Here is a 57,097-nt window from a genome sequence, read left to right on the forward strand (position 1 = left end):
GGAGTGCTGCGGCTCGGGCATGATCGAGGCCCGGGCCCGCCACCGGTCGTTGCCCCGGTCGTGGTTCTTGCCGAGGCGGTCGTCGTTCAGCGCCGCGTGCGCGGCGTCGTAGCCGGTGACCAGCCAGGCCTGTACGCCGCTCGGGAAGAGGACACGGTGGACCGGACCGGCCTCGCGCATCCGCTCGTACAGAGGGTACGGGTCGGCCTTGTAGGGGCAGCCCGTCAACGGGACCGGGTCGGGCAGGGGTTCCAGGGTGGTCATGCGCGGGTGCTCCTCACAGAGCGAGTTCGGGACGGTGGTGGTCCAGCCACAGGGCGAGGTCGACGACGCGTTCCAGGCGCAGCCGGTGACCCCACTCCAGCCGGTCGGGCGGGGTGTCGAGGCAGGGCTTGATGCGGGTCTCGTCGGCCAGGGCGCGGACCTGCTCGACGGACAGGGCGTCGCGTGCCAGCTGCTGGAGGCCGCGGTTGTAGTCGGGGTGGTGGGTGGCCGGGTAGTGGTTCTTGGGGCGGTACAGCACCGAGTGCGGCGCGAGGCCCGCTCCCGCGGCGCGCAGCAGGCTCTTCTCCCGGCCGTCGTGGCTCTTGAGGGCCCAGGGCGCGGAGAAGGCGTACTCGACGAGCCGGTGGTCGCAGTACGGCACCCGCACCTCGAGTCCCTGGGCCATGCTCAACCGGTCCTTGCGGTGCAGGAGCTGGCGCAGCCAGCGGGTCAGGGACAGGTGTTGGAGCTCACGCTGCCGGTGTTCGACGGGACTCTCGCCGTCCAGGTGGGGTACGGCGGCGAGGGCGGTGCGATAGGTGTCGTCGCGGAACTCGCCGATGCGCAGGTCGAGTTCGGGGTTGAGCGGCATCGCGGCCTCGTCGCCCGTCACCAGCAGCCAGGGGAAGGTGGCGGCGGCGAGCGCCCTGGGGCTGTGGAACCAGGGGTAGCCGCCGAAGACCTCGTCGGCGGCCTCGCCGGACAGGGCGACGGTCGAATGCTGCCGGATCTCGCCGAAGAGCAGGTAGAGGGAGGTGTCCATGTCGCCGACGCCGATGGGCGAGTCCCGGGCGGCGACGACGGCCTTGCGGTGCTCGGGGTCGAGGAGGGCGCGCGGATCGAGGACGACCGTGCTGTGGTCGGTGCCGATGAAGGCACCGGCCTCGATGGCGTACGGGGTGTCGTGGCCGGTGCGCAGGACGTCGCCGGTGAACCGCTCGGCCTGGTCGCTGTAGTCGACGGCGTAGCTGCGCATGCGGGCTTGCGGTCCCTCGCGCAGGCGGAGTTCGTCCGCGAGCAGGGCGGTCAGGACGGTGGAGTCGAGGCCGCCGGACAACAGGGCGCACAGCGGGACGTCGGCCTCCAGCTGGCTGCGCGCTGCCGAGCCGACCAGGTCATGGATCCGCTCCACGGTCGTGTCCCGGTCGTCCGTGTGGGGCACGGCCTCCAGCTGCCAGTAGCGGCGCTCGCGGAGGCCGTCCCGGTCCAGGACGAGCAGTCCGCCGGGCTCGACCTCCCGTACGCCGGACCACAGCGTCGGCCCGGTGTTGAACAGCAGGCTGTACGCCTCCCGCAGGCCGTCGGCGTCCACCCGGGGCCGTATCTCCGGGTGGGCGAACAGCGCCTTCGGCTCGGAGGCGAAGGCGAGGCCGCCGTCGACGGGCGCCCAGAACAGGGGTTTGACGCCGAGCCGGTCCCGGACCAGCAGCAGCCGCTGCTCGCGTTCGTCCCAGACGGCGAAGGCGAACATGCCCTCCAGGTGCTCGGCCACGGCCTCGCCCCATTCGGCGTACGCGCGCAGCACCACTTCGGTGTCGCTGCGGGTGCGGAAGACATGTCCCCGGCCGCGCAACTCGGCGCGCAGCCGGTGGTGGTTGTAGACCTCGCCGCTGTAGGCGAGCACGAGGGCCGGCTCGTCGGGCCGGTCGGTCATGGGCTGGGTGCCGCCTTCGAGGTCGATGACGGCCAGTCGGCGGTGGCCGATCGCGGCGTGCTCGCCGAGCCAGCGGCCCCCCGCGTCGGGGCCGCGCGGGGCGAGGGTGGCGGTCATGGCCTCGATGACCGGGGTCTGGGTGCGGGCGTCGCCGTGGAAGGACGCCCAGCCGGTGATTCCGCACATGGGATCGGCTCCTGGGTCAGGGAGAGACGGGGTCGGTGGGCTGATCGGGGACTGTGGTCTTCGCGGGGCCGGCGGCGGTCCGGCGGCCGGACAGTGCGAGCAGGGGTACGGCGAGACAGGCGGCGCCCGCGGCCAGGCACAGCCCGGCCCGCACCCCGCCGAGGGCCCAGGCGGCGGTGGCCAGCGCGGGGCCGAGCGTGAAGCCGAGACTGCGGGCGAGCTGCACCGTGGAACCGACGGTGGCCGTCCGGTCAGGCGGCGCCGCGCCCATGACCAGGGCCTGGGCCGGTCCGCCGTGCAGGCCCATGCCGAGGCCGGCCAGTGCCAGCCGCCAGGCCACCTGCGCCGGCGACCAGCCGTCGCCGAGGGACACGAGCAGCAGCAGACCGGCCGCGGTGACGGCGGCTCCGGAGACCGCCGTCGGCCGGGCACCGCAGGAGTCGGCCAGGCGCCCGCCGAGCGGCCCGGCCAGGCCCATGGCGAGCGGGAAGGCGAGGACGGTGAGGCCGGTCGTCGTGGCGCTGACATGTTCGTCGCGTTGCAGGTGCAAGGCGACGACGTAGTGCATCGCGGCGAATCCGGCCGCGAGCGCCAGCACGGCGGCGTGCGCCCCGAGCAGCCCCGAGGTCCGCAGCACGCCGGCCACCGGGCGGCCGCCCGGGCCGCGCAGCCACCACCACAGCGGCGCCGCGGCGGCGACCGCGAGCACCAGCCACGCCGGGCCGTCCGCCGCCGAGGTCAGCGACAGCAGCAGCACGGCCACACCGCACGCGACCAGCAGCGCGTCCCATGACGACCGCCGGTCGGGCGGGCGCAGCGCCCCGTCCCGCGGCATCGCCCACCACGCCACCACGAACGCGAGCACGCAGAACGGGAGCTTGACCAGGAACACGGAGTGCCAGCCGAAACGATCCAGCAGCAGTCCCCCCAGGGCCGGCCCGGTGACCGCGCCGAGCGGCCCCAAGGTGGCGGGAACACTCATCGCCCGTCCGCGCATCCGCGGCCGTACCGAACGGATCGCGAGGACCGGCATCAGCACGAACAGCGCGGCGGCGAAGACGCCCTGTGCCAGCCGGGCGGCGATCAGCCAGGCCGCCCAGGGCGCGAGGGCGGCGAGCGCGCTGCACAGGCCGAAGCCCGCGGTCGCGGCGAGCACGGCCGGACGCATCCCCACGCCGTCCAGCCACCGACCGGCAGGCAACAGCAGTGCCACCACCGGGAGTTGGTAGCCCAGCACGGCCCACTGCGCAGTGGTCGCGGACACCCGCAGGCCGTCGGCGATGTCCGCGAGGGCCACGTTGACGATGTTCATGTCGAGCATCGCCACGAACGACAGCAGGCCCGCCAGCCCCACCAGCGTCCAGTGGTCCTCACCGCCGGGTATGTCGCCGGGCCGTTCCGAGCCGGGCCCCTGGTGTGTCACCCTTCCGCCCCTCGTCGTGGTGGACGGGCCGCCGGTCGGCGGCCCCGTCCCACAAGTCGGGAGGAGAGGCCGGTGAGTTCCCGGCCGGTGCCGGATCCCGGTGGTCGAAGGCGATCAGCGGGTCCCCGGTGAGGGGGTGGTCGACCACGGCCGCCCGTACGCCGAAGACCTCGGCCATCAGCGCCGGGGTGAGGACGTCGCGGGGCGGGCCGGAGGCGACCACGGCCCCTGCGTGCAGCACATGGACCCGGTCGCACACGGAGGCGGCCGCGTTGAGGTCGTGCAGCGACACCAGGGTCGTACGCCGCTGGGCGCGCAGCAGGGCCAGCAGCTCGACCTGGTGGCGGATGTCGAGATGGTTGGTCGGCTCGTCCAGCACCAGCACGTCCGGGTCCTGGGCGAACGCGCGGGCCAGCAGCACCCGTTGGCGTTCGCCGCCCGACAGGGCCGTGAAGCGGCGCCCGGCGTGCTCCGCCATGCCGACGTCGGCCAGCGCCCGCGCGACGGTGTCCCGGTCGGCGGCGTCCTCCCCGGCGAAGGCCCGCTTGTAGGGCGTACGGCCCATGGCGACGACTTCGCGCACGCTCAGCTCGAAGTCGCTGTCACGCTCCTGCGGCAGGGCCGCCACGTGCCGCGCCGACTGGACGGGGGTCAGCTCGCGCAGATCGGTGCCCGCGAGCAGCACGCGTCCGGCGGTCGGTCTCAGGTGCCGGTAGACGGTGCGCAGGAGCGTCGACTTGCCGCTGCCGTTCGGACCGACCAGGCCCGTGATCTCGCCCTGCTCGGCGATGAGCCGGGCTCCGGCCACGACCGTGCGGCCCGCGTAGGCGACGTGCAGGTCCTCGATGTCGATCCTCAACGTCCGCTCCCCAGGCGCCGGTCCAGCAGATACAGCAGGGCGGGAGCCCCGAGCAGCGAGGTCACCACGCCGACCGGCAGCTCCTGGGTGTCCATGGCGGTACGGCAGACGATGTCGACCACCACCAGCAGCAGGGCGCCGCACAGCGCGGAGACGGGCAGCAGCCGGCGGTGGTCGCCGCCGACGAGCAGACGGCACACGTGCGGCACCATCAGCGCGACGAAGGCGATCGCGCCGGAGACCGCGACCAGAACGCCGGTCAGGACGCTGGTCACCGTGAACAGCTCGCGGCGCAGCCTGCCGACGTCGATGCCGAGCCCGGCGGCCGTCTCGTCGCCCATCAGCAGGGCGTTCAGCCCCCGGGCGCGTGCCTGCAGCCACAGCAGCGCCGCCGGTACGGTCACCGCCGGTACGGCGAGCAGTTGCCAGTTCGCCCCGCCGAGGCTGCCCATCAGCCAGAACAGGACGCTGTGCGTCTGCTGCTCGTCCCCGGCCCGGAGCACCAGGTAGCTGGTGAAGCCGGACAGGAACTGGCCGATCGCCACCCCGGCAAGGACCAGCCTGAGCGGCGCGAAACCGCCGCCGCGCCGGGCCACCGCCCACACCAGGGCGAAGGTGGCCAGCGCTCCGGCGAAGGCCGCGCCGGACAGGCCGAGGCCCAGGGTGCCGCCCGCGCCGATGCCGAGCACCAGTGCGGCGACCGCGCCGAGGGAGGCGCCGTTGGAGATGCCGAGCAGGTAGGGGTCTGCGAGCGGGTTGCGCACCAGGGCCTGCACGGCGGTGCCGACCAGGCCGAGGCCCGCGCCGACGAGTGCCGCGAGCAGGGCGCGGGGGACGCGCAGTTGCCACACGATGAGGTCGTCGGTACCCGGTCGTGGCGCCTGGCCGGAGAGCCGGCGTCCCACCACGCTCCACACCTCGGCGGGCGGGATGGAGGTCGAGCCCCAGGCGACGGCGGCGGTCAGAGCGGCCACCAGGGCCACGGCCAGGACCAGCGCGAGCGGCACCACGGGAAGAGTCCGCGCCCCTGCCGTCGTACGGCGGGACGCGGTCGGCGTGGTCAGCACCGTCAGCCGACCTTCCCCGGGTGGAGGGTCTTGGCGATCGCCTCGACCGTGTCGGCGTTCTCCACCCCCGCGATGGTGGTCCGCTCCGAGCCGACGCGCACGAAGTGGCCCTCCCTGACCGCCTTCAGGCCTTTGGTGGCCGGGTTGGACTTGAGCCAGTTCTCCGCTTCGTCGAAGGCCTTGCGGTTCGCCGCGTCGCTGCCCCGGTCGCGCACCCCGAGCTGGATCCAGTCCGGGTTCTTGGCGATCACGTCCTCCCAGCCGACCTGCTTGAAGTCGCCGTCGCAGTCGGCGAAGACGTTGCGGGCCCCGGCGAGGCCGATCACGGCGTTGGCGATCTGCCGGTTGCAGGTGACGGTGGGCTGCTTGGTCCCGGCGTCGTAGTCGAAGAAGAAGTACGACGGCCGCGCGCTGTCGGGCGTGCCACCGACCGCCTTGCGGACGGCGGCCACCTTCTTCTCCATCCCGGCGACGATGTCCTTCGCCCTGGCGCTCGTCCCGGTGACCGCGCCGAGCGAGGTGATGTCGGCCTCGACCGCGGACAGATCGGTGACCGGGCCCTTGCCCTGCGCCGCGCAGGCGGTGGACTTGAGGTAGACGTGCTTGATCCCGGCCGCTTTGAACTCCTCCTCGGTCGGCGCGTCGCCCATGCCCGAGCCGCCCATGGCACCCATGGCGGCGAAGGTGTCGAGGTACAGATCGGCACCGGAGCCGAGGAGTTTCTCCTTGGGGATCACGCTCCGGCCGAGGACCTCGGTCTTCTGTGCCTGTGCGTCGAGGCCGGCGGGCAGCGTGCCCTTGCCGGGCGGGAAGCCGGTGCCGATCACCCGGTCCCCCGCGCCGAGGCGGAGGAGCAGTTCGAGACCGGAGGCGTTGCTGGTGACGATCTTCTTCGGAGCGGTGGAGAACGTCGTCTTCGCTCCCGTGCAGTCGGACACCGTCACCGGATAGGAACCGGAGCCGGCACGATCGGCCTGCCCGTCGCTCTCGTCCGCCGTGCCGTTCCCGCCGCCGCAGCCCGCCGCCAGCAGGCCGCCCAGCACGAGGGCCGCGGTACCGCCCCACCCACGAAAACGCATCGAAAGTCTCCCGGTTCCACTCGGTACGCGGGTGAACGTCCGTCACCCGGTCCAGTAGTCGGGGCGGACCCGCCGTCAGTTCCCGCCCGGTCGGCGCGAGGGTGCCGGGCTCTTCTGCCGGGCACCCTCGCCGTCGGCTCAGGCCGCCACGACGGCGGGCACGCCCTCCTCCGCCGCCCCGGGGGCGCGGGAGGTGCCCCCGTCGGCCAGCAGATCCATCAGGGTGGCGCGGGCGCGCGCGACCCGGGAGCGGACCGTGCCGACCGGACAGCCGCTCGCCGCGGCCGCCTCCGCGTACGGCAGGCCGGCCAGCTGGGTGAGGACGAACGCCTCGCGGCGCTCGTCGGGCAGCGCGGCCAGCAGGTCGAGGAGGGCTATGCCCTCGTCGAAGCCCGGCAGGTCGCGCGGCTGGGCCAGTTCCACGGCCACCTGCCAGTCGGGGACGTCGGACAGCCGGGGCCGGGCTGCGGCGTACCGGTAGCTGTCGATGACGGCCCGCCGCGCGATGGACAGCAGCCAGGCACGCGCCGAGGAACGGCCCTCGAAACGGTGCAGGCTGCCGAGCGCGCGCAGGAACGTGTCCTGGGCCAGGTCGTCCACGGCCTGAGGGTCGGCGCACAGATGGGCGACAAAGCGCTGCACGTCGCGGTGCAGCGCGCGCACGAAGTGCTCCACCGCGTGGGCGTCGCCGCCCCGGGCGGCCAGGGCCCACGCGGTGATCGACTCGTCGGTCGACACCGGTCGGTCGCAGGGGGCGCCGTGTTCGCGCGAGGTGGGCAGGGCAGGAGTGATCACCTGGTGTCCTTCTCGGTCATCCGGGATCCGGGCCGCGGGCACGGTCGAGCGCCGGCGGTCCGGTGAGAGGGGAGTCGGCCCTACGGCGCTCACGCGCGCGTACGTCGTGTGCGTACGTCGTGTGCGTACGGCTGGTGCGTACGGCTGGTGCGTACGTCCAGTCCGTACGGCCAGTGCGTACGTGCAGCCCGTACGGCTGGTGCGTACGTTCCATCCGTACGGCGGGTGTGCGGGCGTACGGCCGAGGCCCGAGGCGCACAGGGCGCCCCGGGGTACCGGCTGTCGTCAGGCGACAGCGACCCCTGCGGGCGGACCCCGCGAGATGATCGAGTGAACGAGGAGGAGAAGCCGTGGCGCCCGGTGCGAGCGCCGGCGGCGAAGCCGCGGACACGGGCGGACCGGTGTGACGGGCAGGGCGAGCAGCAGCCGCAGCGGCGCCGCCAGCCAGGCGGCGACAGCCCGCAGGATGCGGAACGCCGCCCTCTCGCCGCACGCGAGCCACAGGCCGCACAACACCGCGGCGAGCAGGTGCGCGGCGAACATGCCGAACGACGAGGAGCCGCCGCCCATCGAGTGCCCCATGTGCGCCATCTGGCCCATGTGGCCCGTATGACTCATGCCACCCATGTTCATGGTGCCCATGTCCATGGAATCCATCGGCATCGAGCCCATGGCCGTGGAGACCGGGCCGCCGGAGGCCGACTGGGCGAGCGAGAACGCCTCGTGCAGCGCTGTCTGGGCGACGACCACGACCGTCACGATCAGGGGCAGGCCGCGCTCCCGGCCCGCCAGCGACCAGCCGGCGGCACCGGTCACGGCCACGCCGGCGGCCAGCGCCCACCAGGGCACGTGCCGACCGGACATCATGACGTGGCCCAGGGCAGCGAGCAGCACGCATACGGCCGCGAACACCGCGGCCCGTACCGTGCGAGAACACCACCCTGCAGTCATGGCGCCCCATCTTCGCATCCGGGCCTTCGTCGTCATGCCTCGGTACGGGCATTCCCCCTCCCCTCGACTCAACCAACGCCATGTGATCCAGAACACAGCAACTGGCGGGAACCGATGACAGGTTGGCGCCGACCTCTGTCCCGGAGCCGGTTGTGCCTGCCGTCGTGCTCAGCCGGCCGTCGCGCTCGGACGGATCACCACCGCGAGCACCTCGACCGCCCCGCCGCGCTCGAAGTGCAGGGTGAACGGCACGAGGTCGCCGGCCCGCCAGCGGGCGCCGGCACGCAGGTTCACGTCCAGGCCGTGCGGTGCCATGGTCAGCACACGGCCCGCCAGGACGACGGCGGAGTCCACGTCCGTCTTGGCTGCGGCTCCCGAGCCGGTGCCGCGGTGCCGGCTGAGCGTGACCTCGCCGTCGGCGCGGGAAGAGGTGACCCGCACCAGCCGGTCGTTCGCGCCGCCCGCGTTGGTGATGTCGAAGAACGCGGCCGTCTCCGTGCTGTCGCCGTACGGCAGCAGGACCCGCGCGTTCGAGACGGTGATCCGGGCCGGACTGCCCGCTCGTCCGGCGCCGGTCCAGGCCGTCAGGCCGCCCAGGGCGAGGACGCACGCGGCGACGGGCGCGAGGGCGGCGAGGAAGGCGTCGGCCAGCCGGCGCGGGGTGGGGTGCCAGGGGCTGCGCTCGCTCATCGGACGCGCCTCCCCGCGGTCGACGGCTGCCAGCTGCGCAGCCGCAGGCTGTTGCCGACCACGAGCAGCGAGCTGACCGACATGGCCGCCGCGGCGACCATCGGGGTGAGCAGACCCACCAGCGCGAGCGGCACGGTCACCAGGTTGTACCCGAACGCCCACGCCAGGTTGGCCCGGATCGTGGCCAGGGTGCGCCGGGCAAGACGAACAGCGTCGGCGAGAGCCTCGATGTCGCCGCGCACCAGCGTCACGTCGGCGGCCCCGATGGCCGCGTCCGTGCCGCCGCCCATGGCGATGCCGAGGTCGGCGCCGGCCAGCGCGGCGGCGTCGTTCACACCGTCGCCGATGACCGCGACCCGGTGGCCGCGCCGCTGGAGGTCTCCCACCAGAGCGGCCTTGTCCTCGGGCGTGCAGCGGGCGTGCACCTCGTCGATGCCCAGCTCCGCGGCGACCGCCCGTGCGGGTGCCTCGCGGTCGCCGGTGGCGAGCACCGGCCGCACACCCAGGCGCCGCAGCCGGTCGACGGCCCGGTAGGCCCCGGGGCGTACGACGTCGCCGACCTCGATCAGGGCCTCGGCCGCGCCGTCGACCCGGACCAGGACCGGCGTGTGCGCGGCCGCCTCCGCCACGGGCAGGGCGTCGGCCAGCGCCCCGGGCAGTTCGTCGTCGGGGGCGAGGACTTCGACCAGGCGGCCCTCGACCCGCCCCCGCACTCCCCGGCCCGGCTGTGCTTGGAAGTCGTGCACGGCGGGCAGCGGCTGCCCCGGGTGGGCGGCGATCGCCCGGCCGAGGGGATGCTCGGAGCCCTGCTCGACCGCCCCGGCCAGCCGCAGCACCGCGTCCTTCCCGAGCCCGCCGGGCAGGGCGGTGACCCGGGTGACACTCATGTGGCCCGAGGTGAGAGTGCCGGTCTTGTCCAGCACGACGGTGTCGAGGTGCCTGAGTCCCTCCAGGGCCTGCGGACCACTGACGAGAACGCCCAGTTGGGCCCCTCGGCCGGTGGCGGCCAGCAGTGCCGTCGGGGTCGCCAGACCCAGCGCACACGGGCATGCCACCACCAGGACGGCCACGCCGGCCGTGACGGCCGCCTGTGCGTCGGCGCCGGCGCCGAGCCAGAACCCGAGCGTGGTGACGGCCAGCGCCAGCACGACCGGTACGAAGACACCCGCGACCGAGTCGGCCAGCCGCTGCGCCCTCGCCTTGCCCGCCTGCGCCTCGGTCACCAGCCGGGTGATCCGGGCGAGCCGGGTGTCCGCTCCCACGGCCGTGGCCCGTACGCGCAGCAGTCCGCCGGCGTTGACGGCCCCGCCGGGCACCGTGTCGCCGGGCCCGGCCTCGACCGGCTCGCTCTCCCCCGTGACCAGGGACAGATCCACCGCCGACCTGCCCTCCACCACCTCGCCGTCGGTGGCGACCCGCTCTCCGGGCCGCACGACGAAGACCTGACCCACCGCCAAGTTCTCGATGCGCACGAGGCGTTCGCGATCACCGTCGCGTACCGTCACCTCCTTGAGGGTGAGTTCGGCCAGCGACCGCAGCGCGTCCCCGGTCCCGCGCCGAGCCCGTGCCTCCAGGAACCGGCCCGCCAGCACGAACAGCGGTACGCCGACGGCCGCTTCGAGATAGAGGTGCGCGGGCCCTTCGGAGGCGGCGGGCAGCAGGGTGAACGGCATCCGCATTCCCGGACCCCCGGCGCCGCCCAGGAACAGCGCGTAGGCCGACCAGGCGAAGGAGGCCAGCACGCCGAGCGAGACGAGGGTGTCCATGGTCGCGGCCGAGTGCCGCAGCCCGCGAGCCGCGCGCGTGTGGAAGGGCCAGGCACCCCACACGGCGACCGGGGCCGCGAGGGCGAAGCACAGCCACTGCCAGTCACGGAACTGCAGGGCGGGCACCATCGACAGCACCAGCACGGGCGCCGCGAGCAGCGTGGTGACCAGCAGCCGGTCCCGCTCCCCCCGTGTCTCCCCGGCCGCTTCGGTTTCCTTCCGCCGCGCCTGCCCGGCCGCTTCGCCGCCCTCCCGCGCCCGCTCCTCGGGCGGCTGGGAGATCGCGGCCGTGTACCCGGCCTTCTCCACGGTGGCGACGAGCTCTTCGGGGCTGATGCCCGGCGGGTGGCTCACCCGGGCCCGACCGGTGGCCAGATTGACGACCGCCGTGACCCCGTCCAGCCTGCCGAGCTTCTTCTCGACCCGCTGCACGCAGGCCGCGCAGGTCATGCCGCCCACGGTCAGGTCGGTGGTCACCAGGGCGACATCGGCTTCCGTGCCCATCAGTGGCTTCCCCCGTGCATGTCCCCCATGTCGTCGGTGCCCGAGCCGTCGCCGCCGCGGCCGGTACCGGTGCCGGTGCCGTGCATGCCGGGGGCGACGGGTCCCGCCGCGGCGCCGACGGCGTACGACAGCGTGAACAGCAGGGCCAGCAGCAGAAGGAACCCGCACAGGGCGGGCGGGGGCACCGCTCGACGCAGGACCGCACCCGCGCCGGAGGGATTCTGCCGGGACTCGTCCATCAAGCGCTTCTCCAGATCACGTCGTACGGCTCCCCGGGTCGGGGCCGTGGCGCTTCAGGAGTCGGGCCGTCGACGGGCCGGGTTCCGGAACACGGGTATGGCGCGCGTCACGCGGGGTGTCATCGGGTCGACGTGCCGTCGGAGCGAGGCTGTCACAGGCCGGCGAGACTGCTCTCGGGATCCCGGTCGCCGAGGGCTTCGCCCTCGATGGCGCCGGGATCACGTCCGGGTACGGACGACAGACGCGGCAGCAGACAGGCCCAGAACTCCACCATGCGTTCCTTAGAGAGCCAGTCGCGGTCCCGGCTGCCGAGCGCCTCGAAGCCGACCGTGGCGGCCACCACGGCGACGGCCACCCCCTCGGGCGAGACACCGTCCGTCAGCTCCCCCGTCCGCTGCGCCTGGCCGACCACATCGCGCACCCAGTCGTGCCACCAGTCCAGCACCGCGGCCCCGCCGTCGCGGGAAAGGTCACCGCTGAGAGCGAATCCGGCACGCACGACCGGATCGGTCGCGAACGTGACCACGAGACGGCGGATGGCGGCCACCAGCACTTCGAGCGCGCTGCCGCCCGCACTCCGGCAGCACTCGGCCAGTTCCTCGACCCGGCGCGCCGCCACGGTCTCGATCTCGCCCGCCAGGGCGTCCTTGCTGGGGAAGTGGAAGTGCAGGGCGCCGGCGCTCACCCCGGCCCGTTTGCTGATCGCGGGCAGGGAGGCGCGGGCGTATCCGTCGTGGGCGAAGGCCTCCGCCGCCGCGAGGACGAGGGCCTGCCGTGTGCGAGCCGCCCGGACCTGCTTCACCATGACGCTCTCCTCCTGGACCTGCGCGGATGCGGATCCGGATCCCTCAGACCCCGGATAACCGCACGTTCAGTATGTTTATGAGGCTTCGGCGCGGCAAGACCTGACGGGACGCCGGTGCAAAAACACCGAGGGGCGGCACTTGGGAACTACCAAACCGCGTGCCTGGTTTGGGTGACTCGTGAGCGAGGGACCGTGTACGGCGATGTGAACGCCGGGGAACGCGGAAGTCCGCGGCCCTCGGCGGGCAGCGGACTTCCGGCGGCACCGTGACCCGCGCTCAGGACGCGGACGGACGCAGCACCACGGGCAGCGACCGGTACCCGTTCAGCATGAAGGTCGGAAGCGGCGCCAACTCCTCGGGCGCGCAGGCCAGTCGCGCGTCCGGGAACAGCTCGAAGAGCCGGGAGAGGGCGGAGGCGGCCTCGATCTCGCCGAGCGGTGCGCCGAGGCAGCGGTGCGGTCCGTGGCCGAAGCCGAGGACGTCGCGGTCGGCCGTGCGCAGCAGGTCGAAGCGGTCCGCGTCCGGCCCGTGCCGGTCGGTCTCGTGGCCGCCCGCCGCGAAGTTGACGAGAATGCAGTCGCCCTTGCGGATCCGCACCCCGTCCAGGTCGATGTCCTCCACCGCGAACCGCATCGGCGCGTACGCGCCGGGCGTGTGCATCCGCATGGTCTCGGCTATCACGTCCGGCCAGCCGGCCCGGCCCTCGCGCACGTGGGCCAGTTGCTCGGGGTGGGTCAGCAGGGCGCCGGCCGCGTTGGTGATGAGGGTGGCGGTGGTGTCCTGGCCGGCGGCGATGAACATGAAGAGCGAGCCGAGCAGTTCGTCCTCGCTGAGCCGGTCGCCGTGGTCGCGGGCCGCGATCAGCGAACTGGTCAGGTCGTCGCCCGGCCGCTCCCGCTTGGCCTTCACCAGGGTCGCGAGCCGCCCGAAGGCCTCCAGCCGTGCGGCCTCCATCTCCTGGGCGGGGACGGTGGAGCTGAACACCGTGCTCAGCGCCGCGGACAGGGCGTCCGTCTCGGCTCCGTGGGGCACACCGAACAGCTCGCAGATGACCCGCAGCGGCAGCACCTCCGCGTACGCGGTGCGCAGGTCGACCTGTGTGCCGGGAGCGAGGGCGGCGAATCTGCCCAGCAGCTCGGCCGACAGCTCCTCCACCCGGGGACGCAGCGCCTCGGAGCGCCGCGCCGTGAACGCCCCGGCCACCAGCCGGCGCAGCCTGGTGTGATGCTCGCCGTAGGCGAACAGCATGTTCTCGTTGGCCACCCACGGGTAGAGCGGCCACTCCTCTGTGATCTTTCCCTCGATGAACGCGGGCCAGTGCAGACGGGCGCTGCGCGAGACACGGGGGTCGGTCAGCAGCCGCTCCACGTATTTCTGCTGTACGACGGCCCAGGCGAGTACCCCTCCGGGCAGCTCCACCGGGACCGCGGGACCTTGGGCACGCAGCGTCGCTGCCTCCCCCATGTGGTCCTGGCCCATCAGGTCCAAGGCGTACGGGCAGGCGGTGTTTTCCATCGGTGTGCTCCCTGGGTCGGTCCTGCATCACGTTGTTGAGTCGCGACGTGCCCATGGCAGCGATGTCCGCTCCCCGCACCCGGGATGCCCGCGTCCGTGACCCTCGGAGGCTTCCCGCTTCAGCCGGCCGCCGGAGCCTCCTCCGGTTCCCGACTCAGCTCCAGGGCCTCTTCGTAGACCCGTCTCCCGCGGTCCAGCGACATGTCCAGGCGTACCAGCACCGCGGGGACCGCGATGCTGGTCATCAGGTGCCGGTAGAGATCGACCACTCGCTCCATCAGGTCCGTGTGGTTGTTCATGATCTTGGACAGCACCTGGGCCCCGGTGAACGCGGCGACGAACGCCTTCGCCGCCGCCTCCACGTCGACCTGGGGCAGCAACTCCCCGTTCGCCTTCGCCCGTTCGAGCAGGTGGGCGTTGTAGTCGACCCAGGAGGCCATCGGTACCCGCCGGTCCAGCCCGTCGTGCGGTGAACCCTGGTCCACGGTCAGACGGATGCTGCCGCGCACCATGGGGTCACCCGTGCCGAGCAGATGCGCGAGGAGGAACCCGGCGTCGAGTCCTTCCTGGAGCACCAGTTCCCTGGGCGGCGAGTCCGGCACGGACTTCAGCTGGTCGGTCAGCACCGCCTGGGCGAGCTGTTCCTTGGAGGCGAAGTGGAAGTAGAGGGCACCCTTGGTGACGTTCGCCCGCTGGAGGATCTCCGAGATGGTCGCCGCCTCGTAGCCGACGTCGGCGAAAACGTCGGCGGCTGCCACCAGGATGGTGCGCCTTGTCCTGATCGCTCGTTCCTGCAAGGCCACGGCACATCCTCCGCACTGGCTTCACGGGCCGGTCGGCGACAAAAAGAAACCGACAGGTACGTATCCTGCCACCCCGCAAGATGGCCTTTCAAGCATGCACGTGTCCCCCTCCTCACCTTGCACGCGGTATCCCCGGGCTGTCGCTGTCCGCCAGAATAAAACCTGTCAGCCGGTATCTCAACGTCAGAGCAGTACTTGCGCATACGGGAAAGCCCCGCCCGCCGGCGGAGAAGTCGAATCTCGTCTCTCACTTCACGGCCGGGCGGGATCGGCATGTCGTCCCAGTTCAGCCGCCGTTGGCAGAAACTTGGCTTGATAAGCAAACCGGGAGGTCCGTATCTTCTTGGTCTGCACATCCCAACCCTTCCGGATCTGCGACTACTGGAGAGGGTCATGACCCTTCTGACACCTCAGGTACATATCCCCTCTTTGCCGGAGATCGAGCACTATGACACGCATCAGATGGTTCATACCGGAAGGAGCCGGGCAGACGTCGCGGAATTCAGGGCCGACGAACCGCTACCCGGCACACTCACCGGCGAGTTGACCCGGCTCCTCTTCGACGGCGAGGACCGGGACCACGTCCACACGAGGTGGCGCGGCCTCATCGCGCGGGAGACGTTCCGCCACCGCCCCGGGCTGGACTCCGCCGAACGCGCCGCACTCTCCTACGAGTGGCTGCGCATGGTGAACGACACCGTCCAAGGGGCCGAACAACTGGCGGACGACCCGGGACTGCTGGCAGGGCTGCACGAGTGGGCGGCGATCGTGGACGGCGGCGGGGGCCTGTGCACGGTGGCGAGCATCCACTACAACCTCTTCCTCGGCAGCCTGCTCGACCACGAAGGCGCCGAGAGCCGGGATCTGTCCGACTTCACGACCCTGCGGCGCACCGGCACGTTCCTGTGCACCGAACTGGAGCACGGCAACGACGCCTGGGCCCTGGAGACCACCGCCGAACTGGACCCGGTCACCGGCGGGTTCATACTCAACACCCCGCACGCGGGTGCCCAGAAGTTCATGCCCAACACCAGCATGACCGGCGGGCCCAAGAGCGCCGTGGTGGCCGCCCGGCTCCTCGTCGACGGCCGGGACGAGGGCGTCTTCCTGTTCCTGACACCGCTGAGCGACGAGCGGGGCCTGCTGCCGGGGGTACGGGTCCGACGGCTGCCGCTGCGCACCGGCGCCCCGGTGGACCACTGCCTGACCGCGTTCGAGCATGTGCTGCTGCCGCGCGACGCCCTGCTGGAGTCGGCGCACGGCCGCCTCGGCGCCGACGGCCGGCTCCGCAGCAGCCTCGGCAACCGGCGCAAGCGGTTCCTGCAGTCCATCGGCCGGGTCACCATGGGCAAGCTGTGCATGAGCGCCGCCGCCGTGGGCGCGACCCGGGCCGCACTCGCCATAGCCGTCCGCTACGGCGACCAGCGGCAGGTCAGCGGTCCGCGGGCGGGCGAGCGCATCCCGGTCAACGCGCACCGCTCGCACCACGGCAGACTCCTGAAGGGCCTCGCCACGGCCTATGCCATGACCTTCCTGCACCGCTCGATGCTCGCCCGGTGGACCGAGCAGCACACCGGCCTGGACGCCGGGCAACGGGCGGAGACCGAGCGGCTGATCGCCGTCGCCAAGAGCTGGATCACCTGGCAGGCACGGGACATCACCATCGAGTGCCGGGAACGCTGCGGCGCGCAGGGCCTGTTCGCCGTCAACGGCCTGTCGGAGTTCCCGCAGTACGTCGAGGGCACCATCACCGCCGAGGGCGACAACCTGGTGATCTGGGTGAAGGCCGCCGCCGAGATGCTCTTCGAGCACCAGCCGCCCCGGACGGCCCCCGGCTCCCCGGGCGGCACGGCCCGGTTGACGGATCCCCGGCATGTGCGCGAGCTGCTGGCCGGGGCCGAGGTCATATGGCAGGACCGGGCGCGCGCGGCGCTGCGCCGGGGTCCGTCCGGTGATCCGGTGGAACGGTGGAACGGCGCCTCCTCCGCCGCCCTGGAGATGGTGTCGGTGCACGCCCGGCTGCGGGCGGCGGACGCCTTCCTGGACGCGGCCTACCGGGCGAAGGACCCCGGGGCCCGCGCGCTTCTGGAGAAGCTCTGCCTGCTGTTCCTGCTGGACCAGATCGGCGAGCACACCGGCGACCTGCTGGCCGACGGCCACCTGTCCGGCGAGCAGGTACGCGCCCTGCCCGAGCTCCTGGACGACCTGCTGCGCGAACTCGCCCCGCGGATGACGGAGCTGGTCGAGGCCTTCGACCTGCCCGCCGCCTACCTCGACGGGATCCCGCTGGCCAACTCCGGCCGGATCTCGCTCGCGGACTACTCCACCGCGGCCGAGTAGCCGGACGGCTCCGGGTACGCGCGCCGGGCGCAGCCGGAGCCGGTCTGCGCCGGCACACCGGGGACGAGGCCGGGTCAGGGCCTCGCGAGGCCGTCGATCCAGGACTGGAGGCGGCTGCCCTGATCGGCCATCAGGCCGGGGTCGCGCAGGGTGTTGGTGAGGACCGACATGCCCTGGTAGGCGGCGACCAGTTCGACGGCGAGGGCGCGGGCGTCGGGCCGGCCCAGCTCGGTGAACTGCCGCTCGACCCAGTCGAGCAGGGCTCGCATGACCTTGGCCGCGGCCAGGTCCAGGCCGTCGTCGCGCTTGTCGAGTTCGGTGGCCAGCGTGCCGAAGGGGCAGCCGAAGCGAGCCGCGGTCTCACGCTGCTCCACCCAGCCGGCGATCAGTGTCTTCAGCCGGTCCGCCGGGTCGGGGAGTGTGTCCAGGCGGGCGGTGAGCGTGGTGAGCCGGTCGCAGTGGGCGTCCACCGCGGCCTCGACCAGATGGTCCTTGGTCTTGAAGTAGTAGTAGACGTTCCCGAGCGGGACATCGCCGGCCCGGGCGATGTCCGCGAGGGTGGTCTTCTCCACGCCCTGCTCATGAAAGACCTGGACAGCGGCCTCGACCAGGCGTTCACGCTTGCCGCCCCGGCGGGAGCGGGCGTCGGCTCCGGGCTTCGCGCCGGATTCTGAGTCAGTCATCTGACTAAGCATAGACATGGACAAGACCCGGGCGGGCCGTCTAACGTAGCGACTTAGTTAGTCAACTAACTCAGTCGAGGAGCAGACATCATGATCGTGGTAACGGGTGGCACGGGGAACGTCGGTCGGTCGCTGGTCGCGAAGCTGGCGCGGGAGGGCGAGACGGTGACCGCCGTGGCCCGGCACATCACGCCCGAGGACGTCCCCTCGGGCGTGCGGGCCGTCGCCGCCGACCTCGCCCGGCCGGCCGGTCTCGCGCCCGCGCTGGAGGGGGCCACGGCGCTGTTCCTGCTGGTGGCCGGAGACGATCCGGAGGGCATCCTGAAGCAGGCCGCCGCGGCCGGCGTGACGAAGGTGGTCCTGCTGTCCTCGCAGGGCGCGGGCACCCGACCGCACGAGTACGCGCACGCCGCCGGCTTCGAGGCGGCCCTGGCCGCGTCGGGAGCGGCCTTCACCGTGCTGCGCTCGGGCGGCATGGCCTCCAACGCGTTCGCCTGGGCCGAATCCGTCCGGCTGCACCGCCGGGCGGCCGCGCCCTTCGCCGACGTGGCCCTGCCGTTCGTCGACCCGGACGACGTCGCCGCGGTCGCCGCCGCCGTACTGCGCCAGGACGGACACGACGGCGTCACCTACACGTTGACCGGTCCGGCGGCCACCACGCCCCGGCAGCGCGCCGCCGCCCTCGCACACGCGCTGGCCGAGCCGGTGACCTTCGTGGAACAGAGCCGTGAGAAGGCTCGTGCGCAGCTGGCGCGGTTCATGCCGAGTGCGGTGGTGGAGGCGACCCTCTCCATCCTCGGCGAGCCGACCGCCGAGGAGCAGTCCGTCAGCGCGGACGTGGAGCGGATCCTGGGTCGCCCCGCGGCCCCCTTCGCGGCCTGGGCCGTCCGCAACGCCCCGGCATTCCGCTGACGCCGGGCCGACCGGTTCAGGGCTCGGTCACGCGTCCGAAGACGACCGCTCTCCCGGCGGCGTCACGGGATGTCCTGCTCCGCCCAGATGATCTTTCCTTCCGACGTGTGGCGGGCACCCCAGTGGTGGCAGAGCTGGGCCACCAGGAACAGGCCCCGGCCGCCCTCGTCCGTGCTGCGGGCGTGCCTCAGGCGCGGGGCGGTGCTGCTGGCGTCGGCGACCTCGCAGGTCAGACGGGCGTCGCGGAGCAGCCGTAGCCGGATGGGCGGTTCGGCGTAGCGGATGGCGTTGGTGATCAGTTCGCTGACGATGAGTTCCGTCGTCATGGCCAGTTCCCCAAGGCCCCAGTCCGTCACCTGGCGGGTGGCCTCGGCCCTGGCGTGGGCGACGGCGGCCGGGTCCGCGGGCACGTGCCACGACGCGACCTGGTCGGCCGGCAGGGCGTGGGTGCGCGCGAGCAACAGGGCGACGTCGTCGGGCTGCGGCGCCCGCGTCAGCTGCCGCACGGCGGAGGTGCACAGGGTGCCGAGGTCGGTCGCGGTCCGGGCCAGCTCCGTGCCGAGCCGGGCCATGGCCGACTCGACGTCGGGGTCGATCCCCTCGAGCAGACCGTCGGTGTAGAGCCCGATGAGGCTGTTCTCGGCCAGCTCGATCTCGGTGACCTCGAAGGACATGCCGCCCAGCCCGAGCGGGGGTCCGGCCGGGATCTCGGGGAAGTAGGCGTGCCCGTCCGGGGCGACGACGACGGGCGGCGGGTGCCCGGCCCGGGCCATCGTGCACCGCCGGGTGACCGGGTCGTAGACGGCGTAGAGGCAGGTCGCGCCGATGAAGGTCGCCGTGCTGGCGGCGGCCGGGTCGCGATCGGCCTCCTCGTCGCTCAGCCGCAGCACCAGGTCGTCGAGGTGGGCGAGCAGGTCGTCGGGCGGCAGCTCCAGGTCGGCGAGGGTCTGCACCGCCGTGCGCAGCCGGCCCATGCTCGCCGCCGCGGAGATGCCGTGGCCCACCACGTCCCCGATGACGAGGGCCACGCGGGCGCCGGACAGCGGGATCACGTCGAACCAGTCGCCGCCGACCCCGCCGACCGCATCCGCCGGCAGATAGGAGGAGGCCACCTCCAGCGCCGTTCCGCCGGTCAGGGCGTGCGGCAGCAGGCTGCGCTGGAGGGTGACCGCCGCGGTGTGTTCCCGGGTGTAGCGGCGGGCGTTGTCGACGCACACCGCGGCTCGTGCCACCAGCTCGTGGGCGAGCAGGACGTCGTCGGGTCCGAACGGGACCGGGTTGAGCGAGCGCGCGAACGTCGTCAGCCCCAGCGCCGTCTTCCGCGCCCGCATGGGCACGGAGATGAGCGAGTGGAGACCGAACTCACGGATGCGGGCCGCCCGTACGGGCTGTTCGGCCACCCAGACGGCGTCGGACGGGTCGAGGACGGGGATGAGGACCGGATCGCCGCTGACGAGCAGGTTCGCATCGCTGGCCGGGGGCAGGAAGTCCACCTCGTCGCCGATCTGTGCCACCGCCTCGGGACAGCCCTCGCGCGCGGACTTCATGCCCGCGCGGCGCATCGCCGGCCGCGCCGGTGCCGGTCCCGCATCGCTCAGCCATGCTCCGTGCCCCTCGGTGCTGAGCACATGCTCCAGGAGGTCGACGACGACGAAGTCCGCGAAGCGGGGGACGGCGAAGTCGGCCAGTTCCTGAGCCGTCCGCATCACGTCGAGGGTGCTGCCGACGCTGCTGCCGGCTTCGTTGACCAGCGACAGGAGCTGGCGGGCGGTCCACCGCTCGGTGACGTCCTGAACCATGTAGCAGACCCCGGTGACGGTGTCGGCGCCGTCCACCAGGGGGAAGAAGGAGGTGGAGTAGGCGTGCTGACGGCGTGGATCGGCCCAGCTCCAGCCGACGTACTCGTAGTCGGTCACCGGCTCCCCCGACGCCAGCACCTTGCGCATCAGCCCCTCGATGGTCTCCGCCTGCAGGCCGGGCAGCAGCTCGCTCAGCCGGCGCCCCAGCCGCTGGTCCCGGGGCACTCCGCCGAACCGTTCCAGCGTGTCGTTCATCCAGACATAGCGCAGTTCCAGATCCATCACGGCCATGCCGATCGGCGCGCGGGACAGGAAGCCGTCCAGGACGGACCGGCCCACGGTCCACTGGGGGCGCTCTTCCCGCGCCGAGAGCAGAAAGCACTCCTTCTCACCGATGCGGAAGGACGCCGAGACCCGCAGATCCATGTCGGTGCGGCGGCCGTCGCGGTGCTGCACGGGTACGAGCCCGTTCCATCCCATGCCGGTGCGGCACCGCTCCGCGATGCCCGCGACGCGTGCCGGATCCCCGGGGACGGCCAGCAGACGCGCGGCGGAGCGGCCGACGACCTCCGAGGCGGGGTAGCCGAGCAGCGCCTCGGCGGCCCGTGTCCAGCCGACGACGACGCCGGCCGCCGAGAGCACCGCCGTGGCATCGGTGGACGCGTCGAAGAGATCATCCGTCCCCGTGGATGTGGAGGCGTCGAAACCGTTTCGCCCAGATTCCATCCGTTCCATCCTCTGTCTCCACCATGTTCCTGCTTGTTCGCCGGACGCGCATGGGCCGGGCGACGCGGTGCGATCGGGACGGGCCCCAGGGGTTGGGCCAGGCGGAGTGCCGGGGGCAGCATGGAGATACCGCTCGTCAGCGCTCCGGCTCGGCCGTACCCGCACGGCCGGCCGACCGGCCGGTGGAGGTGGATCTGGGATGGCAGTGGATTCCTTCCGCGTCGACGACGCACACGGCCCCGGGCGAGCCCGGCCGACCGGCCTGCTGGACATGCTCAGCGTGGCCGCCGTGGCGCTGGACACCCGTGGGCGCATCGTCTTCTGGACCCCGCAGGCCGAGGAGCTGTTCGGCTACACGGCGGACGACATCCTCGGCAAGTACGCGGCGCGGCTGCTCATCCGTCCCGAGCACCTGCAGGCCGTGGTGAGCCTGTTCACCGAGGTGCTGGAGACCGGCCGGGGCTGGGCCGGCGCCTTCCCCGTCCGGCACAAGGACGGCAGCAGCCGCCTGACGGAGTTCCGCACCATGCGGCTGCTGGACGATCTGGGCGACGTCTACGCGCTGGGCATCGCGGCCGACCACACCCTGCTGCAGCGCGTCGAGACCGACCTCGCCCTGTGCGAGCGGCTGATCAACCAGTCCCCCATCGGTCTGGCCCTCATGGACCCCGATCTGCGGTACCTGCTGGTCAATCCTGCGCTTGAGCGGATCGACGGCATTCCCGCCGAAGAGCACATCGGCCGTCCTCTGCGGGAGACACTGCCCTTCTTCGACGTGGGCACCGTGGAGTCCGCGCTGCGTCAGGTGCTCGCCACCGGCACTCCCCTCCTGGATCAGTACCACGTGGGCCGTCCCCCGGCCGACCCCGACCGCGAGCACGCCTGGTCGCTGTCCTTCTACCGTCTGGAGGACCCCGGCGGGCGGGTCCTGGGCGCGGCCGCCTCCGTCGTCGACGTCACCGAGCGGCACCGCGCGGCCGCCGAGGCCGACCGGGCCCGGCGCCGTCTGGCGCTCGTCGCCGATGCCTCCACCCGCGTCGGCACCACGCTGGAGGTGGAGCAGACCGCGCACGAACTGGCCGACCTCTGCACGCCCGTGCTCGCCGACGTGGTCGCGGTGGACGTCCTGGACTCCGCGCTGGCCTGCCGGCGCGTGCGTCGGCCGGGCAACGGCCCGGAGCTGTTCCGTGCCCTCGCGCTCAAGGCGGCCCATCCGACGGTGGCGCTGCGCGCCGCGGACCCGCCCGGTGACCTCGCGGCCTACGAGGGCGACCGTCTGGTCACCCTGTGCGTCCACACCGGCCGGCCGGTCCTCGTCCGCCATGTCGGTGACCAGGATCTGCCGCGTATCGCACGCAACGCCGAGGCCGGCGCGCTCCTGGCCCGGGCCGGTGTCCACTCCTATCTGGCCGTGCCGCTGATCGCCCACGGCGAGGTGCTCGGCGCCCTCGACCTCAAACGCACCTGCAACCCGGTGCCCTTCGACGAGGACGACGTGGTGCTGGCCGGCGAGCTGGCCTGCCGCGCCGCCATGGCCATCGACAACGCGCGCTGGTTCCAGAGCGTGCGCAACACCGCCCTCACCCTCCAGCGCAGCCTGCTGCCCGACCACTCGCCGCACCACACGGGCCTGGAACTCGCCTCCCGCTATCAGCCCGCACAGGCCACCAGCGAGGTCGGCGGCGACTGGTACGACGTCATCCCGCTCTCCGACGACAAGACCGCCCTGGTGGTGGGCGACGTGATGGGCAACGGCATCGACGCTGCCGCCACCATGGGCCGGCTGCGGACCGCCACCTGCGCCTACGCGGACCTGGACCTCGCCCCCGGGGCGGTGCTCCAGCATCTCGACAAGATCACGTGCGATCTGGAGCACTACATCGTCACCTGCCTGTACGCGGTCTACGACCCCCGCACGAGACAGTGCACCATCGCGAACGCCGGACACATGCCGCCCGCTCTCGCGCGGCCCGGCCGGCCCCCCTCGTTCCTCGAACTGCCCACCGCGGCGCCGCTCGGTGTCGGCGGCATCCCGTTCGAGACGACCACGACCACCTTGCACACCGGCGACCTGCTGGTCTTCTACACCGACGGTCTCGTGGAGACCCGGCAGCACCCCATCGACGACCGTCTGAACGTCCTGCTCGGGTTCCTTGACGAGCCCCACCGGCCGCTCGAGGAGACCTGCGACCTGCTGCTGCACGGCTTGCGTCACCCCGACGACCACGACGACGTGGCCCTGCTCGTCGCCCGCTCCCTGTAGCCCGCGGGCCCCCGCCCATCCGCATGGTGAGGGTCGCCGGTCGGTGCGACGCTGGGTGGAGAGGTGTCCGAGGAGCGGAATCCAGGAGGGCCGATGGGACGGGACGTCCCGGCGCTCGTCTTCACCCGCGAGGACCGCCGCCGGTACCGGATCAAGATGCAGGAGTGCCTCGACGCATTCGCACAGATGCTGCGCGATGCCCGGTTCGAGGCCGAACGGCCTCAAGTGGGGCTGGAGATCGAGCTGAACCTGGTCGACGACCGGGGCGAGCCGGCGATGCGCAACACCGAGGTGCTGGAGGCGATCGCGGACCCCGCCTGGTCCACCGAGCTGGGCCGGTTCAACCTGGAGATCAACGTTCCGCCGCGCGGGCTGACGGCGGGGGGTCCGGACGCCTGGGAGTCCGAGATCCGCTCAGCGCTCAACCACGCGGAGAAACGGGCGGGATCGGTGGGCGCGCGCCTGGTCATGGTCGGCATCCTGCCCACACTGCGCCAGGAGGACATCGGCGAGGCGTCCCTGTCGGAGAACCCGCGCTACCGGCTGATCAACGACCAGATCTTCGCGGCCCGGGGCGAGGATCTGCGCATCGAGGTGGACGGTGTCGACCGGCTGCGGACCTACGCGGACACCATCACGCCGGAGGCCGCCTGCACCAGCACCCAGTTCCATCTCCAGGTGTCCCCGGAGTCGTTCCCCGACTACTGGAACGCGGCGCAGGCCATCGCCGGTATCCAGGTCGGGCTGTCGGCCAACTCGCCGTTCCTGTTCGGCAGGGAGCTGTGGCACGAGACCCGTGTCCCGCTGTTCGAGCAGGCGACGGACACCCGCCCGGAGGAGATCAAGATCCAGGGGGTGCGGCCACGGGTGTGGTTCGGCGAGCGGTGGATCAACAGCGTCTTCGACCTCTTCGAGGAGAACCTGCTCTACTTCCCGGCCCTGCTGCCGCTGTGCGACGAACAGGACCCGGCGGAGACGCTGGACCGCGGCGACATCCCCGAACTCTCCGAACTCACCCTGCACAACGGCACCATCTACCGCTGGAACCGGCCGGTCTACGCCGTCTCCCACGACCGCCCGCACGTCCGGGTGGAGAACCGGGTGCTGCCCGCCGGCCCGACCGTCGCCGACACCCTCGCCAACGGCGCCTTCTACTACGGGCTCACCCGCGCCCTGGTCGAGGAGGACCGCCCGGTGTGGTCGCGGATGTCGTTCGCGGCGGCCGAGGAGAACCTCCACACGGCGGCCCGGCACGGCATCGAGGCGCTGCTGTACTGGCCCGGCATGGGCGAGGTGCCGGTGCCCGAACTGGTGCTGCGGCGGCTGCTGCCGCTCGCGCACCGAGGCCTGGCGCTCTCCGGCATGGACACGGCCTGGCGGGAGCCGCTGCTCGGCATCATCGAGCAGCGCTGTGTCACCGCGCGCAACGGCGCCGTGTGGCAGAAGGAGATGCTCCACCGCATCGACGCAACCACCCATGTCGGCCGTCACGAGGCGCTGCGGCGGATGACGCAGCTGTACATCGACTTCATGCACCTCAACGCCCCGGTCCACACCTGGCCCGTCGACTGACGCGGCCCGCCCGCGAATCGCGGATGCCGCAGGAGACGATCACCGGTTAGGCTCCTCCAGCGCTTGTCGGGGGAACGACTGAGGTGGGGGAACATGGCTGACGATTCCGCGTCCGGGAAGGACCACAGACCGGGGGTCCAGGCGCTCGCGGCGGTGCTGGTCTTCGCGGGGTTGCTGGGAGTCCTGTGGGCGCAGAAGGAATTCCAGGGCTCCTCGGACCGGGGACCGGCCTCCTGCTCCGACGACGATCACGAAGCCGCCCGCGGTCATGTGTCCGCGGCCCGGTTGTGCACGGCGCTGAACCGGTCGGATCTGCCCGCGCTTCTCGGGACACCGCGGGAACAGGCCGAGACGGCCTACGGGTCGGAGAGTTCGTTCAAGGACGCCGACGGCACCGAGACCCCCTCGCCCGAGGCGGAGGTCTCGTTGAAGACGTACTCCGTGAAGCTGTACGCGTCGGACGACGATCTGCGGGTCGGCGAGATGTCCGGGCTCCTCGGCAGGTCCGCGGAGTCGAAGACGGTCCTCGGCCACCCCGCCGTGCTCTACTCGGACCACACCGTCGCCCTCGACTTCGGCCTCGGCGGCGGCAAGGTCGGCTCGAGCACCGGTGGCATCGCCCGTCATCTGCTGGTCGCCCGGGACGCCGAGGACGGGGGCGGTTCGTTCGAGGTCGCTCTCTGGCGCCAGGACGACGTACCGCCCGACGACACGGCGCTGCTCCGTGTGGCCGAGCGGGTCCTGCCGACGGTCCCCGGCTGGACCGGCGGCTGAGCGGCCTGCCGCAGGCGCCTGTTCGCGGGAGCACGTGGACGGTCCGAGGCGCTGCCGCACAGCGTGCGGCCATGCGTGTCGACTACTCCCCGGCATCCGTGGACCCGGGTTTCTTCTACCATCTGCTCACCGCCGTGGTCGTGCCCCGGCCGATCGCCTGGGTCTCGACCCTGTCCCCGGACGGCAGGACGGCCAATCTGGCGCCGCACTCGTTCTTCACCGTCTCCAGCGCCCGTCCGCCCGTCGTCCAGTTCACCTCGGTGGGCCGCAAGGACTCGCTGCGCAACGTGGAGGACACGGGCGAGTTCGTCGTCAACTTCGCTCCCGAGCCGCTGCTCGCGCAGATCAACGCGACCGCGACCGACTTCCCCCGCCACGAAGGCGAGTTCGACGCGGTGGGCATCGAGCGCGAGCCGTCGCTGCGGTTGAAGCCCCCGCGCGTGGCCGCGTCTCCGGTCGCGCTGGAGTGCACGCTGCACTCGACACTGCGGCTCGGCGACTCGACGGTGGTGTTCGGTCAGGTGGTCCACGCGGCGGTGAGGGAGGACGTGCTGGTGGACGGCCGGCCGGACATCACGCTCCTGCGCCCCCTGGCCCGGCTGGGCGGGAACGAGTGGAGCACGATCGGGAAGGTGCGCAAGGCGGCGCGCATCCCGTACCGGGAGCCGGCGGCCGGCTGAGGGCGGGTGCTTCCGCTCCCGCCACCGCTCATGTGCCGGCGAGCACGAGGACGAGCGGAATCCCGTGGCACGGCACCAGCCGCAGGTCTCCGTACGCCGCCGGCCGGGCTTCGGCGAGCAGTTCGCCGAAGTCGGGGCCCTTGGTGAGGGATCCGGCGAGGTGGGCGGGGTCGGCGGAGGCGGCGACCCGGCCGCGGGCGTTCACCAGGCGGGCGGGGCGGGGAAGGCGCCGGAGCAAGGGGAGTACGGCCGCTTCGAAGTGCCGCAGGTACACGTCGGCGGCGGCGACGCCGGCGAAGCGCCCCTCGCTCTCGACCGGCGCGGACAGGGTGAGGCTGTATTCGTCGGAGCAGAGGTAGTCCACGTACGGCCCCGCCACGGCTCGGTGTCCGGTGTCCCTGGGCAGGGCGAACCAGTCCCAGTGCGTGTAGTCCGAGTACGCCGAGCGGCTGGGGTCGAGGTCGAGCAGCAGGGGTCGTACCTCGCCGTCGGGGCCCGACTGCCACCATTCCAGCCAGGCGGGTACGTCGGCCAGCAGGCCGGGGGCCGCGACGAAACCGACGCCGGAGACCAGTTCCTGACGGGCCAGCCGCTGGTGCAAGCCGGGGCGGAGGGCGGCGAGGTCCGCGCTCACGGGCCCGCGCCCCTGTGCGGCCACCCGGGCGAGCAGGGCCGCGGTGTCGGCGCGAGTGGCGGCGACGGCCTCGAAGACCGTCTCCAGCGTGCCGCCCACCTGCGAGGCCACCCACTCGGCGTCCGTGTCGAGCGTCGCGGCCGGCGAAGCGGCCTGCACGGGACTCCAGCCCATGGTGTCCTCCAGCGGGGACGGGAACCGGACGCGGCGCGTTCAGAGGGTGAGGCGTACGGCGACGAGCCGCGCCGTCGACTCCCTGACGCACCGCTCGGCCAGCGTGCCGGCCGATTCGTGGGCCCCATCTTGCACGGCCGAGATCACGGAGCGGTGACGCTCCGCCACTTCTTCACGATATTCATCGCTCCCGAGGACGAGGCACAGCAGCGCGCCCACGTCGCTCTGCAGGGCGACCTGCTCGCGGGTGAGCCGGGCGGACTGGGCGGCCGCCGCGAGTTCGACGTGGAAACGGCCGTACAGGCGACTGCGTGCCGCCGTCCCCTCGGCCTGCGCCAACTGGTCTGCCGTACGGCACAGTTGATGCAGGTCGGCGGGTTCCGTGCGCTGCGCCGCGAGGCGGGCGGCGGCGCCGGACAGGGCGGCCCAGTGGTCGCCCAGGTCGCGCAGCTCCTCGGTGCTCCAGCCGCGCAGCCGCACCCTGAGCCGGTCGTCGGCGGGGACCTCGGGCAGCGAGACGAAGCTGCCGCCGCCACGACCCCTGCGGGTGGTGACCAGACCTTGCTGGCGGAGGGCCATGAGCGCCTCGCGCAGGGTCACCGTGGAGACGCCGAGCTGTCCGGCCAGCTCGCTCTCGCCGGGGAGCTGCTCGCCGTCGGCGAGGAGGCCCAGCTCTATGGCGTCGCCGATGCGACGGACGACGGTGTCCACCCGGGCCCGGTTGTCCACCGGACTGAAGACGGCTCTGCGGGCGCCGCTTCCCGTCTCCCGGGCGCCGCCGTCGATCTCGTGCTGCCTCACGGCCACCACCTTGTGCGTTGACTCAAGCTTTACCCTGAGGGCGTCTTGAGCTTAGAACTATGACTTCATATGTTTGCGCCCAACGTAGAGCGCGCCAGAAAGGTTCCCGCATGGAGGAAATTGCGATCCGCCTGCAGGACCTGCGGAAGTCGTTCGGGGAGACGACCGCGGTGGCCGGAGTGGACCTGGAGATCCGGGACGGGGAGTTCTTCTCGATGCTCGGGCCGTCCGGCTCCGGCAAGACCACGGTCCTGCGGCTCATCGCCGGGTTCGAGACCCCCGGCCGCGGCCGGATCGAACTCGCCGGGCAGGAGGTCACCGGCCTCGCCCCGTTCGAGCGGGACGTGCACACCGTCTTCCAGGACTACGCCCTGTTCCCGCACATGACCGTCGAGCAGAACGTCGCCTACGGGCTCAAGGTCCGCAAGGTGCCCAAGGCCGAACGCCTGGTCCGTGCCCGCAAGGCGCTCGCCGAGGTCCGTCTGGAGGGCTACGGCCAGCGCCGCCCCGCCCAGCTCTCCGGCGGGCAGCGCCAGCGCGTCGCCCTCGCCCGGGCCCTCGTGGGCCGCCCCCGGGTGCTGCTGCTCGACGAGCCGCTCGGCGCCCTCGACCTGAAGCTGCGCGAGCGGATGCAGGTCGAACTCAAGGCACTCCAGCGGGAGGTGGGCATCACCTTCGTCTTCGTCACCCACGACCAGGAGGAGGCACTGACGATGAGCGACCGCATCGCCGTCTTCGACCAGGGCCGCATCGCCCAGGTCGGCACCCCCGCCGAGATCTACGAACGCCCGGCGACCGCCTTCGTGGCCTCCTTCGTCGGCACCTCGAACCTGGTCGAGGGCGAGGCGGCCCAGCGGATGGTCGGCGCCCCGGGCACGTACACCATCCGTCCGGAGAAGATCCGTGTGCTGGAGGAGTCCGCCGAGTCGGACGCTCCGGAGCACGCCACGGCCACCGGCACCGTCGCCGAGGTCGTCTACCTGGGCGAGGCCACCCGCTTCCTCGTCGACCTGGACGGCGGCGGCCGGCTCACCGCCCTCCAGCAGAACCTGGACACCTCCTCCGCGGACGTCGCCGCCTACCGCGGCGCCCGGGTCCGCCTCCGGTGGCACCGCAGACACGCCGTCCGCATCCCCTCCTGAGTCCCCGCTCTCCCCAAACCCCGCTCCGCGCAAGACTCCCTCACCCATGGAGAACCTCGTGCGTCTCACCCGAACCCTCCAGGCCGCAGCCTGTGCCGCCGCGCTGCTGCTCACCGCCGCCTGCGGCTCCTCCGGCTCCGGCGGCGGCTCCTCCGCCGGCCTCAACCCGCCCGACCTCAAGGCCCCGACGAAGCTCGGCAGGACCGAGGGCCAGGTCAACCTGATCGCCTGGGCCGGTTACGTCGAGAACGGCTCCAACGACCCCAAGGCCGACTGGGTCAGCGGCTTCGAGAAGCAGACCGGCTGCCAGGTCCACTCCAAGGTCGCCGCCAGTTCGGACGAGATGGTCAAGTTGATGAAGACCGGGGAGTACGACGCCGTCTCCGCCTCCGGGGACGCCTCCCTGCGCCTGATCGCCTCAGGTGACGCGGCTCCCGTCAACACCGAGCTCGTGCCCAACTACAAGGATGTCTTCGCCGGGTTGAAGAACGGCGCCTGGAACTCGGTGAAGGGGCAGATGTACGGCATCCCGCACGGCCGGGGCGCCAATCTGCTGATGTACGACACCGAGAAGGTGAGCCCGGCGCCCACCTCCTGGTCGGCCGTCTTCGACGACGCCTCGAAGCACAAGGGCCACGTCACCGCGTACGACTCGCCGATCTACATCGCGGACGCCGCCCTGTATCTCAAGGCGACCAAACCCGAGTTGAAGATCAAGAACCCCTACGCGCTCGACCAGAAGCAGTTCGACGCGGCCGTGGCGCTGCTGAAGAAGCAGAACGCGGACATCGGCGAGTACTGGAGCGACTACCTCAAGGAGGTCTCCGCCTTCAAGAGCGGGGACTCGGTCGTCGGCACCACCTGGCAGGTGATCGCCAACCTCGCCGCCGGTGAGGGCGCCAAGGTCAAGGCGTTCGTGCCGAAGGAGGGTTCGACGGGCTGGTCCGACACCTGGATGGTCTCCGCCAAGGCCGAGCACCCCAACTGCGCCTACAAGTGGCTCGACTGGATCGTCTCGCCCAAGGTCAACGCCCAGGTCGCCGAGTACTTCGGGGAGGCCCCGGCCAACTCCAGGGCCTGCGCCGAGACCAGTGACAAGAACTTCTGCACGACCTACCACGCGGCCGACGAGGGCTACTGGAAGCACATCGCCTTCTGGAACACGCCCATCGAGCAGTGCCTGGACGGCCGCAAGGACGTCACGTGCGTGCCCTACGCGAAGTGGGTGCAGGCCTGGACCGAGATCAAGGGCTGAGCCGTGACGAGTGAAGTGACGCCCGCCGCCGGACGGGGAACCGTCCGGCGGCTCGCCGGGGCGCTGCACACCCGGCCCCGGCTCCGCCTGGCCCTCCTGCTCACCGCCCCGCTGCTGTGGCTGACCGTCCTCTACCTCGGCTCACTGACGGTCCTGTTCATCTCGGCGTTCTGGACGACGAACTCCTTCACCTCCCAGGTGGTGAAGGTCTGGTCGACGGACAACTTCCACGCCCTGTTCACGACCCCGGTCTTCCGCCAGGTGATCCTGCGCAGCGTAGGTGTGGCACTCGCGGTGACCGCGCTGTGCGCCGTGCTCGCCTTCCCGGTCGCCTTCTACACCGCGCGGGTGGCCCGCCCGAAGTGGCGTCCCGTGCTCGTGGTGGCGATCCTCACCCCGCTGTGGGCGAGCTATCTGGTGAAGGTGTATGCCTGGCGGCTCATCCTCTCCGAGGGCGGCCTCGCCGACTGGATGCTCAACCCCTTGGGCCTCAGCGGCCCCGGTTTCGGTCTGACCGCCACCGTGCTCACCCTGACGTACCTGTGGCTGCCGTACATGATCCTGCCGGTCCACACGGCCCTCGAACAGCTCCCGGCCACCCTGCTCGACGCCTCCGCCGACCTCGGCGCGAAGGCCGGCCGCACCTTCCGCTCGGTGGTGCTGCCCATGGTGCTGCCGTCTCTCGCCGCGGGCTCCGTGTTCACCTTCTCGCTCAGCCTCGGCGACTACATCACCGTGCAGATCGTCGGCGGCAAGACCCAGCTCATCGGCAACGTCGTCTACTCCAACATCGAACTCAACCTGCCCATGGCCGCGGCGCTCGGCACGGTCCCCGTGGTGGTGATCGTCCTGTACCTGCTGGCGATCCGCCGTACCGGTGCCCTGAGCAGCCTGTAGGAGGAGAGCGCCATGCACCTCAGCCGCACCGCGCGCATCGCTCTGCGCGCAGGCGCCGCACTCGGCTTCGCGGTGATCTACGTCCCGCTCCTGCTCGTCCTCCTCAACTCCTTCAACCCCGACCGCAGCGCGAGCTGGCCGCCACCGGGGCTCACCCTGCGCTGGTGGTCCGCGGCCATGGACAACTCCGGCGCCAGGGATGCCCTGTGGGTGTCGGTGAAGGCGGGCCTGGGCGCCACCACGATCGCGCTCGTGCTCGGCACGCTGATCGCGTTCGCGGTGGCCCGGCACCGGTTCTTCGGCCGCGGCACGGTGTCGTTCGTCGTGGTCCTGCCGATCGCGCTGCCCGGCATCGTCACGGGCATCGCGCTCAACTCGGCCTTCGGTACGGTCCTCGCACCGCTCGGCGTGGGCCTCGGCCTCTTCACCGTCATCGTCGGCCACGCCACCTTCTGCATCGTCGTGGTCTTCAACAACGTCGTGGCCCGGCTGCGCCGTACGGCCGCCTCGTACGAGGAGGCGGCGATGGACCTCGGCGCGACCACCTTCCGTGCCTTCGCGGACGTCACCTTTCCGTTGGTCCGCTCCGCGCTGCTGGCCGGGGCCCTGCTCGCCTTCGCGCTGTCCTTCGACGAGATCGTCGTCACGACCTTCACCGCGGGACCCGGCATCGAGACCCTCCCCATCTGGATCTTCGACAACATGACCCGGCCCCAGCAGGCCCCGGTGGTGAACGTCGTGGCCGCCGTCCTCGTCCTGCTGTCGGTCGTCCCGATCTACGTCGCCCAGCGGCTGTCGGCGGACACGGCGACGTCGAGCCGGGTGTGAGCCGACCCGTCGGGGACGGTGCGGAGGTGTCGCAGGAGCCGGGTGACGAGGAGTCATGCTCGCCGAGCGGCGATACGGGCCGAGCGGTGCGGGGCCTGACGTTCCACTGCCTGCGGGACGCCCGGCGTGGCCTGACGGCCCCGCACACCCCAGGCGCCGATCCGGTGCGCCGGGACGCGGTGCCATGCCGACGGGACCGACGGCCCGGTCTCGCCCGCGCCGCGGTCGCCACCGCACCCGGGCGTCAGGTGGCCGCGCAGGCACCTGTGCTGACGGCCTGTGATCCGATGACCACCCTCACGGTGGATGCCGCGGTTCATCGCCTCGGCCTTGTCGTGCCGCATCCGGGCGCCGCCGGGCCGACCGCGGTGCGCGCCGCCCCGGACGGTCTTCTCGGCCGGTCGGCCCGGCCCGTCCACCGGCGTCGCGGCCAGGGCTTTCGTAGGCTGAGGGTGCCCGACGCCCGTACGAGAGGTGTGCCCGCAGTCAGGAGAGGGTCGTGATCGGACTGGCCGCGTTGTTCGCCGTCGCGGGAGCGGCGAGCAACGCCGTGGGGACCGCGTTCCAGCGCAAGGCGGCGTCCACGAGCCGACGGACCGGGGTACGGCTCCTCGGGGAGCTGATGCGGCGGCCCGCCTGGGTGATCGGTGCCGCGGTGTTCCAGAGCCTGGCGCTGGTCAACGGGCCGCTCGCGCTGGTCCAGCCGCTGTTCATCCTGGAGCTTCCGTTCGCCCTGCTCGTCGCCGGTCCGCTGATGCACCGTCGGCTGCCCCGCTCGGGCTGGTGGGGTGTCGGTGCCGTCGTGGGGTGTCGGTGCCGTCGTGGCGGGTCTGGCCGTCCTGCTCGCCTCGGCCGCCCCGCACGGAGCCACCGACCAGGCGCCGCTCGACCGGTGGCTCCCGGCGCTCGGGCTGTGCCTCGGCGGGATGGCCGCGACCGTGCTGCCGGCCTGCCGGGGGCGGGCGGGGGTGCGCCGAGCGGCGCTGCTGGCGGTGGCCTCCGCGACGGGCAACGCCCTGACCGCCGCACTGCTGAAGTCGGCCTCCGGGACCTTCGCCGACCACGGCTTCGTGGCGTTCCTGCGGGCCTGGCAGACCTACGGCTTCGCGCTGACCGGCGTCGCCGCCGTGCTGCTGCTGGAGAACGCCCTGCAGGCCGGCCCGCTGGCGGCCGCGCAGCCCGCCCTGACCATCGGCGACGCGGTGATCAGTCTGGCCCTGGGCATCGCCCTGTTCCACGAGCACGTCCGCACGGGCTGGTGGCTGGTACCCGAGGCGTGCGGTGCCGTGCTGATCGTGACGGGTGTGCTGGTGCTGAGCCGGGCGGTTCAGCACATCACCGACACGTAAGTCCGACAAAGAGCAATCAGTCCGGCTTGTTGCCGAATAAATACCCCCGCGCTCACCGCTCGACGGCACGACCCCGGACCGTCTCACATTCAATGGCTTGCGCGGCGAACAGGCGATGGTTACCAGCCTGTCAATGAACGCTCCGCGTTGTGATGGTTCCCCTATGTGAGTGATAGAGTCCCGGCGTCTGCGACCTTGGTCCACTCGGCTCAGCCGCCGCATTGAGAGGCGCGGTTCTCAGCACGACGGCGGCCGAGTCGTTCCAAGTGGTTGTGCCACGGATTTCCCCCGAGGTCCGTCTGTCGACGACTGCAGGCTACACATAGGAAAGGTTTCCATGACTCGAGACGCACTCGTTTGGTGCCTGGTTGCGGCGACGGCCATCGCCGTTGCCTCGGCCCTGGTGCTCCGTCGCCGCAACCAGGCCATAGTGGCGAAGAAGCAGCAGGCCGAGGCCGCTCTCACGCTCAGGGTGAGCGAGACCGACGGCCAACTGGCCGCATTAAGGGCCGAGTTGCACCTGCACCAGACCGAGCACGCCAAGACCATCCAAGAAGCCGAGGAGGCGGCGGAAGAAAGCACCAAGGCCGTTCTCAAGGGTTCCGCACGCTTTCTGCAGAGCCTCGCCGCGGAACAGTTGGCACTGCTTGAAGAAATCCAGCGCAAGTATGGCGGCCATGCCGTTCTGGGTGATTTGCTGGAAGTAAGTCACGCCAATGCGCAGATGGCTCGCAAAGCACAGGGTATCGCCGTTATGTGTGGTGCACCGCTGGGCCGCCGCAATAGGCCGGCGAGCGTTTATGACGTGGTGCGCAGCGCACAGGGTCAGATTCGTAACTTCCGGCGTGTCGAAATCATGCAGCAAACCGGTTTCGCTTTGAAGGCGTCCGCTGTTTCCCCGGTCGCTCTGGCGGTTGCGGAACTTCTCGACAATGCCGCGAGTTTCTCTCAGCAGGGTTCGCCCATCGAGATTACTTTCCAGCGGGTGCAGAAGAACCTGTGCATCGTGATCGACGACGCCGGCGTCGGTATGAGCGACGAGGACCGGCAGAAGGCGTCCGCCCTGCTCTCCGGTGACTACCGCCCCCGGCTTTCCCACCTCGGAAACCAGCCCAAGTTCGGTTTCCCCGTCATCGGCCTGCTCGCGCAACAGTACGGATTCCGGGTGGACGTGACCGGCGTTTCCCGTTACGGCGGCGTACGCGCGGTCGTCCTGCTGCCGGAGGAGCTGTGGACCGAGGAGGAGGCGGCGCCCGCCGAGGCCCCCCGGGTCAGCGACATCCGGGGCACCGTCGGCCGGTCGGAGCCGGTGGCTCGTACGGCGCACGGCCTGCCGAGGCGCGGGGCGCGCCAGGTGCCCATCGCCAGCGTCCGCGACCAGGACACCGCGCCGTCGCCCGCCACGGCGTCGGAGGAGACCGGCCGCGCCGCGGGCCGCAGCCTCGGAGCCTTCCAGCGCGGCACGCTCTCGGGCCGCGACCTCGCCTCGGCGCCGTCCGAAGGGTCCGATGAGGCATGACCACAGACCTGTCGTGGATGCTCGAGGACATCGTGCAGAACGTGCCGAAGGCACGCCATGCCGTCCTTCTCTCCGCGGACGGCCTTCCCCGCGGCGCGACCGACAGCATGGCGCAGCAGGACGTGCGGACCATCTCCGCCGCCATGGCCGGCATGCAGTCGCTCAGCCGGGCGACCTCCCACTTCGCCGGGCCGGGTGAGGACAGGCAGTGGAACCAGACGATCATCGAGTTCTCGCACGGCTGGATCTTCCTCATCGGGGCCGGCCAGGGCGCGTATCTGGCCGCGGCCGCGGCGCCCGACGTCGACATGCAGCAGATCTCCTTCCGCATGCACCGCCTCGTCGCGCGGCTCGGCAACAACCTCACCTCCCCGCCCAGGGTGAACACACAGGGCGGGGACGGGCAGTCGGACCGGTCCCGGGCGCAGGGCGGGACGGCGGGCGGCACGGGCATCCCGATCACCGATCTCGACGAGGTGGTCCGCCAGGTCCAAGGCGCCCGGCACGCCGTCCTGTTGGGCTCCGACGGTCTGCCGCGCGGCGCCACCTCGGGCATGAGCCAGGACCTGGCGGACACCATCTCGGCGGCCATGACCGGCATTCACGCCTACAGCCGGGCCACCTCACAGTTCGCCGGCGTGGGCCAGGACGCCCAGTGGCGGCAGACGGTGATCGAGTTCCAGCACGGCTGGATCTTCCTGATCTCCGCGGGCCGTGGCGCTTTCCTGGCCGCGGCCGCCGAACACGACGCGGATATCGAGGAGTTCACCACCCGACTGCATCAGGTGGTGCCCCGGCTGGGCGCATATTCGGCACCACACGGGGAGGCGAGCCGCACGTGAATCACGAGCCGGAACAGGAACTGGAGCTGACCTCCGCATTAGTCCCGCTCTTCGTGATCACGAACGGACGTTCGCTGCCCCCGGACAATGCCTACGAGCGCACGACCCTGGTGTCCGCGCTGGAGGGTGCCTCTGCTTCGGCTCGCACGCTTTCCCCGGAGGCGCGTCAGGTTCTGGAGCTGGTCGCGGAGGGCTTTCTGTCCGTCGCCGAGGTCTCCGCCCACACCCATCTGCCGCTGGGGATCGTCCGGATTCTCCTGGCGCAGATGGAGGAAGGCGGTCTCATCATCGCGAGGAAGCCCGTTCCCCGCGCCGAACGTGTTGATCGAGAAGTGCTCAACGCCGTACTCGACGGCCTCAAAGCCCGATTCGGAGCGTGATTCGTGTACCTGGATTCAGGCGTCCTGACCGCGGTGAAGATCCTCGTGGTGGGGCACTTCGGGGTCGGGAAGACCACGTGTATCGGCAGCATCTCCGAGATCGAGCCCCTGCGGACCGAAGAGGAGATCACCGAAGCCAGCGTGGGATTTGACGACCTGTCGGGGACTCCGGACAAGACCACCACGACGGTCGCGATGGACTTCGGCCGCCTGACCATCAGCGAGGAGGTGGTGCTCTACCTCTTCGGCACGCCCGGTCAGGAGCGCTTCAAGGAGATGTGGGAGGAGCTGTCCCGGGGGGCACTGGGCGCGCTGGTCCTCGTCGACCCCGAGCGGCTGAGCGAGTCCTTCCCGATTCTGGACCTGGTCGAGCGGTTCGGCCTGACGTACGCCATCGGCGTCAACCACTTCGAAGGCACGACCGACTACCCGCTCGCGGAGATCCGCGAGGCGCTCAACCTGTCCGACCGCACGCCCGTCATCTCCTGCGACGTACGGGACCAGCAGTCGTCGGCGCAGGCTCTCATCACCCTCGTCCACCACCTACTGTCCCTTCTCGACTAGGAGCCACCCCCACATGCAGCAGCGTTCCGGCATACAAGGACCGCCGCCCGGCTGCCCTGCGCACGGCAACCTCCCCCTCTACGGCCCCCAGTTCGGCTCCGATCCCGACGGCCACTACGAACACCTGCGCGGCCTCGGCCCGAGCGCGCCGGTCGACATCGCCCCCGGGGTGGAGGTCGAGCTGGTCACCAACTACGACGCCGCCCTGCACATCCTGCAGAACCCCGCTTCGTTCGTCAGGGACTCGCGGCGCTGGAAGGCGCTGAACGAGGGACGCATCCCCGAGGACAGCCCGGCCCTGCCCATGATGGGCTACCGGCCCAACGCGCTGTTCAGCGACGGAGCGGCGCACGCCCGGCTGCGCCAGGCCGTGACCGACAGTCTGGCCACCGTCAACGAGCTTCAGCTGGTGCGGCAGACCCAGCAGTCCGCCGACTATCTGATCAGCCGGTTCAGTTCCGACCGTCTCGGCCAGGCCGAGCTGATGGCCGAGTACGCGCAGCCGCTGCCGCTGTTGGTCTTCAGCGACCTGTTCGGCTGCCCGCCCGAGATCGGTGACCGTGTCATCGTCGGGATCAGCGGCATCTTCGACGGGACGGCCGGCGCCGACCTGGTGCTGGCCGAGGCGCTCGCCGAACTGATCGCGCTCAAGCGGCGCCGACCCGGAAGCGACCTGACGACCCGTCTGATGGAGCACTCGGCGGGGCTGACCGACGAGGAGACGCTGCACCAGCTCGTGACGCTCCTGTCCGGGGGCACCGCGCCGCTGGCGGCGACGATCGGCACCGGCAGCGCGCTGATCCTCGGCGACGACTGGCAGGCCGGCCTGCCGGTCGAGGACGCGGTCACCCAGGTGCTGTGGAACTACGCGCCGATCGCCAACTACGCGGCCCACTACCCCACCCACGACGTGGAGTTGGGCGGCCGGATACTGCGGGCGAACGAGCCGGTGGTCATCTCCTTCGCGGGCGCGAACACCGACCCCCGGCTGGCCGAGCACCGCGAGCAGCTCAGCGCCAAGGCCCATCTGGCCTTCGGGGCCGGGCCGCACGCCTGTCCCGCCAAGGACCCGGCGTTCATCATCGCCGTCACGGCTGTCGAGACCCTCCTGAACCGGCTGCCGGACATCGAAGTCCGGGTGCCGTTCAAGGACTTGTCCTGGGTGCCGGCTCCGTGGAGCCGCTCCCTGGTGGCCCTGCCGGTGCGGTTCACGTCGCGGACCGTGACGTCGACGCCCGCTCCGGCACCCCAGCCGCAGGCCGCCGCAGCCGCCCCGCACCGTGTCCCGAGCCCCGCGCCGCAGCCGGCGGCGACGGCCTCGTCCAAGCCCAAACCGGGCCTCTTCAGCCGGTTCCTGGCATGGACCCGAGGAGAGTGACGTAGGCAACTCTCCACGCGAATAGTCGTGTCGTATGCATCAGCCGCCCCAGGGGTATGCATGGCGGCTGATGCTCAGATCACGAGGAGTCATTCGTGGAGATTGCGATAACTCCGCCTTCCGACCGGCGAGTTACCGTTTCACTCTTCTCCCGTCTGCGGACGGCGAAGGGCCAGGCCAACCCCTTTCCGATCTACGCGGAGCTGCGGTCGAGAGGCGGAGTCTCCGCAGCCCCGTGGGGCGGGCACCTGGTCACCAGCTTCGAGCTGTGTGACCGGGTCCTGCGCGGCCGCGACTGGCTGGAGCCCGATGCACGCTGGCGCGAGCAGCAGGTGAGCGGCTCGCGCTGGACGGCTCCTTCCTCGCGCGAGATGAGCAGGACGCTGCCCGCGCTCAACGCTCCGGAGCACACTCAAGTGCGCCGGTCGGCGGGCACGTTCGACCGCGGCTCCCTGGAAGGGATGCGCGGGACGGTCGGCCGGATCACCGGCAGGCTGCTCGACTCCCTGGCCGAGCGACTGCACGAGGGCGAGGCGGACTTCAACGCCCTGGTCGGCGAGGAGCTGCCGGTTGCCGTCATCGGGCACTGGCTCGGGCTGCCGACCGCCGACTTCGCCCGGCTGCGGGAGCTGACCCACGACCAGGTGTTCACCCAGGAACTCCTCCCGTCGGCGAGCCAGTTGGCGAGATCGGACACCGCGACAGCGGAGCTGCGGACCTATTTCATGGACCTGGTGCGCGAGCGGCGCGCCCGTCCCGGCGAGGATCCCGTCTCGCGGTGGATCGCCGCCTGGGACGGCATGGAAAGCGATCGCGACAGGGCCGACGAGGCCGTCTATTTCCTGGTGTTGTTCGTGCTTCTCGCGGCGCTGGAGACCACGGCCACGCTGCTGTCGACGATGACCCTGCTGCTGCTGGAACACCCCCGGCAGTGGGACTGGCTCACCGTCCACCCCGATCTCGTGCCGGCCGCCGTGGAAGAAACGTTGCGCTATGACCCGCCCACGCATGTGATCAGCCGTGTCTCCGCCCAGGACTGCGTGCTGGGCGGGGTCGGGATCGCCAAGGACGAGATGGTCCACCTCCTGGTGGGGGCGGCCCATCGCGATCCGGCCCGGCACAAGGATCCCGAGTTGTTCAACCTGCACCGCAAGCCCGCGCATCTCGCCTTCAGCGGGGGCGTCCACTACTGCCTCGGCGCACCTCTGGCGCGCATGGAGGCCCAGACCCTGCTCTATCAGCTGGTGAGACGTTTCCCCCGTCTCACTCTCGTACGCCGGCCGTCATGGGCACCGCGTGTGGCCTTCCGACGCCTGCTGAATCTGGATGTCGCCCTCTCATGATCGACACTTCCCCCCGCCTCCGGTTCAAGGCGCTCTCCGCCGAACAGGACGGACCGGTCCTCAGGGTCCGGTTCAACCCCTCCGAGCAGGACGGCACGCTGACCGCCGCCGCCCTCGACGACCTCGCCGACCTGCTCCACACTCTGCACGAGCGCCCCGACATCCGGGTCCTGCTCCTGTCGGCCGTAGGTGACGACTTCTGTCTCGGCGCGGACCGGGGCGAGTACGGCGCGGCGCTGGCCGCGGATCCGACCGGGGCCGCCCTGCGCCGTATGGCGGACAAGGCCTACCGCGTGTGCGACGCACTGGAGAACACGCACGCGGTCACCATCGCCAGGCTCCACGGCAAGGTCATCGGCGCGGGCCTCGCGCTCGCCTCGTTCTGCGACCTGCGCGCGGGGGCCGATTCCTGCCGGTTCCGCATGCCCGAGGTGGGGGTCGGTCTGCCTCCCGCGTGGGGCGGCGGAATGGGCCGGCTGATCGTCGAGGGCGGGGCCGCGAGGATCCGTGAACTCATGCTCACCTGCGAGACCTTCGACGCGGCCACCGCCCACCGCCTCGGCATCCTGCACAAGGTCGCGCCCCTCGGCGAGCTGGACGCCGTGATCGACGCATGGGTCAGACCACTCGTCCGGCGCTCGCCCGAAGCCCTCACGCTCACCAAGCGCATGTTCGCGGGCTACTCGCGGGCCGCCCGCAGCTCCGACGTCGCCCTGCTCGACGCGTATCTGCTGACCGCGCAGCTCAAGTGACGGCCGGACGGGACCAGGACCGGCCCTGACGGGCGGACCGGCGGCTTCGGGCCACCGCCGGTCCGTGTCCTCAGGCGCCCGGGCCGAGCACGAGGCACGTCGTGGTGGCGTGGGCGATGAGCTTGCCCTGCTCGTCGAGCACCTTGCCCTCGGCGGTCGCGGTACGGCGTCCGGCGTGGATGACGGTGCCTTCGGCGGTGAGCGTCTGCCCGTCGGTACGGGCCGCGCGGATGTAGTTGACCTTGAGTTCCAGCGTGGTGTAGCCGACTCCGGCGGGGAGGGTGCTGTGGACCGCGCAGCCCATGGCGGAGTCGAGCAGGGTGGCGGCGATGCCGCCGTGGACGGTGCCGAGGGGGTTGGCGAAGTCGGGGCGGGTGTCCAGGGAGACGACGATCCGGCCGTGGTCGACCTCGTCGAAGCGCATGCCGATCAGCCGGCCTATGGAGGGGACGTCCGTGGGGCGTTCCTGCTGGATCCAGCGCATGAGCTCCAGTCCGGAGAGCGCGGCGAGGTCGGTGGTGGCCATGTGCGTTCCTTGCTGTCGTGCCGGTGGGAGAGCCCGGGCCGTGGGGCACGGGCCGGAAGGGTCGTTCGGGGGCTGCGGCGCGAGCGGACCGGACGGAGCCGGTCGCCGGGGCGCGGTCGGGTCAGCCGAGAGGGTCGGCCGTGCCCCGCAGGGCCGGGACGCGGGCCTCGGTCCGGGCTTTGACGGTGCCCGGGGTCACGTCTGCCGGGGCTGCCCGGGCGACGGCGAGTCCCACGGCCGCGCCCCGTACGGAGTCCTCGTCGACGGTGCGTTCCGCGACGGCGACGGCGAAAGCGTGAGGGCCGCCGTCACGACCGGCGGTGGTCATGGCCTCGCGGGCGGCCCGCGGAGCCGGCCGGCTCCGACGCGAAGGGCGGCGCCTCATGACCGGGAGCCCTTCCCGGGCTCGGCCGGCGGCTCGGAGCGGTCGGGCAGGGCGTGGAGCAGCAGGTCACGGATCTCGGCCGCGGCCGCATCCAGGGGCGCGAGGCTTCGTTCGGCCCTGCACATCACCACCGCGCCCTCGACGGCGCCGATGACGAACGTCGCGAGCCGTCGGCCCCGCGTCCGAGGCAGGCCGCCCGCCACGAACAGGGCGGCGAGGGTCTCCTGCCAGCGGGCGAAAACCACGGCGGCGGAGTCCGCCCACCGGGGCCCCTCGTCGTCCGCCGCCACCGCCGCGGCCACGATCGGGCACCCCGCCCTGAAATCGCTGCCGGCCAGCCGGTCCCGCCACAGGGCGAAGAAGGAGTCGATCGCCGCCACCGGATCGCCGGCGCTCGCCGCGGCCGCGATCCGGGCCGCCATGACGTCCCCGGCGAAGACCACGGCCTCGTCGATCAACTGGGCGCGCCCGTCGGGGAAGTGGTGGTACACCGAGCCGCGCGGCGCACCACTGTGGGCGAGCACCCGGTCGATGCTCGTCGCACCGGCTCCCTGCTCCCCCAGCAGCACCGCGGCACTGCTGATCATCCGCTCCCGGCTGTCGCTCCTGCGCGGGCTCATCCCGTCACCACCCGGCACCTTCCCGTATGGCTCGTACGCCGCCCGCCCGAGCCGGGAAGGTGGCATACCGGTGACTACCGGTGAGTAATCTATGCTGTATGGCATAGAACATGCAAGGGCGGGCCGTGCGCCGGTGGGCACGGCCCGCCCCTGCCGAAGACGGGTGGATCTCAGAGGGCCGGCATCCCTTCGGTCAGTGCACCTTGGTCAGCTTGTGCAGGGCCTTGGCGAGGCCGTTGGCCCACAGCTGGTCGACGCGGGCGCGTTCGGCCGCGTTCGGGTAGCGGTTGGTGCAGGACGGGCCGGGGCCGCCGCCCGACATCAGCTCGCTGCACGGACCGCTGTAGTGGTCCGGCAGCCCCAGCACATGCCCGGTCTCGTGCGCGGCGACGCGGATCGAGTCGTACTCCTGGTTCTGCGCGTAGTCGAGGAAGATGTAGCCCTTGCCGTGACCGTCCGTGGAGGCGTAGGACCCCTCGGGGTCGCTGCCCTCGTAGTAGGAGAAGTCGGCGCCGCCCGAGGCCGCCCGCAGCTTGACGTTCGACACGGAGCTGTTCCATATCGACGCGGCGCTCGCTATCTGCGAGCGGAAGCTCGGCGCCTGGGAGGCGTCGTAGGAGACGGTCACCGACCTCAGGCCCGGGTGTGCCGCCTGCTTCTTGGCGACCGAGGTGAGCACGGCCTCGAAGAAGGCCTTGTTGTTCGCCGTCTCCTCGGCCGAGCCCGCGTAGCGGGCGTGCGGCGCGGCGGCGGGAGTGGCGGGCTGGGCGCTCGCCGGGACCGCGGTGCCCAGCGCCGCGAGGGCCAGGCCCAGGCCGAGCACCGGCAGTCTCCTGGAGGCCTTCGCGGACAGGGAGGACGTACGGGTCGACGTCATGTGGGGGGCTCCTACTCGTTCGTGTGGGGTGGTGAACGATGAGTTGCCCATGAGTCTCGGTCAGCGCACCGGCCGGACGGATGATGCCAATCGGGGATAGCACACGGCTATCACCGGCAACTCTCCTGAATCTGTTGGCGTTTGAACATCTGGCGTCTCATCCGACACCGCCCTTACGCTCCCCGCATGGAGCTCGAGGTGAGGCACTTGCGCGTTCTCTGCGCCATCGCCGACGCCGGCAGTCTGCACAAGGCCGCGCGCGAACTCGGCATGGCCCAGCCCTCGTTGAGCACCCAGCTGCGCCGGATCGAGCAGACGCTCGGCGGTCCGCTCTTCACCCGCGGCCGTACCGGCAGCCGCCCCACCCCGCTGGGCCACATCGTGGTGAGCCGGGCGCGGCCGCTCGTCGCGGAACTCGCCGCGATCGTCGCCGAGGCGAGGGCGGCCGCCGCCCGGGCCGCGGGCGGCCCGCGACTGCGCATCGGCGCCACGGCCAGCCGGGCGCTGCCGGGCTGGCTGCGCCGACTGCGCACCCGGGTCCCGCCCGCCGAACCCACCCTTCAGATGGACGCCTCCGCGAACTCGCTGCTCCGCATGGTCGCCGAGGGCCGGCTCGACCTGGCCTTCGTGCACGAGGTCGAGGGCAGCCCGCTGCGCATCCCGGCCGGGCTGTGCCTACGGATCCTGGTGGAACGCGAACCGCAGTTCGTCACCCTGGCCGCCGATCACCCTGCGGCCAAGCGGCACGAGGTGCGCCTGGCCGACCTCGCCCACGACCGCTGGATGATCGACTCCACGGTCGACGGCGAATGGGACGCGCTGTGCCGCGTGCTGCGCGAGTCCGGCATCGAACCCGACCTGCTGCACGGCGACTATCTCACCGCCTACTCCCTGGCAGCCATCGGCGAGGTGGTCACGGTCAGCCAGCCGACCGCGCGCCCGCGTCCCGACCTCGCCATCCGGCCCCTGCAGGGCGATCCGATAGGGGTGCGACTGCTGCTCGCGGCCCGTACACCGGCCGAACTCGACAACGGTGCCGCCGAGTTGGAGGAGGCCTACTGGGAGGTGGCCCGTCAGGCGCCGGCCTACCAGGAGTGGCTGGAGCGCACGGCGGCCGGGCGACCGGCACCGGCGCTTCGTGTGGTGCGCGCCTGAGGGAGCGGCCCACCCGGGCGGCGGAGCGGTCCACCCGGGTGGCGGAGCGACTCTTCTGCACGCCACGCCGCACCAAATAACCCATTCATATGCTTATCGGCTCTATCGTGCCTGGTGTCGTGAACACCACAGGGGGCGCACAACGCGTCCGGCGACGGAGCGGGTTGGGATGCCGATGAGTGGAATCACCCGCAGGGACGCGGCACGCCTCGGCCTCGGCGCCTCCCTCGGCGTCGCGGCGGCCTCGCTGACCGGGTGCGGAGCCCTTGCCGGACTGGCCGGACCTCCGGGGGAAGGAGACCTGCCGCGGATCATCGGGGACGGTTCGACCGCGTACACCGGCGCGCAGCCGCATCAGCCGCCCTCCCCCGCGCCCCTCGACCCGGGGGAGGAGCCGCCGCAGTTCGTGGTCTTCTCCTGGGACGGCGCGGGCGAGGTGGGCAAGGGCCTCTTCCCGCGGTTCCTGGAGGTCGCACGCGCGTACGACGCGCGCATGACGTTCTTCCTCTCCGGTCTCTACCTGCTGCCCGAGGACAAGAAGCATCTGTACCGGCCTCCGGCCAACCCGGTCGGCGCCTCCGACATCGACTACCTCACCGACGCCCACATCCGGGCGACCCTGACGTACGTCCGCCAGGCGTGGCTCGACGGACACGAGATCGGCACCCACTTCAACGGGCACTTCTGCGCGGGCCCGGGTTCCGTGGCCCACTGGACCGCGGGGCAGTGGCGTTCGGAGATCGACCAGGCCCGCTCGTTCGTCAAGTCCTGGCGCACCCACACCGGTTGGCACGACGACCCGTCCCTCCCCTTCGACTACGACCGGGAACTGGTGGGCGGCAGGACCCCGTGCCTGCTCGGGCAGCGGAACCTGCTGCCGGTCGCCCACGAACTGGGCTGGCGCTACGACGCCTCGTCACCGGGCGGAGTGCAGCGCTGGCCGCGCAGAAGGGGTGGCGTCTGGGACCTGCCGCTGCAGAGCATCCCCTTCCCGGGGCACCGGTTCGAGGTGCTGTCCATGGACTACAACATGCTGGCCAACCAGTCGGGGAACTCGACGCGGGCCCCCTCGTACCACCACGCGGACTGGCGCCTGCAGGCGACGGAGTCGTACCTGGCCGGGTTCCGGCGGGCCTACGAGACGAACCGGGCCCCGTTCTTCATCGGCAACCACTTCGAGGAATGGAACGGCGGCATCTACATGGACGCGGCGGAGGACACCCTCAGGCGGATCTCCTACTGGAAGGACGTGCGCCTCGTCTCCTTCCGGCAGCTCGTCGACTGGCTCGACGCCCAGGACCCCGAGATCCTCAGGAAGCTGCGCAGCCTGGAGGTGGGCGAGCAGCCGAAGGGTGGCTGGTCCGCCTTCCTGCGCCCCGCGAAGGCACGGTCGAACGCCTGATCCGGACCCGGCTGCGCCCAGCAGGAGGAGTGGGACGCGGCGACCGTGAAGAACACGGCCTGCTTCCCGGTGACCGGCGCCCGGCTGAAAGGCCGCGCCCCTCGCTGCCGCCGCGGCCGGTGCCGTGGTCCTCGGCGCGGGCGCGGTCGTGGTGGTGCGACGGCGCGACGGCCGGCGGCGGCGGTGACGGCAACGGTCACCGGCGGGGGCGGGCCCCGGCCCGTCCCCGCCGTTCCCGTCGCACCGTCAGGTGCCGGACCCCAGCGTCCGCGTCGTGTACGCGCACTCCGTGTAGATGTACCCGGACCGGAGCCTGGCCGTGTCCGAGGCGGGCGTCGCGGTGCTGCCGCCGTGCGGCTTGTGCACGAAGTACGTGGTGCCGACCGGCAGGCTGAGCGTGCGCTGCGGGTAGTGCCTGCCGCTGTCACTGCAGGGCTTGAAGCCGGTCATCAGCGTGCCGGCGAGGGAGTACGACGTGCAGCTGCCGCATCCCTCCAGCGTGAAGCTGCCGGTGACCGGGCCGGTGTAGAGGACGGTCACGTCATCGGGGCTGTCGTTCTTGACCGTGACGGAGATGCTGCCGCCGGAGGCGGTGGTGGGCAGCTTCTTCCCGGCGGCCGGCAGGGTCTGGGCCACCTCGGCGCCGATGGCGATCTTCTTGGCGCGGTCCCGGTTGCCGCCGTGCTTGTTGTCGGAGACGTACTGCTCCATGGTCTTCTGGGCCGCGTCGAAGTCGCCGTCCTTGTACTGGTCGACGCCGCAGGCGTATTCCCCGGCGTCGCCGCTGCCGCCGGCCCGGTCGGCGGACTTCGCGAGGCCCTCGGGCGCGTGGTCCGCGGCGGCCGCGAGGTTGCCGATCCGAGTGTTCAGAGTCCTCAACCGCTCGACGGCAGTGCAGGGTTGACCGCCGTTCACGTCCTTCTCCGCCTGCTTCACCGCCGCGTCGACGGCCGGGGCGACCTCGGCCGCGGGCGCGGACCGCGGGAAGGTGTTCAGCAGGTCGCCGAAGTGCGGGACCCAGTCGTCCCGCCCCGCCGTCAGACCCGTCCGTCCGCACTCGTACAACGAGGTGGCCAGCCGGTCGTCGGGCCACTGGACGAGCGATCCGAGTTCGTTCTCCGGCATGGTGCGGGGCACCGTGCGCAGGTATTTCAGCGGCTCGATCGCCTCGCAGTACCGCTGGTGACCGTATGCCGCGCCGACCGTCGTGTAGTAGGTCCGCATACGGTCGGGGACCTGGCCGGCCGCGCGGGAGACGGAGTGCTTGACCGCGAGGTCGCGGTAGACGTCCAGGGCCGCCGTGTAGTCGGACCGCGCCGTGCCGAAATTCCGCCGCCCCGCAGCCGTCACCAGGTGGTCGGCGCGGTCGAGGCGGTCGAGGAGCGCCTGCTGTACTGCTTCGTCGTGCGCGTCGTCGTACCAGGCGGCGCCGCCCGCCGGCACGGCGAGCAGCAGTACGCCGAGCAGGAGGGCGAGGGGTGCCCGGCCGGGCCAGGTCAGCCGGGTGCGCCGTCCGACGATCGCGCCGTGCGCGGCCGCCAGGAGGAGCAGGACGGTGTAGACGGCGAGCGCGGCACCGGGGACGCCGTCGGCGTCCGCGGGCAGGGCGACGAGCAGCAGGACGACGGTGACCGTCCAGCAGGCGGCCATCGGTATCCATCTGCGGACGAGTGCGTAGCCGAGACCGAGACCGCTCAGGTTGAGCACCGCGACCGCGGCCGCTCTCCAGCCGTCCGGCGGCGCGGGTGGCGGCGACGGAGGCATGGGCGGTACGGCGAATCCCTGGTTCGGACCGTACGGAACTCCGGACATGGTGGGCTCCCCCCGTCAACTGCCCCCGTATGACTGCGGATCGGCAGTTTAGGGCCGCATCCGCGCACCCGACAGGGGGTGGGCCTGCCGCGGGGCGGGCCGGGCGAGGCGAGAAGGCCGCAGGTATGGCGCGGTTACCTCACAAGGCTGAAGAGCGCCCGGGGGAGGACGAACGCCAAGGCCACGGGGGCAGGGACTGAGCAGAACTCAGCATCACTCACGGGATGTCCGCACGGGACACTTGAGGGAAGCGACCCACGAGCACAGCCGGGAGGCGAGGGCGGTGATCGCCGTCAACCCGACGGACAGCGCCTCGCTGCTCGCTGCCTTCGGGGCGCTCGGCGTCCTCGTGGTGATCTTCGCCGAGTCGGGCCTGCTGGTCGTCGGGTTCTTCCTGCCGGGTGACACGCTGCTGTTCCCGGCCGGTGTGCTGTGCGCGGCGAGCGCTCATCACGCGCCCCGGCTGGTGCTGTGGCAGGTGCTGGTGTGCGCGGCCGTCGGCGCCGTCGCCGGGGCACAGGTGGGCTATCTGCTCGGGCGGCACGGCGGGCGTCCCCTGCTGGCCCGCACCTCGAACCGGCGGGTACGGGAGTCGGCGGCACGGGCGGAGCGGCTCCTGGCCCGTTACGGCCACGGCAAGGCGCTGGTGATCGGCCGCTTCGTCCCGATGCTTCGGACGGTCCTGCATCCGGCGGCCGGCGCGCTCGGCGTGCCCCTGCGGAAGTTCACCGTCTGGCAGTGCGTCGGCGGCCTGCTGTGGTCCCAGAGCCTCGTCCTGGCCGGATATCTCCTGGGTTCGTCGGTCACCCACGTCGACACCTACCTGCTGCCGCTGGTCGCCGTCATCGTCGTGCTCTCCCTGCTGCCCCTGCTCACGGAGGCCCGCAGGGAGCGGCGTCGGCGGCGGTAGTCCCGGTCGGCGCAGGCGCGGATTTAACCCGTTCCTTATTTGCCAGATGCCCCATTTGTCCGATTACCCTGGACGGCTGTTGCTCCGGACCGGCTGGGGCGGCCCCGGGGAGCCGGGCACACGGAAGGAAACGGGGGAAGGCATGCGCAGCGCACGGATGACGGCCCCACCGATCCCGTTCGGCCGAGCACAGTGCGCGGATGCCGCGCGCCCACCGTGGCGGCAGGGCTGACCTGGCAGGCGTGCGTCACCCTGCTGCATGCGCCGCACCCCTACGTGGGTGCCGTCGCGGCGCTGCTCATCGTCGAGGCGACGGTGGTGCGCACGGTCACCGCAGCGACCCGGTACGCCGCCGGATGCCTGCTCGGCGTGGCGGTCGCCGTGCCCGCGGCCCTCTACGTCGAGCCGGGCATGGCCGGTCTGGCCCTCGTGGTCTTCGCCTCCGTCCTGCTCGCCCGGCATGAGTTCCTCGGCCACCACGGACTGCATCTGCCGACGACCGCGCTCATCACGTTCGCCCTGGTCCGTGGCCGCCATCCGGCCGAACTGGTCGACCACCTCGCCGAGGTCATGCTGGGCCTCGCCTTCGGCCTGGCGTGCAGCGCGCTGCTGTTCCCCGCCGTGCGCGTACGGTCCGCGGAGCGGGCGCTGGAGAGACTGCGCTCCCTGCTCGCCCACCACCTCGACGGTCTGGCCGACGCCGTCACCGGGCGCGGTCGGCCGCGCGAGGTGCTCGGCCCCGCCTGGCGCCATGAACTCGACACCGCGGTGGCGGAGGCACGTACCGCCGTGGACGAGGCGCACGAGAGCGTGCGGTGGAACGTCAGACCGACCGCACGTCGCCGCCGCTGGCACCTTGACCGGCGCGTGCTGCGGGCACTGGCCGACGTGGAGGAGCAGGTGTGCGCCACCGGACGGCTCCTGGACGAGAAGCCCCTGGTGAGCCGTGCCGAAACGCCGGCCGACGCCATCGACGTCGTCCCTCGCACCGAGGGTTTCACGCAGCCGTACGCGCGCCTGTTGCGCACCACGGCCCTGTGCGTCTACGACTGCCGGGGCGGCCGCCCCCACCCGGCCCTGCCCGCCGCGCGCCACGCGGTCGCCCGGCTCGGCAGGCCCGGCTGCGATCCCTCCGCCGCCCGCGCCGAGGACCGGAACCTGCTCCACCACCTGGACGCGGCCCTCACCTGTCTGACGGCGTCCGTGCCCACCCCGTCCCGGCCGCCCACCCGGCGCCACCACGCACTCAGCACCCTCCGGCCCACAGAGCGACGATGATCTCTCACCCCGCAGATCCGCAGCACACCACCGGCGTACCGGCCGAGGACCACGTGGTCCCCGACCGCGAGGGCCGCGGCCCGCTCGCGGAGCGCCGTGGGCTCCTCGCGCTCGCTCCCGTCCTGCTCATGGTGGCCGTCACGCTCACCGACCTGCTCACGCCGCGCTGGCTGCACGTCGCGCCGGTCATGGCCGCCGTACCGGTCCTGGCTGCGGCCGTGCTCCCCGTCCCCGCGACGGCGGCGCTGGGCGGCGCGGCGCTCGTCCTGACCCTGCTGCTGCAGACGAACGCGGGACAACGAGGCTCCCCCGACTCGAACGTCGTCCTGTGCGCCCTGATCGTGGTCGGGCTCGCCTCGCTCGTCACCTGTGCGCTGCGCCGGCGCCGGGAACGGCAGCTGCGCCAGGCCCGCTCCGTCGCGGAGACCGCGCAACGAGCGCTGATGCACCCGCTCCCCCGCCGCATGCGCTCCCTGGCCCTGTCCGGCGTGTATCTGCCGGCCGAGTCGGAGGCGCGGATCGGCGGCGACTTCTACGAGGCGGTCCACACCCCGTACGGCACCCGGATCCTCATCGGTGACGTGCGCAGCAAGGGGCTGCCCGCCGTCGGGGCCTCGGCGACCCTGCTCGGCGCGTTCCGGGAGCTGGCCGACCGTGAGGCATCCCTGACCACCGTGGCGCGGCAGCTGGACGAGCGCGCCCAGCGCCACATAGCGGCGCTGGACGGCAGGCCGGAGGACGGTGAACCGGAGGGCAAGGGAACAGGGGCACTGTTCACCGAGCGGTTCGCGACCGCGCTGCTGGTGGAGTTTCCGCCCGGCGAGGCCGTGGCCCGCATCGTCCACTGCGGCCATCCCGAGCCGCTGATCGTCCGTGCGGGCCGGGTCCACGCCCATGTACCAGAGCATCCCGGCGCTCCCCTCGGGCTCGGTGATCTGCTGGGCGCGGCTCCGGTGGCCCAGACGGTGGCCTTCGGTCCGGGCGACCGGCTCGTCCTGTACACGGACGGGTTCATCGAGGCCCGCGACCGGCGGGGCCGGTTCTACGACCTGACCGCCCACACCCATGTGCACGCCGGCCGCCCGCTGCCCGCGATGGTCGCCGCCCTGCGCCGCGCCCTGCTGCGCCACGTCGGCGGCGACCTCGACGACGACGCGGCCCTGGTCGCACTGGAACGCCTGCCGTGCGAGACCGGCCGGGGCTGATCGCACACGGCGCGGCGTCACGCCCCTGGTGCCTGCCGTGTCGCGGCCAGGGCCAGGGCTCCTGCCGCCAGTGCCAGGAACAGGCCCGGGGCCGCGATGGTGTGCAGCACACGTGCCCGCACATGGAAGGCCACGGCGCCGAGGTAGAACAGCACCAGGCCGATGCCGGCCGCGATGCCCAGGGGGCGCAGACCCAGCAGTCCGAGCAACAGGCCCGCGGCCCCGGCGGCCTTCAGCAGGGCCAGGGGGGTCAGCCAGGCCGGCGGCACGCCGACCGCGCCGGAGTTGGCGAGCACGAACGGTGCCTTCTTGAGGTCGGCGGCCGCGATACCGGCGTTGGCGAGGACGGCCGCGCAGGTGACGACGACGTCTGCGAGTTCCATGGCTCCACCCTCGTCGGACAGTCGGCGCGACGTCCAATACCTGCACCCATAACCTTCTGGAATGGATATCGACACCCGTCTCCTGCGCTCCTTCCTGGCCGTCGCGGAGGAGGGCAGCCTCACCCGCGCCGCCGAGCACGTCTTCGTGTCCCAGCCCGCCCTGACGAAGCAGATCCGGCAGTTGGAGAGCCTGCTCGGCGTACAACTCTTCGACCGTTCGCGGGCCGGGATGGCGCTGACCGGGCCCGGCCGGGAACTCGCGCACCTCGCCCCGAAGGTGCTCGAAGCATGGAACGACGCCCTTCGCGCGACCCGGGCCGCCGACCGGGAGGCCGGGCGGGTGCTGCGCGTCGGGTTCATCGCGAGCGCGGCCAACGAGGCGACGCAGGAGATCGTGGCCGCGTTCGCCCGGCGCCGGCCCGGATGGCGTGCCGAGCTGCGTCAGGCTGCCTGGACGAACCCGAGCGCGGGCCTCGCCACCGGGGACGTGGACGTCGCGCTGTTGCGGCTGCCCTTCCCGGGCCAGGACGCCCTGCGTGTCGAGCCGCTCTTCAGCGAGCCGCGCTGGGTCGCCCTGCCCGGCGGGCACCCGCTGGCCGGCCGCGACACGATCGCCTTTCGGGACCTGTGGGACGAGCCGTTCGTCGCCGCACCGCCGCAGACCGGCGCGTGGCGCGAGTACTGGCTGGCCACCGACGAGCGCGAGGACCACCCCGTCCGCATCGGCGCCGTCACCGAGCAGCCCGACGACTGGCTGAGCGCCATCGCCAACGGCTACGGCATCGCCCTCGCGCCCCGGTCCGCCGCACGCTTCTACGCCCGCCCGGGGGTGGTCTACCGGCCGGTCACCGGCGTGAGCCCCACGCGGGTGGGCGTGGCCTGGGCCGCCGCCGACGACCGCAATCCGGTCGTGCGGGATTTCGTCCGCTGCTGCCTCGATCTCGCGCGACCCGAGTGACCCGTGCGGGGTCCGCGCGCTCGGGCGACGGCCACGGACGCTCCGCCCCTGTCCCAGCCGGACGGCGCCGCCGCGCGATCCGTGTCTTCGTCGTCTTCGTCCCCCTTCTCCCCTGACCGGAGCAATACCGGTCCGCCGGAGGGGCGAGCACCCGTGAGGGGTGTGACCTTGGTTGGAAGGGATCGGCCGGTGCACCTGCGACAAGGAGGCGGGATGGCGGAGACGGGCGGCGGGAGCGGCGTGGCATGCGCCGCCGCGCAAGGGGAGACGGACGACGCGTCGTACGACGTGTCGGGCGATCCCTTCGCGCAGGTGAGCGGTGTCGCCGACGCCGTCCTCTACGAGGGCTATCTCCTGTATCCGTACCGCCGCTCCTCGGCCAAGAACCGGGTCCGCTGGCAGTTCGGGGTGCTGCTGCCCCGCGACTGGGTGGAGGCGGACGGCCCCGTGACGCCGGGTGTCTCCGGCTCCGCGGACTCCTGGTACCAGCGGACCGAGTGCCTGGTGCGTGTGCGGCGGCCCGGGGCGGTCGTACGGGTACGGGTGCGTTATCTCCAGATGCAGCACAAGCAGGTGCATGCGGTCGGTGCGGACGGCCGCCACCGCCCGGTGGAATCGCTGCGGACCGGGGACGGGACGTCCCATCTCACCTTCGACGAGGCGGTCCCGTACGAGGTGGATCTGCGGTGGCCGCTGGAGGACCTGCTGCGCGGCGAGTGCTCCGCCGAGGTCGGGGCGCCCGCGGGCGAGGAGACACGGGAACTGCCCACGGGAGCGGGGCGGGTGGTGCGGCGGCGCGAGGAGGTCCGGGCGCGTACGGCGGTCGTGGCCGAGGCGGTCGCCGAGGACGTGTACCGGCTGCGTGTGCGCACCGAGAACACCGAGCACGCCCCCGATGCCGGGGCCGCCCGTGGCGATGCGCTGCGGTCCGCCTTGCTCGCGGCACACACGCTCATCGGCGGTACGGGCCTGGAGTTCGTCTCACTGATCGATCCGCCGACCGGCCTGGAGGACCAGGTGCGCGGCTGCCGCAACGAGTTCACCTTTCCCGTGCTCGGCGGCGCGGCGCAGGACACGGGCTCGACCGGACCGGTCGTGCTCTCCTCCCCGATCATTCTCCCCGACCGCCCGCAGGTGGCGCCGGAGAGCCCGGGTGATCTGCACGACGCGGCGGAGATCGACGAGATCCTGACGCTGCGCACGATGCTCCTGACCGACGAGGAGAAGGCCGAGGCCCGGGCCACGGACCCGCGTGCCGCGCGGATCCTCGACCGGGTCGACACCATGCCCCCGGAGGTGTTCACCCGGCTGCACGGGGCGATCCGCTCCCTGACCCCTGTCACACCCGTCGCGACCGGGGCGCCGGCCGGACGGCCCTCCTGGTGGCAGGAGGGCGCCGACGACGGTCTGTCCCCGACGTCCGACACGGTGCTGGTGGACGGCGTCCCCGTCGGCGGCGGCAGCCGGGTGCGGCTCACGCCGCGCGGCCGGGGCGCGGACGCCCAGGACATGTTCCTGGCCGGCCGGACCGCGCACGTCGCGGCGGTCTTCCACGACGTGGACGGCAGCGTGCACCTCGCGGTGACCGTCGACGACGATCCCGCTGCCGAACTGCACGGCTGGTACGGCCGTTTCCACTACTTCCGGCCCGACGAGCTCGAACCGATCGCACCGGCGGACGCACCGGGTCCGCCGGGCCCGGGCCAACCACCACGGCCGCAGTCCCCGCGGCCCCAGCGTCCGGCCGACCGGCCGGAGGAGGGACGGTTCGATGGACGCCCCTGACCTGCCGGCGCACGCCGAGGACCGACTCCGCGACCGACTGCAGCAAAGGCCTACGACATGAGCACGCAGAGCAGTACCACCGAGGAGCGCACGGGGATCGACGAGATCCACATCCTCTGGATCTCCGAGGGGATGAGCTGCGACGGCGACACCGTCTCGCTGACCGCCGCCGACCAGCCCTCCATCGAGGACGTGGTGCTCGGCCTCATCCCGGGCCTGCCCAAGGTCAACCTGGTCAACAAGGTGCTCTCGCCGAGCCTGGGCGGCGAGGACTTCCTCGCCCCGTACCGGGCGGCGGCACGCGGTGACCTCAAGCCGTTCATCCTCGTCATCGAGGGGTCGATCCCGAACCAGAGGATCATCGACGGCGAAGGCTACTGGACGTCCTTCGGCAACGACCCCGAGACCGGTCAGCCGCAGCCCCTGAACTGGTGGATCGACCAGCTCGCCCCCAAGGCCTTCGCGGTGGTGGCCGCCGGCACCTGCGCCACCTTCGGCGGCATCCACGCCATGGCCGGCAACCCCACGGGCTGTATGGGGCTCGCCGACTACCTGGGCTGGGAGTTCAGATCGCAGGCCGGTCTTCCGGTGGTCAACGTGCCCGGCTGTCCCATCCAGCCGGAGAACTTCATGGAGACCCTGATCTGGGTGCTCCAGCACGCGGCCGGCACCGCTCCCCCACCGCCGCTGGACCACATGCTGCGGCCCCAGTGGCTGTTCGGGAAGACCGTCCACGAGGGCTGCGACCGGGCCGCGTACTACGAGCAGGCCGACTTCGGCAAGGACTACAACTCGCCGAAGTGCCTGGTGAAGACGGGCTGTTGGGGCCCGGTCGTCAACTGCAACGTGCCCAAGCGCGGCTGGATGGCCGGTATCGGCGGCTGTCCGAACGTGGGCGGCATCTGCATCGGCTGCACGATGCCCGGCTTCCCCGACGCGTTCATGCCGTTCATGGACGAACCCCCCGGGGCGACGCTGTCCACCCTCGCCGTCAAGCCGTACGGGGCGGTCATCCGCCGGCTGCGCGGCCTGACCAACGACATGGTGAACCACGAGCCCAAGTGGCGCCACAACAAGCAGAAGCTGACCAGCGGTTACAACCCGCACTACCGGCCATGACCCCGTCCGGCCCGCATCCCGCCACCGACCCGCAGCACCCGAACAGCGAGGGGCAGTACCGCAGATGACCACCTCCACCAAACGCAAGCCCGAACAGATCGTGGACATGTCCTGGGACCCGATCACCCGGATCATCGGCAACCTGGGCATCTACACGAAGATCGACTTCGCGAACCGTGAGGTCGTGGAGTGCCACAGCACCTCGTCGCTGTTCCGCGGCTACTCGGTGTTCATGAAGGGCAAAGACCCGCGCGACGCCGGGTTCATCACCTCGCGCATCTGCGGCATCTGCGGCGACAACCACACCACGTGCTCCAACTACGCCCAGCAGATGGCCTACGGCGTCAAGCCGCCGAAGCTGGCCGAGCACATCACCAACCTCGGCGAAGCAGCCGAGTACATGTTCGACCACACCATCTTCCAGGACAACCTGGTCTTCGTGGACTTCTGCGAGGCGATGGTCAAGGCCACCAACCCCGGTCTCCTGACCCGTGCCGAGCGCACCAGCGCGCCCCGTGGGGCCGTCCACGGCTTCAAGACCATCGCCGACATCATGAAGGCCTTCAACCCCTTCGAGGGCGAGGTCTACAAGGAGGCGCTCAAGGTCAGCCGGGTCACCCGGGAGATGTTCTGCCTGATGGAGGGGCGGCACGTCCACCCGTCGACGCTGTACCCGGGCGGGGTCGGCACGATGCCGCAGCCGAACACCTTCACCGACTACCTGAGCCGGCTCATGCACGTCATCGACTTCGTGAAGAAGGCGGTGGCGATGAACGACGACGTCTTCGACTTCTTCTACGAGGCGCTGCCCGGCTACGAGGAGGTCGGCAAGCGCCGCATCATGCTGGGCTGCTGGGGCGCCTGGCAGAACCCGGACGTCGTCGACTACCGCTACGCGACGATGAACCAGTGGGGCAAGGCGATGTACGTCACCCCCGGCATCGTCGTCGACGGCGAGCTGGTCACCAACAACCTGGTCGACATCAACCTCGGCCTCAGGATCATGCTCGGCAGTTCCTACTACGAGGACTGGGTCAACGAGCGGCCCTTCGTCACCCACGACCCGCTGGGCAACCCCGTCGACATGCGCCACCCGTGGAACCAGACCACCGTCCCGGTGCCGCAGAAGCGCGACTTCGACGGCAAGTACAGCTGGGTGATGAGCCCGCGCTGGCACCATCCGCAGACCGGCGAGCACCTCGCCCTGGACACCGGCGGCGGGCCCCTGGCCCGGCTGTGGACGACCGCGCTGAGCGGCATCGTGGACACGCCGTACGTCAAGGCCACCGGCAGCAGTGTGCGCATCTCGCTGCCCAAGGGCGAGTCGCTGCCGGAGACCACGCTGGAGTGGCGGATCCCGAAGTGGAGCAACACCATCGAAAGGGACCGGGCCCGGCCGTACTTCGTCGCCTACGCCGCCGCCATGGCCCTGCAGTTCCTGGAGGAGGCGATGGGCATGCTCCGCAGCGGCGACACCAAGGTGTACGAGAACTTCGAGGTACCGGACGAGGCGATCGGCTGCGGCTTCCACGAGGCGGTGCGCGGTGTCCTCTCCCACCACCTGGTGATCAGGGACAAGAAGATCGCCAACTACCACCCGTACCCGCCGACCCCGTGGAACGCCAGCCCGCGCGACATCTACGGCACGCCCGGGCCGTACGAGGACGCCGTCAAGGGCCAGCCGATCTTCGAGGAGAACGGGCCGGACGACTTCAAGGGCGTCGACATCATGCGCACCGTGCGCAGCTTCGACCCGTGTCTGCCGTGCGGGGTGCACATGTACATGGGCAAGGGGAAGACGCTGTCGACCGTGCACTCGCCCACGTACGGAGCCTCGCATGGCTGACCCGTCCGTACGGCTCCCCGATCCGGCGGTGGAGGCGCGGCTCGCCCGGCTCGACGAGGTGCTGGCGCGGCTGGAGTCCGCGCCCGGCCCGGCCGCCCGCGAGGCGCTGGAGGCGGTGAGTCTGCTGACCGAGGTCTACGGTGAGGCGCTCGCCCGGGTCCTGGACCACGCGGACGACGCGCTGCGCGATCGCCTGGCCGGCGACGAGCTGCTGGGGCATCTGCTGGTGCTGCACGCCCTGCATCCCGAGCCCGCCGAACGCCGGGCCGCCCGCGCGGTCGAGAAGCTCAGGCCCGCGGTGCGCGAACGCGGCGGTGACCTGGAGTGGGCCGGTGTCGAAGGGCAGGTGGCCCGGGTGCGGGTGAGCACCGGCGGCGGGTGCGGTTCCGGGTGCGGCGGCGGGTCGGCCGACATCACGGAGGCCGTCCGCGCGGCGGTGCTGGCCGCGGCCCCGGAGCTCGAGGCCGTGGAGCAGGTCGCCGCCGAACGGCGGGCGGCCCCCGCCTTCGTCCCCCTGACCACGCTGACGCGCCGGACCACGCCCCAGCCACAGGCGGCACGGTGACCATGGACGGAGCGCTCGCCCGGATCATCCGCTCGGCCGCCGACCGGGCGGCTGCCGCGGAG

General features: G+C 71.8%; 52 protein-coding genes and 1 pseudogene (2 of these 53 cut by a window edge). 29 read left to right on the forward strand and 24 right to left on the reverse strand.

Annotation, left to right across the window (positions count from 1 at the left end):
- The 14 genes from AVL59_RS26195 to AVL59_RS26260 form a co-directional block, all read right to left on the reverse strand.
- A protein-coding gene (locus tag AVL59_RS26195; protein WP_067308891.1) for a cytochrome P450 family protein crosses the window boundary here: on the reverse strand, positions 1-264 show its 5' end (the start). The gene continues 975 nt to the left of window position 1, outside the view; only the first 264 of its 1,239 coding nucleotides appear in the window; the start codon lies at positions 262-264; its stop codon lies off the left edge, out of view.
- Between the two features lie 13 nt (positions 265-277).
- Positions 278-2,104 carry an asparagine synthase (glutamine-hydrolyzing) gene (asnB, locus tag AVL59_RS26200; protein ID WP_067308893.1) on the reverse strand — a complete coding sequence of 609 codons (1,827 nt, stop codon included), beginning with the start codon at positions 2,102-2,104 and terminating at the stop codon, positions 278-280.
- A 16-nt stretch (positions 2,105-2,120) separates the two neighbouring features.
- Positions 2,121-3,527, reverse strand: a complete 1,407-nt coding sequence (locus AVL59_RS26205; RefSeq protein ID WP_067308896.1) for an MFS transporter — start codon at positions 3,525-3,527, stop codon at positions 2,121-2,123.
- The gene (locus AVL59_RS53065) at positions 3,475-4,386 is read right to left on the reverse strand and encodes an ABC transporter ATP-binding protein (RefSeq protein WP_079146994.1); all 912 of its coding nucleotides are present in this window, start codon (positions 4,384-4,386) and stop codon (positions 3,475-3,477) included. Before AVL59_RS53065 ends, AVL59_RS26205 begins: the two co-directional genes overlap by 53 nt.
- Positions 4,383-5,453 (reverse strand): FecCD family ABC transporter permease, encoded by a 1,071-nt coding sequence (locus AVL59_RS26215; protein ID WP_067308899.1) that lies wholly within the window; start codon positions 5,451-5,453, stop codon positions 4,383-4,385. The genes AVL59_RS53065 and AVL59_RS26215 overlap by 4 nt, the downstream gene beginning before the upstream one ends.
- A gap of 2 nt (positions 5,454-5,455) precedes the next feature.
- Entirely contained in the window at positions 5,456-6,532 is a 1,077-nt protein-coding gene (locus AVL59_RS26220) for an ABC transporter substrate-binding protein (protein ID WP_208870453.1), read from the reverse strand.
- A gap of 138 nt (positions 6,533-6,670) precedes the next feature.
- Entirely contained in the window at positions 6,671-7,327 is a 657-nt protein-coding gene (locus AVL59_RS26225; protein ID WP_067308901.1) for a sigma-70 family RNA polymerase sigma factor, read from the reverse strand.
- 285 nt (positions 7,328-7,612) lie between these two features.
- Positions 7,613-8,278: a hypothetical protein gene (locus tag AVL59_RS26230; RefSeq protein ID WP_067317778.1), complete on the reverse strand. Its 666-nt coding sequence runs from the start codon at positions 8,276-8,278 to the stop codon at positions 7,613-7,615.
- Between the two features lie 168 nt (positions 8,279-8,446).
- Positions 8,447-8,968: a copper chaperone PCu(A)C gene (locus AVL59_RS26235; protein ID WP_067308904.1), complete on the reverse strand. Its 522-nt coding sequence runs from the start codon at positions 8,966-8,968 to the stop codon at positions 8,447-8,449.
- Positions 8,965-11,238, reverse strand: a complete 2,274-nt coding sequence (locus AVL59_RS26240; protein ID WP_067308907.1) for a heavy metal translocating P-type ATPase — start codon at positions 11,236-11,238, stop codon at positions 8,965-8,967. The genes AVL59_RS26235 and AVL59_RS26240 overlap by 4 nt, the downstream gene beginning before the upstream one ends.
- Positions 11,238-11,477 (reverse strand): hypothetical protein, encoded by a 240-nt coding sequence (locus tag AVL59_RS26245; RefSeq protein WP_067308910.1) that lies wholly within the window; start codon positions 11,475-11,477, stop codon positions 11,238-11,240. The genes AVL59_RS26240 and AVL59_RS26245 overlap by 1 nt, the downstream gene beginning before the upstream one ends.
- A gap of 152 nt (positions 11,478-11,629) precedes the next feature.
- Positions 11,630-12,283 carry a ScbR family autoregulator-binding transcription factor gene (locus tag AVL59_RS26250; protein WP_067308913.1) on the reverse strand — a complete coding sequence of 218 codons (654 nt, stop codon included), beginning with the start codon at positions 12,281-12,283 and terminating at the stop codon, positions 11,630-11,632.
- A gap of 277 nt (positions 12,284-12,560) precedes the next feature.
- Positions 12,561-13,799, reverse strand: coding sequence for a cytochrome P450 family protein (locus tag AVL59_RS26255; RefSeq protein WP_067308916.1), 1,239 nt, complete (start codon positions 13,797-13,799; stop codon positions 12,561-12,563).
- Positions 13,800-13,918: 119 nt separating this feature from the next.
- The gene (locus tag AVL59_RS26260; RefSeq protein ID WP_067308918.1) at positions 13,919-14,602 is read right to left on the reverse strand and encodes a ScbR family autoregulator-binding transcription factor; all 684 of its coding nucleotides are present in this window, start codon (positions 14,600-14,602) and stop codon (positions 13,919-13,921) included.
- 543 nt (positions 14,603-15,145) lie between these two features.
- Here AVL59_RS26260 and AVL59_RS26265 point away from each other — a divergent pair.
- Complete coding sequence (locus AVL59_RS26265) at positions 15,146-16,942, forward strand: acyl-CoA dehydrogenase family protein (protein ID WP_237281675.1); 1,797 nt, start codon at positions 15,146-15,148, stop codon at positions 16,940-16,942.
- 74 nt (positions 16,943-17,016) lie between these two features.
- On the opposite strand, the gene AVL59_RS26270 is transcribed toward AVL59_RS26265, so the two are convergent.
- On the reverse strand, positions 17,017-17,625 hold the full coding sequence (locus AVL59_RS26270; protein WP_067308921.1) for a TetR/AcrR family transcriptional regulator: 609 nt from the start codon (positions 17,623-17,625) through the stop codon (positions 17,017-17,019).
- A gap of 90 nt (positions 17,626-17,715) precedes the next feature.
- On the opposite strand from AVL59_RS26270, the gene AVL59_RS26275 reads away from it, so the two are divergent.
- Entirely contained in the window at positions 17,716-18,537 is an 822-nt protein-coding gene (locus AVL59_RS26275; protein ID WP_067308922.1) for an SDR family oxidoreductase, read from the forward strand.
- A gap of 62 nt (positions 18,538-18,599) precedes the next feature.
- Here AVL59_RS26275 and AVL59_RS26280 read toward each other — a convergent pair whose 3' ends face one another.
- Positions 18,600-21,062: a SpoIIE family protein phosphatase gene (locus AVL59_RS26280; RefSeq protein ID WP_067317782.1), complete on the reverse strand. Its 2,463-nt coding sequence runs from the start codon at positions 21,060-21,062 to the stop codon at positions 18,600-18,602.
- 199 nt (positions 21,063-21,261) lie between these two features.
- Between AVL59_RS26280 and AVL59_RS26285 the strand changes: the two genes are divergently transcribed.
- The 4 genes from AVL59_RS26285 to AVL59_RS26300 all read left to right on the forward strand — a co-directional run bounded on the left by AVL59_RS26285 (position 21,262) and on the right by AVL59_RS26300 (position 26,351).
- Positions 21,262-23,325, forward strand: coding sequence for a SpoIIE family protein phosphatase (locus AVL59_RS26285; RefSeq protein ID WP_067308925.1), 2,064 nt, complete (start codon positions 21,262-21,264; stop codon positions 23,323-23,325).
- 93 nt (positions 23,326-23,418) lie between these two features.
- On the forward strand, positions 23,419-24,897 hold the full coding sequence (locus tag AVL59_RS26290) for a glutamate-cysteine ligase family protein (protein WP_067308928.1): 1,479 nt from the start codon (positions 23,419-23,421) through the stop codon (positions 24,895-24,897).
- A gap of 93 nt (positions 24,898-24,990) precedes the next feature.
- Entirely contained in the window at positions 24,991-25,671 is a 681-nt protein-coding gene (locus tag AVL59_RS26295) for a DUF6215 domain-containing protein (protein WP_067308931.1), read from the forward strand.
- A gap of 71 nt (positions 25,672-25,742) precedes the next feature.
- On the forward strand, positions 25,743-26,351 hold the full coding sequence (locus tag AVL59_RS26300; RefSeq protein WP_067308933.1) for a flavin reductase family protein: 609 nt from the start codon (positions 25,743-25,745) through the stop codon (positions 26,349-26,351).
- 28 nt (positions 26,352-26,379) lie between these two features.
- Here AVL59_RS26300 and AVL59_RS26305 read toward each other — a convergent pair whose 3' ends face one another.
- Both AVL59_RS26305 and AVL59_RS26310 read right to left on the reverse strand, forming a co-directional pair.
- The gene (locus AVL59_RS26305) at positions 26,380-27,159 is read right to left on the reverse strand and encodes a cache domain-containing protein (RefSeq protein WP_067308936.1); all 780 of its coding nucleotides are present in this window, start codon (positions 27,157-27,159) and stop codon (positions 26,380-26,382) included.
- A 39-nt stretch (positions 27,160-27,198) separates the two neighbouring features.
- Positions 27,199-27,960 carry a FadR/GntR family transcriptional regulator gene (locus AVL59_RS26310; protein WP_067317784.1) on the reverse strand — a complete coding sequence of 254 codons (762 nt, stop codon included), beginning with the start codon at positions 27,958-27,960 and terminating at the stop codon, positions 27,199-27,201.
- A gap of 110 nt (positions 27,961-28,070) precedes the next feature.
- Here AVL59_RS26310 and AVL59_RS26315 point away from each other — a divergent pair, with 110 nt between their 5' ends.
- The 12 genes and pseudogenes from AVL59_RS26315 (at position 28,071) to AVL59_RS26375 (ending at position 40,209) form a co-directional block, all read left to right on the forward strand.
- A complete protein-coding gene (locus AVL59_RS26315) occupies positions 28,071-29,102 on the forward strand; it encodes an ABC transporter ATP-binding protein (protein ID WP_067308939.1) in 1,032 nt (343 codons plus the stop codon).
- A gap of 58 nt (positions 29,103-29,160) precedes the next feature.
- Positions 29,161-30,357, forward strand: coding sequence for an ABC transporter substrate-binding protein (locus AVL59_RS26320; protein WP_067317786.1), 1,197 nt, complete (start codon positions 29,161-29,163; stop codon positions 30,355-30,357).
- Positions 30,358-30,360: 3 nt separating this feature from the next.
- Positions 30,361-31,254, forward strand: a complete 894-nt coding sequence (locus AVL59_RS26325; RefSeq protein ID WP_067308942.1) for an ABC transporter permease — start codon at positions 30,361-30,363, stop codon at positions 31,252-31,254.
- A 12-nt stretch (positions 31,255-31,266) separates the two neighbouring features.
- The gene (locus AVL59_RS26330; RefSeq protein ID WP_067308945.1) at positions 31,267-32,082 is read left to right on the forward strand and encodes an ABC transporter permease; all 816 of its coding nucleotides are present in this window, start codon (positions 31,267-31,269) and stop codon (positions 32,080-32,082) included.
- A gap of 499 nt (positions 32,083-32,581) precedes the next feature.
- Positions 32,582-33,431 (forward strand): annotated as a pseudogene (locus tag AVL59_RS26340) (DMT family transporter).
- A gap of 337 nt (positions 33,432-33,768) precedes the next feature.
- Positions 33,769-34,950 carry an ATP-binding protein gene (locus tag AVL59_RS26345; protein ID WP_067308950.1) on the forward strand — a complete coding sequence of 394 codons (1,182 nt, stop codon included), beginning with the start codon at positions 33,769-33,771 and terminating at the stop codon, positions 34,948-34,950.
- On the forward strand, positions 34,947-35,792 hold the full coding sequence (locus AVL59_RS26350; protein WP_237281676.1) for a roadblock/LC7 domain-containing protein: 846 nt from the start codon (positions 34,947-34,949) through the stop codon (positions 35,790-35,792). The genes AVL59_RS26345 and AVL59_RS26350 overlap by 4 nt, the downstream gene beginning before the upstream one ends.
- Positions 35,789-36,172 (forward strand): DUF742 domain-containing protein, encoded by a 384-nt coding sequence (locus AVL59_RS26355; RefSeq protein WP_067308952.1) that lies wholly within the window; start codon positions 35,789-35,791, stop codon positions 36,170-36,172. Before AVL59_RS26350 ends, AVL59_RS26355 begins: the two co-directional genes overlap by 4 nt.
- A 3-nt stretch (positions 36,173-36,175) precedes the next feature.
- Positions 36,176-36,736, forward strand: coding sequence for a GTP-binding protein (locus AVL59_RS26360; protein WP_067308955.1), 561 nt, complete (start codon positions 36,176-36,178; stop codon positions 36,734-36,736).
- A gap of 13 nt (positions 36,737-36,749) precedes the next feature.
- Positions 36,750-38,114 carry a cytochrome P450 family protein gene (locus tag AVL59_RS26365; protein ID WP_067308958.1) on the forward strand — a complete coding sequence of 455 codons (1,365 nt, stop codon included), beginning with the start codon at positions 36,750-36,752 and terminating at the stop codon, positions 38,112-38,114.
- Positions 38,115-38,209: 95 nt separating this feature from the next.
- Complete coding sequence (locus AVL59_RS26370) at positions 38,210-39,457, forward strand: cytochrome P450 (protein WP_067308960.1); 1,248 nt, start codon at positions 38,210-38,212, stop codon at positions 39,455-39,457.
- Complete coding sequence (locus AVL59_RS26375; RefSeq protein ID WP_067308962.1) at positions 39,454-40,209, forward strand: enoyl-CoA hydratase/isomerase family protein; 756 nt, start codon at positions 39,454-39,456, stop codon at positions 40,207-40,209. Before AVL59_RS26370 ends, AVL59_RS26375 begins: the two co-directional genes overlap by 4 nt.
- A 70-nt stretch (positions 40,210-40,279) precedes the next feature.
- Here AVL59_RS26375 and AVL59_RS26380 read toward each other — a convergent pair whose 3' ends face one another.
- The 4 genes from AVL59_RS26380 to snpA all read right to left on the reverse strand — a co-directional run bounded on the left by AVL59_RS26380 (position 40,280) and on the right by snpA (position 42,617).
- Positions 40,280-40,735, reverse strand: a complete 456-nt coding sequence (locus AVL59_RS26380; protein ID WP_067308965.1) for a PaaI family thioesterase — start codon at positions 40,733-40,735, stop codon at positions 40,280-40,282.
- Positions 40,736-40,856: 121 nt separating this feature from the next.
- A complete protein-coding gene (locus AVL59_RS26385; RefSeq protein WP_067308967.1) occupies positions 40,857-41,063 on the reverse strand; it encodes a hypothetical protein in 207 nt (68 codons plus the stop codon).
- Positions 41,064-41,116: 53 nt separating this feature from the next.
- Positions 41,117-41,740, reverse strand: coding sequence for a TetR/AcrR family transcriptional regulator (locus AVL59_RS26390; protein ID WP_237281677.1), 624 nt, complete (start codon positions 41,738-41,740; stop codon positions 41,117-41,119).
- Positions 41,741-41,933: 193 nt separating this feature from the next.
- Entirely contained in the window at positions 41,934-42,617 is a 684-nt protein-coding gene (gene snpA / locus AVL59_RS26395) for a snapalysin (protein WP_067308973.1), read from the reverse strand.
- Positions 42,618-42,803: 186 nt separating this feature from the next.
- Here snpA and AVL59_RS26400 point away from each other — a divergent pair, with 186 nt between their 5' ends.
- On the forward strand, positions 42,804-43,772 hold the full coding sequence (locus tag AVL59_RS26400; protein WP_067308975.1) for a LysR family transcriptional regulator: 969 nt from the start codon (positions 42,804-42,806) through the stop codon (positions 43,770-43,772).
- Positions 43,773-43,947: 175 nt separating this feature from the next.
- Positions 43,948-45,174, forward strand: a complete 1,227-nt coding sequence (locus AVL59_RS26405; RefSeq protein WP_067317791.1) for a polysaccharide deacetylase family protein — start codon at positions 43,948-43,950, stop codon at positions 45,172-45,174.
- A gap of 246 nt (positions 45,175-45,420) precedes the next feature.
- Here AVL59_RS26405 and AVL59_RS26410 read toward each other — a convergent pair whose 3' ends face one another.
- Entirely contained in the window at positions 45,421-46,986 is a 1,566-nt protein-coding gene (locus tag AVL59_RS26410; RefSeq protein ID WP_067308978.1) for a hypothetical protein, read from the reverse strand.
- Positions 46,987-47,269: 283 nt separating this feature from the next.
- On the opposite strand from AVL59_RS26410, the gene AVL59_RS26415 reads away from it, so the two are divergent.
- The 3 genes from AVL59_RS26415 (at position 47,270) to AVL59_RS26425 (ending at position 50,379) form a co-directional block, all read left to right on the forward strand.
- Positions 47,270-47,896, forward strand: coding sequence for a DedA family protein (locus tag AVL59_RS26415; protein WP_067308981.1), 627 nt, complete (start codon positions 47,270-47,272; stop codon positions 47,894-47,896).
- Positions 47,897-48,112: 216 nt separating this feature from the next.
- Positions 48,113-49,174: an FUSC family protein gene (locus AVL59_RS26420; protein WP_067308984.1), complete on the forward strand. Its 1,062-nt coding sequence runs from the start codon at positions 48,113-48,115 to the stop codon at positions 49,172-49,174.
- Complete coding sequence (locus AVL59_RS26425; protein WP_079146996.1) at positions 49,171-50,379, forward strand: PP2C family protein-serine/threonine phosphatase; 1,209 nt, start codon at positions 49,171-49,173, stop codon at positions 50,377-50,379. Before AVL59_RS26420 ends, AVL59_RS26425 begins: the two co-directional genes overlap by 4 nt.
- A gap of 17 nt (positions 50,380-50,396) precedes the next feature.
- On the opposite strand, the gene AVL59_RS26430 is transcribed toward AVL59_RS26425, so the two are convergent.
- A complete protein-coding gene (locus AVL59_RS26430) occupies positions 50,397-50,762 on the reverse strand; it encodes a DoxX family protein (RefSeq protein ID WP_067308986.1) in 366 nt (121 codons plus the stop codon).
- A gap of 61 nt (positions 50,763-50,823) precedes the next feature.
- Here AVL59_RS26430 and AVL59_RS26435 point away from each other — a divergent pair, with 61 nt between their 5' ends.
- The 6 genes from AVL59_RS26435 to AVL59_RS26460 all read left to right on the forward strand — a co-directional run.
- The gene (locus AVL59_RS26435) at positions 50,824-51,720 is read left to right on the forward strand and encodes a LysR family transcriptional regulator (RefSeq protein WP_067308989.1); all 897 of its coding nucleotides are present in this window, start codon (positions 50,824-50,826) and stop codon (positions 51,718-51,720) included.
- Between the two features lie 213 nt (positions 51,721-51,933).
- Positions 51,934-53,505 carry a hypothetical protein gene (locus AVL59_RS26440; RefSeq protein WP_237281678.1) on the forward strand — a complete coding sequence of 524 codons (1,572 nt, stop codon included), beginning with the start codon at positions 51,934-51,936 and terminating at the stop codon, positions 53,503-53,505.
- 57 nt (positions 53,506-53,562) lie between these two features.
- Positions 53,563-54,624: an NADH-quinone oxidoreductase subunit B family protein gene (locus AVL59_RS26445; RefSeq protein ID WP_067308991.1), complete on the forward strand. Its 1,062-nt coding sequence runs from the start codon at positions 53,563-53,565 to the stop codon at positions 54,622-54,624.
- A gap of 64 nt (positions 54,625-54,688) precedes the next feature.
- Positions 54,689-56,470 carry a nickel-dependent hydrogenase large subunit gene (locus tag AVL59_RS26450; protein WP_067308993.1) on the forward strand — a complete coding sequence of 594 codons (1,782 nt, stop codon included), beginning with the start codon at positions 54,689-54,691 and terminating at the stop codon, positions 56,468-56,470.
- Complete coding sequence (locus AVL59_RS26455; RefSeq protein ID WP_067308996.1) at positions 56,463-57,035, forward strand: NifU family protein; 573 nt, start codon at positions 56,463-56,465, stop codon at positions 57,033-57,035. The genes AVL59_RS26450 and AVL59_RS26455 overlap by 8 nt, the downstream gene beginning before the upstream one ends.
- Positions 57,032-57,097 carry the start of a DUF5947 family protein gene (locus tag AVL59_RS26460; RefSeq protein ID WP_099053133.1) on the forward strand. The gene runs 531 nt beyond the window's last position, so the window shows 66 of its 597 coding nt (coding positions 1-66); the start codon lies at positions 57,032-57,034; its stop codon lies beyond the right edge, outside the window. The genes AVL59_RS26455 and AVL59_RS26460 overlap by 4 nt, the downstream gene beginning before the upstream one ends.

The sequence above is a fragment of the Streptomyces griseochromogenes genome (genome assembly GCF_001542625.1).
Lineage (GTDB): Bacteria > Actinomycetota > Actinomycetes > Streptomycetales > Streptomycetaceae > Streptomyces > Streptomyces griseochromogenes.

Bases quoted from the DNA above. Each gene is read 5' to 3' on its own strand.
- AVL59_RS26425 (WP_079146996.1), top strand. From the start codon at position 49,171: ATGATCTCTCACCCCGCAGATCCGCAGCACACCACCGGCGTACCGGCC.
- asnB (WP_067308893.1), bottom strand. From the start codon at position 2,104: ATGTGCGGAATCACCGGCTGGGCGTCCTTCCACGGCGACGCCCGCACC.
- AVL59_RS26440 (WP_237281678.1), top strand. From the start codon at position 51,934: ATGGCGGAGACGGGCGGCGGGAGCGGCGTGGCATGCGCCGCCGCGCAA.
- AVL59_RS26410 (WP_067308978.1), bottom strand. From the start codon at position 46,986: ATGTCCGGAGTTCCGTACGGTCCGAACCAGGGATTCGCCGTACCGCCC.
- AVL59_RS26295 (WP_067308931.1), top strand. From the start codon at position 24,991: ATGGCTGACGATTCCGCGTCCGGGAAGGACCACAGACCGGGGGTCCAG.
- AVL59_RS26300 (WP_067308933.1), top strand. From the start codon at position 25,743: ATGCGTGTCGACTACTCCCCGGCATCCGTGGACCCGGGTTTCTTCTAC.
- AVL59_RS26270 (WP_067308921.1), bottom strand. From the start codon at position 17,625: ATGACTGACTCAGAATCCGGCGCGAAGCCCGGAGCCGACGCCCGCTCC.
- AVL59_RS26430 (WP_067308986.1), bottom strand. From the start codon at position 50,762: ATGGAACTCGCAGACGTCGTCGTCACCTGCGCGGCCGTCCTCGCCAAC.
- AVL59_RS26435 (WP_067308989.1), top strand. From the start codon at position 50,824: ATGGATATCGACACCCGTCTCCTGCGCTCCTTCCTGGCCGTCGCGGAG.
- AVL59_RS26275 (WP_067308922.1), top strand. From the start codon at position 17,716: ATGATCGTGGTAACGGGTGGCACGGGGAACGTCGGTCGGTCGCTGGTC.
- AVL59_RS26380 (WP_067308965.1), bottom strand. From the start codon at position 40,735: ATGGCCACCACCGACCTCGCCGCGCTCTCCGGACTGGAGCTCATGCGC.
- AVL59_RS26285 (WP_067308925.1), top strand. From the start codon at position 21,262: ATGGCAGTGGATTCCTTCCGCGTCGACGACGCACACGGCCCCGGGCGA.
- AVL59_RS26385 (WP_067308967.1), bottom strand. From the start codon at position 41,063: ATGACCACCGCCGGTCGTGACGGCGGCCCTCACGCTTTCGCCGTCGCC.
- AVL59_RS26220 (WP_208870453.1), bottom strand. From the start codon at position 6,532: ATGCGTTTTCGTGGGTGGGGCGGTACCGCGGCCCTCGTGCTGGGCGGC.
- AVL59_RS26365 (WP_067308958.1), top strand. From the start codon at position 36,750: ATGCAGCAGCGTTCCGGCATACAAGGACCGCCGCCCGGCTGCCCTGCG.
- AVL59_RS26230 (WP_067317778.1), bottom strand. From the start codon at position 8,278: ATGACTGCAGGGTGGTGTTCTCGCACGGTACGGGCCGCGGTGTTCGCG.
- snpA (WP_067308973.1), bottom strand. From the start codon at position 42,617: ATGACGTCGACCCGTACGTCCTCCCTGTCCGCGAAGGCCTCCAGGAGA.
- AVL59_RS26240 (WP_067308907.1), bottom strand. From the start codon at position 11,238: ATGGGCACGGAAGCCGATGTCGCCCTGGTGACCACCGACCTGACCGTG.
- AVL59_RS26235 (WP_067308904.1), bottom strand. From the start codon at position 8,968: ATGAGCGAGCGCAGCCCCTGGCACCCCACCCCGCGCCGGCTGGCCGAC.
- AVL59_RS26450 (WP_067308993.1), top strand. From the start codon at position 54,689: ATGACCACCTCCACCAAACGCAAGCCCGAACAGATCGTGGACATGTCC.
- AVL59_RS26455 (WP_067308996.1), top strand. From the start codon at position 56,463: ATGGCTGACCCGTCCGTACGGCTCCCCGATCCGGCGGTGGAGGCGCGG.
- AVL59_RS26245 (WP_067308910.1), bottom strand. From the start codon at position 11,477: ATGGACGAGTCCCGGCAGAATCCCTCCGGCGCGGGTGCGGTCCTGCGT.
- AVL59_RS26350 (WP_237281676.1), top strand. From the start codon at position 34,947: ATGACCACAGACCTGTCGTGGATGCTCGAGGACATCGTGCAGAACGTG.
- AVL59_RS26315 (WP_067308939.1), top strand. From the start codon at position 28,071: ATGGAGGAAATTGCGATCCGCCTGCAGGACCTGCGGAAGTCGTTCGGG.
- AVL59_RS26280 (WP_067317782.1), bottom strand. From the start codon at position 21,062: ATGGAATCTGGGCGAAACGGTTTCGACGCCTCCACATCCACGGGGACG.
- AVL59_RS26445 (WP_067308991.1), top strand. From the start codon at position 53,563: ATGAGCACGCAGAGCAGTACCACCGAGGAGCGCACGGGGATCGACGAG.
- AVL59_RS26405 (WP_067317791.1), top strand. From the start codon at position 43,948: ATGAGTGGAATCACCCGCAGGGACGCGGCACGCCTCGGCCTCGGCGCC.
- AVL59_RS26375 (WP_067308962.1), top strand. From the start codon at position 39,454: ATGATCGACACTTCCCCCCGCCTCCGGTTCAAGGCGCTCTCCGCCGAA.
- AVL59_RS26250 (WP_067308913.1), bottom strand. From the start codon at position 12,283: ATGGTGAAGCAGGTCCGGGCGGCTCGCACACGGCAGGCCCTCGTCCTC.
- AVL59_RS26345 (WP_067308950.1), top strand. From the start codon at position 33,769: ATGACTCGAGACGCACTCGTTTGGTGCCTGGTTGCGGCGACGGCCATC.
- AVL59_RS26390 (WP_237281677.1), bottom strand. From the start codon at position 41,740: ATGAGCCCGCGCAGGAGCGACAGCCGGGAGCGGATGATCAGCAGTGCC.
- AVL59_RS26255 (WP_067308916.1), bottom strand. From the start codon at position 13,799: ATGGAAAACACCGCCTGCCCGTACGCCTTGGACCTGATGGGCCAGGAC.
- AVL59_RS26400 (WP_067308975.1), top strand. From the start codon at position 42,804: ATGGAGCTCGAGGTGAGGCACTTGCGCGTTCTCTGCGCCATCGCCGAC.
- AVL59_RS26290 (WP_067308928.1), top strand. From the start codon at position 23,419: ATGGGACGGGACGTCCCGGCGCTCGTCTTCACCCGCGAGGACCGCCGC.
- AVL59_RS26305 (WP_067308936.1), bottom strand. From the start codon at position 27,159: ATGGGCTGGAGTCCCGTGCAGGCCGCTTCGCCGGCCGCGACGCTCGAC.
- AVL59_RS26330 (WP_067308945.1), top strand. From the start codon at position 31,267: ATGCACCTCAGCCGCACCGCGCGCATCGCTCTGCGCGCAGGCGCCGCA.